The 57,671-nt window shown below is 35.2% G+C and carries 56 protein-coding genes (1 of these 56 running past the window's edge); 41 read left to right on the top strand and 15 right to left on the bottom strand.

Going from position 1 to position 57,671, the window contains the following annotated elements:
• The 20 genes in view from Q0972_RS16370 to Q0972_RS16275 are tightly spaced (at most 55 nt apart) and all read left to right on the top strand, a layout consistent with a single transcriptional unit that may run on beyond the window.
• Nucleotides 1-1,083, top strand: the 3' portion of a protein-coding gene (locus tag Q0972_RS16370; protein ID WP_299367906.1) for a polysaccharide ABC transporter ATP-binding protein. 177 nt of this gene lie to the left of the window's left edge; 1,083 of the gene's 1,260 nt are visible here — the last part of the coding sequence; its start codon lies beyond the left edge, outside the window; it ends in the stop codon at nucleotides 1,081-1,083.
• Complete coding sequence (locus tag Q0972_RS16365; RefSeq protein ID WP_299367903.1) at nucleotides 1,080-2,909, top strand: hypothetical protein; 1,830 nt, start codon at nucleotides 1,080-1,082, stop codon at nucleotides 2,907-2,909. The genes Q0972_RS16370 and Q0972_RS16365 overlap by 4 nt, the downstream gene beginning before the upstream one ends.
• On the top strand, nucleotides 2,902-3,684 hold the full coding sequence (locus Q0972_RS16360; RefSeq protein ID WP_299367900.1) for a glycosyltransferase family 2 protein: 783 nt from the start codon (nucleotides 2,902-2,904) through the stop codon (nucleotides 3,682-3,684). Before Q0972_RS16365 ends, Q0972_RS16360 begins: the two co-directional genes overlap by 8 nt.
• Complete coding sequence (locus Q0972_RS16355) at nucleotides 3,675-4,754, top strand: DegT/DnrJ/EryC1/StrS aminotransferase family protein (protein WP_299367897.1); 1,080 nt, start codon at nucleotides 3,675-3,677, stop codon at nucleotides 4,752-4,754. The genes Q0972_RS16360 and Q0972_RS16355 overlap by 10 nt, the downstream gene beginning before the upstream one ends.
• A complete protein-coding gene (locus Q0972_RS16350; RefSeq protein ID WP_299367894.1) occupies nucleotides 4,748-5,383 on the top strand; it encodes a NeuD/PglB/VioB family sugar acetyltransferase in 636 nt (211 codons plus the stop codon). The genes Q0972_RS16355 and Q0972_RS16350 overlap by 7 nt, the downstream gene beginning before the upstream one ends.
• Complete coding sequence (locus Q0972_RS16345) at nucleotides 5,383-6,297, top strand: glycosyltransferase (protein WP_299367891.1); 915 nt, start codon at nucleotides 5,383-5,385, stop codon at nucleotides 6,295-6,297. The genes Q0972_RS16350 and Q0972_RS16345 overlap by 1 nt, the downstream gene beginning before the upstream one ends.
• 49 nt (nucleotides 6,298-6,346) lie before the next feature.
• Nucleotides 6,347-7,510, top strand: coding sequence for a glycosyltransferase family 4 protein (locus Q0972_RS16340; protein ID WP_299367888.1), 1,164 nt, complete (start codon nucleotides 6,347-6,349; stop codon nucleotides 7,508-7,510).
• A gap of 27 nt (nucleotides 7,511-7,537) precedes the next feature.
• A complete protein-coding gene (locus Q0972_RS16335) occupies nucleotides 7,538-8,515 on the top strand; it encodes a glycosyltransferase family A protein (protein ID WP_299367885.1) in 978 nt (325 codons plus the stop codon).
• Nucleotides 8,516-9,187, top strand: a complete 672-nt coding sequence (locus Q0972_RS16330) for an acylneuraminate cytidylyltransferase family protein (protein WP_299367882.1) — start codon at nucleotides 8,516-8,518, stop codon at nucleotides 9,185-9,187. It begins immediately after the preceding gene.
• Nucleotides 9,177-10,223: an N-acetylneuraminate synthase gene (gene neuB / locus Q0972_RS16325; RefSeq protein ID WP_299367879.1), complete on the top strand. Its 1,047-nt coding sequence runs from the start codon at nucleotides 9,177-9,179 to the stop codon at nucleotides 10,221-10,223. Before Q0972_RS16330 ends, neuB begins: the two co-directional genes overlap by 11 nt.
• Entirely contained in the window at nucleotides 10,223-10,882 is a 660-nt protein-coding gene (locus tag Q0972_RS16320; protein WP_299367876.1) for a TylF/MycF/NovP-related O-methyltransferase, read from the top strand. The genes neuB and Q0972_RS16320 overlap by 1 nt, the downstream gene beginning before the upstream one ends.
• A gap of 2 nt (nucleotides 10,883-10,884) precedes the next feature.
• On the top strand, nucleotides 10,885-12,006 hold the full coding sequence (gene neuC / locus Q0972_RS16315; protein WP_299367946.1) for a UDP-N-acetylglucosamine 2-epimerase: 1,122 nt from the start codon (nucleotides 10,885-10,887) through the stop codon (nucleotides 12,004-12,006).
• Nucleotides 11,996-13,387, top strand: coding sequence for a hypothetical protein (locus Q0972_RS16310; RefSeq protein ID WP_299367873.1), 1,392 nt, complete (start codon nucleotides 11,996-11,998; stop codon nucleotides 13,385-13,387). Before neuC ends, Q0972_RS16310 begins: the two co-directional genes overlap by 11 nt.
• Nucleotides 13,387-14,541, top strand: coding sequence for a glycosyltransferase family 4 protein (locus Q0972_RS16305; protein ID WP_299367870.1), 1,155 nt, complete (start codon nucleotides 13,387-13,389; stop codon nucleotides 14,539-14,541). The genes Q0972_RS16310 and Q0972_RS16305 overlap by 1 nt, the downstream gene beginning before the upstream one ends.
• The gene (locus Q0972_RS16300) at nucleotides 14,542-15,093 is read left to right on the top strand and encodes a serine acetyltransferase (protein WP_299367868.1); all 552 of its coding nucleotides are present in this window, start codon (nucleotides 14,542-14,544) and stop codon (nucleotides 15,091-15,093) included. It begins immediately after the preceding gene.
• 1 nt (nucleotide 15,094) lies between these two features.
• On the top strand, nucleotides 15,095-16,231 hold the full coding sequence (locus Q0972_RS16295) for a glycosyltransferase family 4 protein (protein WP_299367865.1): 1,137 nt from the start codon (nucleotides 15,095-15,097) through the stop codon (nucleotides 16,229-16,231).
• Complete coding sequence (locus Q0972_RS16290; protein ID WP_299367863.1) at nucleotides 16,224-17,303, top strand: glycosyltransferase; 1,080 nt, start codon at nucleotides 16,224-16,226, stop codon at nucleotides 17,301-17,303. Before Q0972_RS16295 ends, Q0972_RS16290 begins: the two co-directional genes overlap by 8 nt.
• Before the next feature lie 11 nt (nucleotides 17,304-17,314).
• On the top strand, nucleotides 17,315-18,664 hold the full coding sequence (locus tag Q0972_RS16285) for an O-antigen ligase (RefSeq protein ID WP_299367860.1): 1,350 nt from the start codon (nucleotides 17,315-17,317) through the stop codon (nucleotides 18,662-18,664).
• Nucleotides 18,624-19,631 carry a glycosyltransferase family 4 protein gene (locus tag Q0972_RS16280; RefSeq protein WP_299367857.1) on the top strand — a complete coding sequence of 336 codons (1,008 nt, stop codon included), beginning with the start codon at nucleotides 18,624-18,626 and terminating at the stop codon, nucleotides 19,629-19,631. Before Q0972_RS16285 ends, Q0972_RS16280 begins: the two co-directional genes overlap by 41 nt.
• 55 nt (nucleotides 19,632-19,686) lie before the next feature.
• The gene (locus Q0972_RS16275; RefSeq protein WP_299367853.1) at nucleotides 19,687-21,081 is read left to right on the top strand and encodes an exopolysaccharide biosynthesis polyprenyl glycosylphosphotransferase; all 1,395 of its coding nucleotides are present in this window, start codon (nucleotides 19,687-19,689) and stop codon (nucleotides 21,079-21,081) included.
• A 6-nt stretch (nucleotides 21,082-21,087) separates the two neighbouring features.
• Here the strand turns inward: Q0972_RS16275 and Q0972_RS16270 are convergent, their stop codons facing one another.
• Together Q0972_RS16270 and Q0972_RS16265 are read right to left on the bottom strand one after the other, a co-directional pair.
• Entirely contained in the window at nucleotides 21,088-22,257 is a 1,170-nt protein-coding gene (locus Q0972_RS16270; RefSeq protein ID WP_299367850.1) for a DUF4105 domain-containing protein, read from the bottom strand.
• A gap of 8 nt (nucleotides 22,258-22,265) precedes the next feature.
• The gene (locus tag Q0972_RS16265; protein ID WP_299367847.1) at nucleotides 22,266-23,336 is read right to left on the bottom strand and encodes a PorV/PorQ family protein; all 1,071 of its coding nucleotides are present in this window, start codon (nucleotides 23,334-23,336) and stop codon (nucleotides 22,266-22,268) included.
• A 143-nt stretch (nucleotides 23,337-23,479) separates the two neighbouring features.
• Between Q0972_RS16265 and Q0972_RS16260 the strand changes: the two genes are divergently transcribed.
• Together Q0972_RS16260 and Q0972_RS16255 are read left to right on the top strand one after the other, a co-directional pair.
• Nucleotides 23,480-24,247 (top strand): CDP-alcohol phosphatidyltransferase family protein, encoded by a 768-nt coding sequence (locus Q0972_RS16260; protein ID WP_299367844.1) that lies wholly within the window; start codon nucleotides 23,480-23,482, stop codon nucleotides 24,245-24,247.
• A gap of 225 nt (nucleotides 24,248-24,472) precedes the next feature.
• The gene (locus tag Q0972_RS16255; protein WP_299367841.1) at nucleotides 24,473-24,775 is read left to right on the top strand and encodes a hypothetical protein; all 303 of its coding nucleotides are present in this window, start codon (nucleotides 24,473-24,475) and stop codon (nucleotides 24,773-24,775) included.
• Nucleotide 24,776: 1 nt separating this feature from the next.
• On the opposite strand, the gene lptB is transcribed toward Q0972_RS16255, so the two are convergent.
• A complete protein-coding gene (gene lptB / locus Q0972_RS16250; protein ID WP_299367838.1) occupies nucleotides 24,777-25,517 on the bottom strand; it encodes an LPS export ABC transporter ATP-binding protein in 741 nt (246 codons plus the stop codon).
• Nucleotides 25,518-25,846: 329 nt separating this feature from the next.
• On the opposite strand from lptB, the gene Q0972_RS16245 reads away from it, so the two are divergent.
• The 5 genes from Q0972_RS16245 to Q0972_RS16225 are packed head-to-tail and all read left to right on the top strand — an operon-like array spanning nucleotide 25,847 to nucleotide 28,787.
• Nucleotides 25,847-26,563 (top strand): hypothetical protein, encoded by a 717-nt coding sequence (locus tag Q0972_RS16245; RefSeq protein WP_299367835.1) that lies wholly within the window; start codon nucleotides 25,847-25,849, stop codon nucleotides 26,561-26,563.
• A complete protein-coding gene (locus tag Q0972_RS16240) occupies nucleotides 26,538-27,404 on the top strand; it encodes a hypothetical protein (RefSeq protein WP_299367832.1) in 867 nt (288 codons plus the stop codon). The genes Q0972_RS16245 and Q0972_RS16240 overlap by 26 nt, the downstream gene beginning before the upstream one ends.
• Nucleotides 27,405-27,421: 17 nt before the next feature.
• Nucleotides 27,422-27,979 carry a DUF6705 family protein gene (locus tag Q0972_RS16235; protein ID WP_299367829.1) on the top strand — a complete coding sequence of 186 codons (558 nt, stop codon included), beginning with the start codon at nucleotides 27,422-27,424 and terminating at the stop codon, nucleotides 27,977-27,979.
• Entirely contained in the window at nucleotides 27,976-28,581 is a 606-nt protein-coding gene (locus tag Q0972_RS16230; RefSeq protein WP_299367826.1) for a DUF6705 family protein, read from the top strand. Before Q0972_RS16235 ends, Q0972_RS16230 begins: the two co-directional genes overlap by 4 nt.
• Before the next feature lie 5 nt (nucleotides 28,582-28,586).
• A complete protein-coding gene (locus Q0972_RS16225; protein WP_299367823.1) occupies nucleotides 28,587-28,787 on the top strand; it encodes a DUF6705 family protein in 201 nt (66 codons plus the stop codon).
• Nucleotides 28,788-28,832: 45 nt separating this feature from the next.
• On the opposite strand, the gene Q0972_RS16220 is transcribed toward Q0972_RS16225, so the two are convergent.
• The 3 genes from Q0972_RS16220 to Q0972_RS16210 are packed head-to-tail and all read right to left on the bottom strand — an operon-like array spanning nucleotide 28,833 to nucleotide 30,962.
• Nucleotides 28,833-29,180, bottom strand: coding sequence for a carboxymuconolactone decarboxylase family protein (locus Q0972_RS16220; protein ID WP_299367820.1), 348 nt, complete (start codon nucleotides 29,178-29,180; stop codon nucleotides 28,833-28,835).
• Nucleotides 29,173-29,997, bottom strand: a complete 825-nt coding sequence (gene tatC / locus Q0972_RS16215; protein ID WP_299367817.1) for a twin-arginine translocase subunit TatC — start codon at nucleotides 29,995-29,997, stop codon at nucleotides 29,173-29,175. The genes Q0972_RS16220 and tatC overlap by 8 nt, the downstream gene beginning before the upstream one ends.
• Entirely contained in the window at nucleotides 29,997-30,962 is a 966-nt protein-coding gene (locus Q0972_RS16210; RefSeq protein ID WP_299367815.1) for a KpsF/GutQ family sugar-phosphate isomerase, read from the bottom strand. Before Q0972_RS16210 ends, tatC begins: the two co-directional genes overlap by 1 nt.
• Before the next feature lie 86 nt (nucleotides 30,963-31,048).
• On the opposite strand from Q0972_RS16210, the gene recQ reads away from it, so the two are divergent.
• Both recQ and Q0972_RS16200 read left to right on the top strand, forming a co-directional pair.
• Complete coding sequence (gene recQ / locus Q0972_RS16205; RefSeq protein WP_299367812.1) at nucleotides 31,049-33,250, top strand: DNA helicase RecQ; 2,202 nt, start codon at nucleotides 31,049-31,051, stop codon at nucleotides 33,248-33,250.
• Nucleotides 33,251-33,339: 89 nt separating this feature from the next.
• The gene (locus Q0972_RS16200) at nucleotides 33,340-34,296 is read left to right on the top strand and encodes a hypothetical protein (protein WP_299367810.1); all 957 of its coding nucleotides are present in this window, start codon (nucleotides 33,340-33,342) and stop codon (nucleotides 34,294-34,296) included.
• Between the two features lie 6 nt (nucleotides 34,297-34,302).
• Here Q0972_RS16200 and Q0972_RS16195 read toward each other — a convergent pair whose 3' ends face one another.
• On the bottom strand, nucleotides 34,303-34,734 hold the full coding sequence (locus Q0972_RS16195; protein ID WP_299367806.1) for a hypothetical protein: 432 nt from the start codon (nucleotides 34,732-34,734) through the stop codon (nucleotides 34,303-34,305).
• 528 nt (nucleotides 34,735-35,262) lie between these two features.
• Between Q0972_RS16195 and Q0972_RS16190 the strand changes: the two genes are divergently transcribed.
• The 5 genes from Q0972_RS16190 (at nucleotide 35,263) to Q0972_RS16170 (ending at nucleotide 40,658) form a co-directional block, all read left to right on the top strand.
• Nucleotides 35,263-36,195, top strand: a complete 933-nt coding sequence (locus Q0972_RS16190) for a peptidylprolyl isomerase (protein ID WP_299367804.1) — start codon at nucleotides 35,263-35,265, stop codon at nucleotides 36,193-36,195.
• A gap of 370 nt (nucleotides 36,196-36,565) precedes the next feature.
• On the top strand, nucleotides 36,566-37,279 hold the full coding sequence (locus Q0972_RS16185; protein ID WP_299367801.1) for a tetratricopeptide repeat protein: 714 nt from the start codon (nucleotides 36,566-36,568) through the stop codon (nucleotides 37,277-37,279).
• A gap of 91 nt (nucleotides 37,280-37,370) precedes the next feature.
• Nucleotides 37,371-38,846 carry a 1-hydroxycarotenoid 3,4-desaturase CrtD gene (gene crtD / locus Q0972_RS16180; RefSeq protein WP_299367798.1) on the top strand — a complete coding sequence of 492 codons (1,476 nt, stop codon included), beginning with the start codon at nucleotides 37,371-37,373 and terminating at the stop codon, nucleotides 38,844-38,846.
• A 3-nt stretch (nucleotides 38,847-38,849) separates the two neighbouring features.
• Entirely contained in the window at nucleotides 38,850-39,479 is a 630-nt protein-coding gene (locus Q0972_RS16175; protein ID WP_299367795.1) for a carotenoid biosynthesis protein, read from the top strand.
• A complete protein-coding gene (locus Q0972_RS16170) occupies nucleotides 39,480-40,658 on the top strand; it encodes a lycopene cyclase family protein (protein ID WP_299367792.1) in 1,179 nt (392 codons plus the stop codon).
• Here the strand turns inward: Q0972_RS16170 and Q0972_RS16165 are convergent.
• Together Q0972_RS16165 and Q0972_RS16160 are read right to left on the bottom strand one after the other, a co-directional pair.
• Nucleotides 40,655-40,894: a hypothetical protein gene (locus Q0972_RS16165; RefSeq protein WP_299367789.1), complete on the bottom strand. Its 240-nt coding sequence runs from the start codon at nucleotides 40,892-40,894 to the stop codon at nucleotides 40,655-40,657. The two genes, Q0972_RS16170 and Q0972_RS16165, sit on opposite strands and share 4 nt — an antisense overlap.
• Entirely contained in the window at nucleotides 40,887-41,342 is a 456-nt protein-coding gene (locus Q0972_RS16160) for an SRPBCC family protein (protein WP_299367786.1), read from the bottom strand. Before Q0972_RS16160 ends, Q0972_RS16165 begins: the two co-directional genes overlap by 8 nt.
• 234 nt (nucleotides 41,343-41,576) lie before the next feature.
• On the opposite strand from Q0972_RS16160, the gene Q0972_RS16155 reads away from it, so the two are divergent.
• From Q0972_RS16155 to Q0972_RS16140, 4 genes are read left to right on the top strand one after another with little or no spacing between them, the layout of a single operon-like run.
• Nucleotides 41,577-43,526: a peptidylprolyl isomerase gene (locus Q0972_RS16155; RefSeq protein WP_299367783.1), complete on the top strand. Its 1,950-nt coding sequence runs from the start codon at nucleotides 41,577-41,579 to the stop codon at nucleotides 43,524-43,526.
• Between the two features lie 3 nt (nucleotides 43,527-43,529).
• Nucleotides 43,530-44,384 (top strand): peptidyl-prolyl cis-trans isomerase, encoded by an 855-nt coding sequence (locus Q0972_RS16150; RefSeq protein WP_299367780.1) that lies wholly within the window; start codon nucleotides 43,530-43,532, stop codon nucleotides 44,382-44,384.
• Nucleotides 44,362-45,789, top strand: coding sequence for a peptidylprolyl isomerase (locus Q0972_RS16145; RefSeq protein ID WP_299367777.1), 1,428 nt, complete (start codon nucleotides 44,362-44,364; stop codon nucleotides 45,787-45,789). Before Q0972_RS16150 ends, Q0972_RS16145 begins: the two co-directional genes overlap by 23 nt.
• A 3-nt stretch (nucleotides 45,790-45,792) precedes the next feature.
• Nucleotides 45,793-46,746 carry a MoxR family ATPase gene (locus tag Q0972_RS16140; RefSeq protein ID WP_299367774.1) on the top strand — a complete coding sequence of 318 codons (954 nt, stop codon included), beginning with the start codon at nucleotides 45,793-45,795 and terminating at the stop codon, nucleotides 46,744-46,746.
• A gap of 73 nt (nucleotides 46,747-46,819) precedes the next feature.
• Here Q0972_RS16140 and Q0972_RS16135 read toward each other — a convergent pair whose 3' ends face one another.
• Nucleotides 46,820-49,129, bottom strand: coding sequence for a S9 family peptidase (locus Q0972_RS16135; protein ID WP_299367769.1), 2,310 nt, complete (start codon nucleotides 49,127-49,129; stop codon nucleotides 46,820-46,822).
• Between the two features lie 410 nt (nucleotides 49,130-49,539).
• Here Q0972_RS16135 and Q0972_RS16130 point away from each other — a divergent pair, with 410 nt between their 5' ends.
• From Q0972_RS16130 to Q0972_RS16120, 3 genes are all read left to right on the top strand, one after another.
• Nucleotides 49,540-51,807 carry an aconitate hydratase gene (locus Q0972_RS16130; protein WP_299367767.1) on the top strand — a complete coding sequence of 756 codons (2,268 nt, stop codon included), beginning with the start codon at nucleotides 49,540-49,542 and terminating at the stop codon, nucleotides 51,805-51,807.
• 132 nt (nucleotides 51,808-51,939) lie between these two features.
• Nucleotides 51,940-52,611: a Crp/Fnr family transcriptional regulator gene (locus tag Q0972_RS16125; protein ID WP_299367764.1), complete on the top strand. Its 672-nt coding sequence runs from the start codon at nucleotides 51,940-51,942 to the stop codon at nucleotides 52,609-52,611.
• 10 nt (nucleotides 52,612-52,621) lie between these two features.
• On the top strand, nucleotides 52,622-53,188 hold the full coding sequence (locus Q0972_RS16120; protein ID WP_299367761.1) for a TlpA disulfide reductase family protein: 567 nt from the start codon (nucleotides 52,622-52,624) through the stop codon (nucleotides 53,186-53,188).
• Nucleotides 53,189-53,483: 295 nt separating this feature from the next.
• Here Q0972_RS16120 and Q0972_RS16115 read toward each other — a convergent pair whose 3' ends face one another.
• From Q0972_RS16115 to Q0972_RS17935, 5 genes are all read right to left on the bottom strand, one after another.
• A complete protein-coding gene (locus Q0972_RS16115) occupies nucleotides 53,484-53,930 on the bottom strand; it encodes a sterol desaturase family protein (protein WP_299367758.1) in 447 nt (148 codons plus the stop codon).
• A gap of 15 nt (nucleotides 53,931-53,945) precedes the next feature.
• Complete coding sequence (locus tag Q0972_RS16110) at nucleotides 53,946-54,785, bottom strand: phytoene/squalene synthase family protein (protein WP_299367755.1); 840 nt, start codon at nucleotides 54,783-54,785, stop codon at nucleotides 53,946-53,948.
• A gap of 27 nt (nucleotides 54,786-54,812) precedes the next feature.
• Nucleotides 54,813-56,267 carry an NAD(P)/FAD-dependent oxidoreductase gene (locus Q0972_RS16105; protein WP_299367752.1) on the bottom strand — a complete coding sequence of 485 codons (1,455 nt, stop codon included), beginning with the start codon at nucleotides 56,265-56,267 and terminating at the stop codon, nucleotides 54,813-54,815.
• Nucleotides 56,268-57,176, bottom strand: coding sequence for a MerR family transcriptional regulator (locus tag Q0972_RS16100; protein ID WP_299367749.1), 909 nt, complete (start codon nucleotides 57,174-57,176; stop codon nucleotides 56,268-56,270).
• 361 nt (nucleotides 57,177-57,537) lie between these two features.
• Nucleotides 57,538-57,671, bottom strand: a 134-nt coding sequence (locus Q0972_RS17935) for a GIY-YIG nuclease family protein (RefSeq protein WP_367182411.1), incomplete at its 5' end; no start/stop codon positions are given.

Below are 57,671 nucleotides of genomic sequence, written 5' to 3'. Positions count from 1 at the left end.
GAATATGTTTGGGCGATTAAGAATATAAATTTTGAAGTTAAACGAGGTGAGGTTTTAGGAATTATAGGGAAAAATGGAGCAGGGAAATCAACATTGCTCAAAATTTTGTCTAAGGTGACATCGCCTACCGAAGGTCTTGTAAAGACTAACGGAAGAATAGCATCGCTATTGGAAGTAGGTACTGGGTTTCATCCAGAAATGACAGGTCGGGAGAACATTTATTTAAATGGTGCCATTTTAGGAATGACAAAATCTGAAATAAATAAAAAGATAGATGAGATTATAGATTTTTCAGGTTGCTTAAGATATATCGATACGCCTGTTAAACGCTATAGTTCCGGTATGCGAGTACGTTTGGCTTTTGCCGTAGCTGCTTTCTTAGAACCAGATATTTTAGTTGTTGATGAGGTCTTAGCTGTAGGTGATGCCGAGTTTCAAAAGAAAGCCATTGGCAAAATGCAAGATATATCCACAAGTGATGGAAGAACCGTACTTTTTGTAAGTCATAATATGGAGTCTATGGCTCGACTTTGTGAGAGAGGGATTTTGCTTAACCATGGTAAGATAGAATATACGGGTAAGATCAATGATGTTATAGATTATTATTTAAGTAATAATCTTGAGTTTAGATCCATATTTACAGAAGATGATTTAGAGGAAAATTGTTTTGTGAAAAGCGTCGCATTAACCAATAAAAAGGGAGAATCTACGTCTAACTTTAAGTTTAACGATACTATTTTCTTGAGTTTCGAAGTCCTAAAAAAAGAAGAAGACAACAAAGACTACAACCTATCTTTGGCTATAGTCAACCCAAACAATGTAGTTATTTTAAGTTCTTCTTTTTCAGATGCAAATGACTTTAACATTGACAAAGGATTAAATACATTTACTGTAGATATTAGTGGAAATATGTTGAATAAAGGCGATTATAAAGTAAGATTGTTTTTCTACAGTAATACCGATCGTAAAACAATTCAAAGAATTGATTGCCTAAACTTTAAGGTTAATGAAATAGGCTTCTATAAAAATGCTCAAGTACGACGGGCATTAATAATTCCAAAGCTAAATTGGGTTAAAGTATGAAGAAATCGATTTTTGTACATATAGGAACTCATAAAACAGGCACTAGTATTATTCAAAAAATATTAATAGAAAATCCTAATGCTTTAAAGAAAGAAGGCGTCAAGTACATTAACCTCCATAATTTCAAAAGGGCAGCAGTTATTGTGAAATTAGAGGCAGAAAATGTTTCGCTTGTTGAAGAATTAAAATCTTTTATTAACTCGTATATCGATGAAAGCTATAACAAGTATATAATTTGTTGCGAATACCTATCGGGTAATCCTAAGTTGCTTTATCAAAATGTATTAACTGTTGCTAAGTTGTTACATCAGAGTTTGACTGAATTTGAAGAGAAAAAAATATTTGTTGCTCTAAGAAAACAAGAGCAATTCATTCAGTCTATCTATACACAATATGTACACCAAGCCGAAGATGTTCCTATAGAAACCTTTTTAGATAAAACCAAATTAGAACATATTAAGTGGAGTGGATTTGTAGAAAAGTATCGGTCGGTTTTTGGAACCCAAAATGTCACCTGTGTACCATATGATAAAAAAGTTTTAGAGAAAAAAAATATTCTAAATCGCTTTGGTGAATTTTCTAACGTGTCCTTTTTAAAGCAGGTTAGTTTAGAAACTTTAAATCATGGTTACAGTAAAGAAGCTATGGCTATAGCAAAAGAATGTAATCCAGAGCTTAGTAAAGAGGAGCAAAAGATTCTGAGGCAAATCTTGCAGACGCATTTGAGTAAAGATGTCTTTTCTAAATATGAATTGTTGAGTAAAGAAGACGTTGATGATTTAGATGCTTTTTTTAAAGCCGATAATGAAATATTGTTTCAAACCTATTTAAGTGGTTTTGGAATTACGGCTTTTTCTCATTCAGTTGGGCAGTCAGAAAGTAGTTCTAAGGAAAAGAATGCTTATGCTAAACTAATAATAGTTTTGCTAAAACGTGTGAATACATTGTCAAAGTTGAAGATTAGCTCTGTTGATGCTATGTCCAAATCAGAGCTTAAGGTCATTTTAGTTGGAATAAAGCGTGGTTTAAAACGAAGGCTGAAACGACTCATAAAAAAAGATATTCATGTCTACAATGAGAATATAGAACTGAAAAAAAAGTTTGGGAATTATAAACAAGCGGTTGTTTTAGGTTCGTCTTCATCAATAAATAAACTAGATGTAACCGAATACGCTGATGATTTTGTGATCTCTGTAGGTAATTTTTATGAGCACCCCAAGATAAACGAAATAAACCCTAAAATACATGTTTTTGCCGCATCACATCCTCCAATCACAAATGAGGTACTTGAAGCGTGGTGGAAACGATGCAATGAAATTTTGCCAAAGCATACACCAATTCTAGTCGAAAAGCGCGATAGAGGTGTGGCGGAAACCATTTTTGCTGATAGAGAAGTCTACTATTATTCATACGGAGGCCATTTACCAGTAGATTTTACAAGACCTGTTATGTCGCCTTGGAGTGTTACTATAATAGCGTTACAGTTGGCTATTTATTGCAAATCGGAAAAAATAGGGATTTTAGGGGTTAACCATGATTGGCAAGGTCTTACGACTTATGCCCATTTTTACGACCACAACAAACCGTCTCTAGAGTATTATTTAAAGCAAGCTGGTATAGATGTAAGTCACCAGCAAACCGACAAGAGATTGCCCAAATCGCGTTTATATAAAGAATACAGACTTTATCAACAGTATGAGGCATTAAAAGCCGAAACTGAAAGACTAGGTATAAATATTTATAATTATGATCCGTTTTCAGATTTTGATGTTTTTGAATTAGACAAGAAGACTGAGTTAATCATTGATGAAGAAAATAATGGATAACAGATTACTATCTATCATAACCATTAACTATAACAATACTGATGGCTTAAGAGAAACCATGAAAAGTGTTATGTCACAAACATGGAAAGACTTTGAGCATATAGTAATTGATGGTGGCTCTACGGATAGTAGTGTAGAGGTCATACAATCTTTTAGTTATGATCATCTTATTTGGATTAGCGAGCCAGACCATGGTATATATAATGCCATGAATAAAGGCATAAAGAAGGCTAGTGGTAAGTATTTGCTATTTTTAAATTCTGGAGATGTTTTATCAGGTTCAGAGGTTTTGTCCAAGATTTCAAGTGATCTTAAAAACGACTATGATCTTGTAATTGGTAGTATAAAGACTGTAAAAGAAGCTATTGATAAGATCATAAAACCACCAAGCATAATAACCTTAAAGTACTTGTTAACCAACTCTTTACCGCATCCTTCAACATTTTATAAGAACGAATTATTTGAAATCTATGGGATGTATAATGAACAAAATAAAATAGTTTCAGATTGGGAGTTTAACCTAAAACTATTTGCGTCAACTGAGGTTAATTATAAAATTGTTGAATACATAGTATCTGTGTTTGATTTATCTGGGATTTCTTCTTCAACATCAAATAGAGATGTAATGCGCGAAGAAGGTAAGAGAGCTGTAAGGGCAATTTATGGAGAACTTACGGCAGAATATATATTAAATACGCTTGAAAGAAAGACTTACAAGTCGAGTAAAAAAAAGAAACTATTAGCTTTGCTTAATAAATTGTACAAGTGGCGATAAACGTAACAAAATCCTTTTTCCCTCCAATAGAGGAATATCAAGACCAATTAAGACGTATTTGGGCCAACGAGTGGCTTACAAATCGAGGAGAATTAGTTTTAGAATTAGAGGAAAAGCTTAAGACCTATTTAGAGGTTCAACATATTTTGGTAACCAATAACGGTACGGTTCCCATTCAAATTGCTTTAAAATTATTGGGAAAAGGTGGCGAGATAATTACAACGCCTTTTAGTTATGTAGCTACCACATCTTCGATAGTATGGGAAAATTGCACACCAGTTTTTGTAGATATTCATCCTGAGTATTTAACCATAGATGAGACTAAAATAGAGGCTAAAATCACAAGTAAAACCACCGCAATTTTAGCAACCCATGTTTTTGGAAACCCATGCTATATAGAAGTCATAGAAAAAATTGCCAAAAAGTATAAATTAAAAGTCATCTATGATGCGGCACACTGCTTTGATGTAAAATATAACCGCAAAAGTGTATTTGAATATGGAGATATTAGTACTTGCAGTTTTCATGCGACTAAAATTTTTCATACAGGAGAAGGTGGTGCGGTTTTCACAAAAGATAAAGATTTACAGCATCAAATTTTTTATAGTCATAATTTTGGACATGACGGTCAATTGGCTTTCTATGGCTTAGGTATAAATGGTAAAATATCTGAGTTGCAAGCGGCAATGGGCTTAGCGGTTTTGCCACATATGCCAAGAGTAATTGCAAATAGACAAAAAATAGTGGAGATATATGATCAGGCTTTTAGCAATATACCCTTACAATTAATAAAAATCAGACCCCATACAGACTGGAATTTTAGTTACTATCCAATTGTACTTAAAAATGAAGCGATTTTAGATAAAGTTATTGGTAGACTAAATGAAGTACAAATATACCCCAGACGGTATTTTTACCCATCTTTAGATACATTGCCTTATGTTGACGACTGTGAGCTCCCGATAGCTTCGCGAATTTCAAAATCAATAATTTGCTTGCCATTGTATCATGATTTAGAGATGAGTGCTGTTGATAAAATAATAAGAATTATAAAAAGTGTAATATGCTGATAATTGGAGCAAAAGGTTTTGCAAAAGAAGTTTTGCAAGTATGCCATGAAAAGGACGATTTGGAAAACCTAGCGTTCTATGACGATGTTAATGACGATGTGTACGGTAAGCTTTACAATACATTCCCCGTTTTAAAGAACCACTCGCAAGCACAAGAATATTTCCAGACTGTAGATAAAAGATTTACAATGGGAATTGGGAATCCGAATCATCGAAGAATGTTAAGCGAAATATTTATAGAACTTGGAGGTGTTTTTACAGCATTAGTAAGTAACGATGCTAGGTTAGGTAACTATGGGGTCGAGGTAGGGGAAGGGACTTTAGTAATGTCTGGAACTATAATAACAAATGATATATCTATTGGAAAGGGAAGCTTAATTAATTTGAATTGTACAATTGGTCATGATTCAATTTTAGGAGAGTTTGTAGAGCTATCCCCTGGTGTTCATATTTCAGGAAATTGTAAGATTGGCCATAATACTTCAATAGGCACTAATGCGACAATATTACCAAAAGTAGAAGTTGGAAATAATGTTGTAGTAGCTGCAGGTGCAGTAGTAACAAAACATATTCCTGATAATTGTATGGTAGCAGGAGTACCTGCTATTGTTAAAAAGACCTTTCAATAATGCACGCAGAAAATATAATGGTTAGTGTATGTATGATTACTTATAATCATGAAAAATACATTGCAAAGGCTATACAAAGTGTTTTGGATCAGGAATGTAGTTTTAATATTCAATTGGTAATATCTAATGATAAATCTACAGACAGCACCGACCGAATTATAAAAGAAAGCATTGAAAACTTGCCCTCCAATATTGAAGTAAACTATATGAATAATGCTACAAACATCGGAATGGTTAAAAACTTTACTGGTGCTTTGAACAGGTGTGAAGGAAAGTATATAGCACTTTTAGATGGAGATGATTTTTGGGTAGATACAACCAAGTTGCAAACCCAAGTCAATGTTTTAGAACAAAACAAGAAGTGCTCTTTTTCTTTCCATAAAGCTTTTAGGATTAAGAATTATGAAATTGATGAGTCAGATACTTATCCTAATTTTGAGAATAACGAAACGATCATTGACGAGGGTACTTTTTTTAGTGTAGCTACCGTGCCAACGGCAAGTATTGTGTATAGAAGCGAATACAAGCTTCCCGCTTTAAATCATAGCCATTGCGATTTTATGCTCTTCTGTATGCTTTTGTCTAAAGGTAAAGGCGCATTCATTGATAAAGTGATGTCGGCATATAGAATTCACGAAAGTGGAGTGTCATTTAATTATAAAAAACGACAATATAGTATAAAGAGAATCAACGAGTTAGAAATCGAAGCCAAATACTTACCTTTTAGTAAAAGTGTTAGAGATGAAATAAAAAAGATATTGCTAGGCCAAGTTGTTTTTTTTCTCAATAATAGTAGAGGGAACTTGTCGTTTAGAGAAAAATTTAAATATTTTAGAAAGTTATTGAGTCTTAAAGGCTTCTATAGACAATCGCCAAAACACTATTTGACATTAGCTAAAACATTTATAAAATAATGTTGACAAAGTGTAGATTTGATATGTTTAAGATATTAACCAATCGAGAATGAAATATAAAGTTCTGATTTTAGGGCCAATAGGAGATATAGGAGGGCGAGAATTAGAAACGGGCTTTATAGCAAGAGCTTTGTGCAATGATGAATCTGAGGTTAATATTGTATCCACCATAAACTTTACTGGAAAATCACAGTTATTCGATTTTGTTTCTCGTAACAATGCTATGCATTTAAACCAGATTATTTATAACAGGAGTTTGTGGTTTCGATGTTTAACTTGGTTGGCCTACATAAAATCTAAAAAGAAAAAACCACGTTTAAGTTATGTGTCTAATGCATTGGCAAAAAAGACAGGTTATCATACATATGCTGTCAACACCTTAAAAGATTTTGTGGAAAAGTCAGACGTAGTCATTTTTTGCGCCCAAGTGAGTAGTGCTTATGTAAAAGAGATTACAGATTATGCTTCTGTTCTGGGCATTCCGACAGTGATGAGAACTTCTAGTACCATTCCGTCGATTAGTGCTAATGAAAAAATATGGTTAGAAAAAATAACACTGTTTATTCATCATTCCGAATCTAATGCATCTAGACTTGGAGAATTGTCAAATCATAATTACACAATTATAGATCAGTGTACCTTCAAGGAAAAGCAAATGCTTCAAATAAAACCGACAACTAAGTGCGATACTTTGTTATATATCGGAAGACTATCAAAAGAAAAAGGCATATTAGAATTGGTTAATCATTACAAAGACTTAAAGATTCCTTTGCAGCTTAAGATTATTGGTGATGGACCGTTATTTAACGAGATAAGTGATATAATTAAAACGTTACCACATATTCATTTGTTAGGCTATCAAAGTCAAGATAATATTGTTGATTTTATTAAAGGTACAGATGCTATCATAATACCATCACATGAAGAATCAGGGCCTTTGGTAGCATTGGAAGCTATGGCATCTGCAAGACTCGTTGTTTCTACCAAAGTAGGTGCCATGCCTTATAGACTAAAAGGAGCAACAAACCAATTTTGGTTTGATATCAATGATGCCAATACACTTACGGATGTACTTAATAAAATAAAGGAGTTAACGCCTGACGAAGTAAAGAACATTGCACAACAGAACAGAGAGGTATACCTGTCAAATTATGCTCAAAGTATTATTGAAAGTCAATACAAAAAGACTATTTTTAGCTTGGCTAAAACATAAAGTTAGTTCTGAGTTATGAGAGTGGGAATGAATCCTCAAAAGCAGTCGAAAAAGATTCAATTAAAACACCAGCACAGGTTAATAATTGTAGTTTTTATCCCTTCATTAGATGGTTATTATGAGAATATTTTAGAAGTGTTTAAACTCTGCTTGGAGTCGGCCATAGCAACAACCAACGCCAATTGCGCAATAACAGTAGTTAATAACGCATCCTGCGATGAGGTGAACACGTATCTACAATCAAAACTCAAGGAAAATGTCATAGATACTGTAATTCATCATAAAGAAAACATTGGAAAAATAGATGCACTAATTGGTGCAGCCAGAGCAAGTAGAGAGCCAATTATTACAATTTCGGACGTTGATATATTGTTTCAGCAAGGATGGCAAAAGCATGTAGAAGACATATTTAGTAACATTAAGGGTGTTGCTTCAGTATCGCCAATCCCATGTAGAAACTTTAAGAATTATGAGACCTCATCTACATTAGCAAAGATTTTATCAGGTAAGGTGAAATTTAACTATAAGGCCATTCCAGAAAATCATGATGCGCATAATAAGTATTTAGAAAGTTTTCATTGGGATCTAGAGACCGATAAAAATCTAAAATGGGCGGTAATCAAATCAAATGGGGTAAAAGCTATTGTTGGCAGTGGTCATCAGATTTTAAGTATGAGGCGGGAACTGTTTTTTAGTACTGTTCCTAAAGAGCCTTCGTTAACTTTAGTAGGTAACCATTCAGAATACTTGTACTGTGATCAACCGATAAATTATTCTGGTGGTATGAGATTAGCCACATATCATAACTATGCGTTTCATATGGGCAATACTGTAGAAGATTGGATGAAAGAAGTGCAAAAGAATAATACCTTAGCTAATAATGACTTAGCCACAGATAGATTTCAGCTTCCTAAATTTAAGCCCAAAGCACCATCTCTTATGTGGTATAAATTTAAAAAGCGGTTGACACATAGACTGTTCAATTTAATTCATGGCAATAAGTAAATGGGCAAAACAATAGCCATCATACCAGCTAGAGGCGGTTCTAAACGAATACCCAATAAAAATATTATAGGTTTTGGCGATTTACCTTTAATTGCACATTCTATAAACTATGCGAAAAGGAATTTCCATATTGTAGAAGATATTTATGTTTCAACAGATGATCGAGACATAAAAAAAGCAGCAATAGACTTTGGTGCAAAGGTCATTGATAGGCCAGAAGTATTGAGTGGCGATTTAGTACCTACTATTTCGGTATTGAAACATGCATTAGACAACATTGAGGAGAAGATTGAGACCATGATCTTACTTCAACCTACCAACCCACTACGGCCAAAAAAATTATTAGAAGACGTTTATAAAATCTATTCTGAAAACAATCTAAGTAGTTTGTTTACCGTAAGTCGGGATTACAAAAAATTAGGAAAAATCAAAAATGATAAGTTTTTACCTTTTAATTACAAGTTTGGTCAGCGAAGTCAAGACTTAGAGCCTTTGTACTATGAAAACGGACTTATATATATCACCAATGTAGCGTTAATAAAAAAGGATATAATATTTGATGAAACCTCCTATCCATTTATCGTAAATCATAAATTTGCAGAGATAGACATTGATACTTATGACGACCTTGAATATGCAAACTACATTTTAAAAAAATATAATGAAGAGTAATCCATTTATTGAAATATCTGGTCGCAAAATAGGAAGCGATTATCCACCCTTAGTTATAGCAGAAATTGGGATTAATCATGAAGGATCTTTAGGGGTTGCAAAGCAAATGGTCGATGCAGCTTACAGGGCAGGAGCAGAAGTAGTAAAGCATCAAACCCATATTGTAGAAGATGAAATGAGCAAAGCAGCTAAGAAAGTGATTCCAGGAAATGCAGATGTGTCCATTTATGAAATTATGGAGAGATGTGCACTTAATGAAGCTGATGAATTAGAGCTTAAGAATTATGTCGAGTCTAAAGGTATGATATTTATTTCCACACCTTTTTCCAGAGCTGCCGCAGAGCGATTAAAGAAGTTCGATATTCAAGCCTATAAAATAGGATCTGGTGAATGTAACAACTATCCGCTTTTAGAGCACATTGCAAAATTCGGAAAACCAGTCATCTTAAGTACCGGAATGAATACAATAGAAAGTGTTCAAAAAGCGGTTGCTGTATTTGATAAGTATAAAGTACCAGTGGCCGTATTGCACACTACAAATTTATACCCCACACCATCACACTTGGTACGATATGGTGCCATGATGGAGTTGCACCGAGCATTTCCAGATTATGTATTTGGCTTAAGTGACCATACCCTAAATAACAATGCTTGCTTAGGTGCCGTGGCATTGGGAGCATCAATCCTAGAACGCCATTTTACTGATCATATGGATAGGCAAGGGCCAGATATAGTCTGTAGTATGGACGAACAAGAATGTAAAAACCTTATCACAGGAAGTAAAGAGATTTGGTCCATGAGAGGTGGGACAAAGCAACCTGCAAAAGAGGAAAAAGTGACCATAGATTTTGCTTTTGCAACGGTGTGCACGGTAAAACCAGTAGTAAAAGGGGAACTATTAACAGAAGAAAATATTTGGGTTAAGCGACCAGGAACTGGAAAAATATTAGCAGAATATTTTAACGATGTCATTGGTAAAAAAGCAATTAGAGACATTGAAGAAGGTGAACATTTAGATTACAGTGATTTTGAATAATGGATAGATTTTACGATTTAGAAAAACGGTTCAATTACGAAAATGGTTTTTATGCAACCGCTGATCCATCAAGGTTTAGCAAGTTTATTTCGCATTTAGAATTCTTTAAACGAACCTCTAATGTTAGAGGCGAAATAGTAGAGTTCGGAATATTTAAGGGTAATTCTTTCTTTAGATGGATTAAATTTAGAGACCTCCTTGAGCAAACAAATAGCAGAAAAATAATTGGGTTCGATGTCTTTGATGATTTCCCAGAAGCGACGTTTGAAGCGGATAAGCTTAAACGGGATGCTTTTGTGAAAGAAACCAAAGGTGGCCAGAGTATTTCCTTCGAAGAAATAAACGAGCTTTTAGAAAAGCAAGGACTTCAAAAAAATATTGAGATTATAAAAGGAGATATTCTAAAAACTTTAGATGACTATATAAGTAAAAATCCACAACTGAAAATCTCACTTTTGCATATTGATGTCGATTTATATGAACCTACGAAGCACATTTTAGAACGTCTTTATTCCAAGGTTACAAAAGGAGGGATAATCATTTTGGATGATTACGGCGCATTCGCAGGAACCAATAAAGCAGTTGACGACTTTTTTGATAATAACATAGAGATTAAAAAGTTGCCATATTCTAATGCTATTTCTTATATCGTAAAATAATGATGCGCAAAATAGTCTTTCTAACAGGAACCAGAGCAGATTTTGGCAAGATAAAAGCCTTGGTCAATAGCATAGAAGACCACCCAGAATATGACCCATATTTGTTTGTAACCGGTATGCATATGCTAGAAGCCTATGGCTACACCGTCATTGAAGTAGAACGAAGTGGCTTCAAAAACATTTATAAGTATAAAAACCATACTGATGAAACTACAATGGACTTAACATTGGCCAAAACCATTGAAGGTTTTTCGGCTTATGTAAAAACCATAAAGCCAGATTTAATCGTGGTTCATGGCGATAGAGTAGAAGCTTTGGCAGGAGCCATAGTTGGTAGTTTGAATAATATATTGGTAGCCCATATTGAGGGTGGTGAAATTTCAGGAACAATAGACGAGCTTATAAGACATTCCGTATCAAAACTTAGCCATATTCATTACACATCTAACGAAAGTGCCAAAAAACGATTATTGCAAATGGGAGAACTAGAAAATTCTATTTTCACCATCGGATCTCCAGATGTAGACATCATGTTTTCTAAGCATTTACCAAGTATCGATGAAGTAAAACATTATTATGAAATAACATTCAATCAGTTTGCCTTAGCAATGTATCATCCTGTTACCACAGAGTACGATGGTATCGAAGCAAAAGCAAAGCAATTTGTAGAGGCTTTAATTGCTAGTGAGAAGAATTATGTAGTGATTTATCCAAACAATGATTTAGGAAGTAAGCATATTTTAAAGGCCTATCAAAAACTAAAGGGTCATGAGAAGTTTAAAATATTTCCTTCAATTCGTTTTGAGTATTTCCTTACATTATTAAAACATTCAGATTTTATAATTGGTAATAGTAGTGCAGGTGTGAGAGAAGCACCATATTATGGTATTCCAACCGTTAATGTAGGCACTCGACAACAGAATAGAGTACATGGAGAATCTATTTTAAATTGTGTCACAAGTAAGAATGATATACTAAAAACGATAAGCGATTTAGATACCTTAAAACCAAATATCGTAGAGGTTTTTGGTGCAGGTAATAGTGCAAAGTTGTTTCTAGATAGTTTAGAGCACTCAGAGGTATGGAATATAAATCATCAAAAACAATTTAGAGATGCCTATTGATAAACACATTCTTATCATTCTTCCTGATGGTGTAGGCATAAAGAATTATTTACATTCCAAGATTATTTCCTATTTAAAGGAAAACTCAAAAATTACGATCTGGTCACCCTTACCGATAGAAGCTTTTATCGAAATAAAGGATATCCATAAATTAGAATTTCAGTACAAGCAAATTCTGCTCACTCCAGAGCAAACAATAGCGCGTCTATACAGAGAAGCTGTTGCCTATGCGAGATTAAAGCACAATACAAAACTAAAAGACAACCCAACTATTCTAAGTACAAATTGGAGAATAAAGAAAAACAGTTTCAAAGCAAGGCTGCTTTACAATTTGGCACAAATTTTAGGGAATTATCTTACTAAGAATTACCCTAGAATTTTGAAGTATGAAAAAAAGGCCATAGAAAATACATCAAGCTTGTCAATAAAAAAGTATACCAGTGATTTAAAAGCTTTACAACCGACTTCAATTTTTATTACCCATCAACGTGTTGCTGGTTTAATGCCAATTTGTATTGCAGCTAAGAATTTGAATATCAGAACAGCCACGGCAATTTTTTCATGGGACAACCTGCCCAAAGCCAGATTGAATGTAAAAACCGATCAGTATTTTGTGTGGTCGCAATGGATGAAGGATGAAATGAAAGATTATTATCCAGAAATCCCTCAAGAACAAGTAAAGATTCTTGGGACACCCCAATTTGAGTTTTATTCAGATAAAGAACGTCTCTTAGAACGCAATGTGTTTGCCAAGCAACATGGACTTGACCCTCAAAAAAAATGGATATGTTTTAGTGGCGATGATAAATTAACGTCGCCCCATGATAACATATTTTTAAGCGATGTAGCTGAAGCATTGGTTACAGAAAAGCAAGAAATTCAAATTATTTTTAGAAGATGCCCAGTAGATTTCTCAGAAAGATATGATGAGGTTTTAAGAACCTACAACGATTTTATCGTGGCGATTGATCCTGAATGGAATATTGAAACTGAAACGGGTTGGACAGGATATTTTCCAAAATATATTGATGTTAATATGCAAATAAATTTAGTTCATCATTGTGAATTGGTAATTAATCTCGGTTCTACTATGGCTGTTGATTTTGCAACATTCAATAAACCCTGCCTATATCTTAATTACGACCCCAAAAAAGATAATACTTGGAGCACAAAGGTTATTTATAGCTACCAGCATTTTAAAAGTATGGAAGGGTTTGATGCTGTAGGTTGGATAAATAATAAAGATACAATTAAGGAAACTGTACTTGGTGCCATCGATCAACCCCAAAGTATAGCAAAAGAAAGACAAGAATGGATAAAAAGGATAGTGCTTCATCCTATTGATAAAAATTCTGAGAACATCGCAAAAGCTTTACTATAGTGCATATTTGTTTCATCACATCAGAATATCCTAAAGCAGGTCATCCACATGGAGGCATAGGAACCTTTGTGAGCACCATAAGTCATGAATTGGTAAAGCGATGCCATGAAGTATCCGTGGTTGGAATTAACGTCTATACAGAAACAAAAGAAACAGAAACGGACGGTAATGTTTTGATATATAGGCTAAAGCCCAGAAAAGTAAAAGGACTCACTTGGTGGTTTAACAGTAAAGCTATTCATCGAAAGCTTATCGAAATTCACCAAAAAAAGCCTATTGATATCATAGAAACGGCTGAGTTAGGATTGGCGTTTATCAAAAAAATTAAACCCATCGGATATATCATTCGCTTGCATGGAGGTCATCATTTTTTTGCCGAAGCCGAAAACAGGAAAGTCACTTGGTGGAAGGGTTTTCAAGAAAGACGTTCGTTTAAAAAGGCGGATGGATTTATTGCAGTTTCAAATTATGTAAAAACACATACAGCAAAATACTTAAGCTATCACGGCAAACCGATTGAAATAATCATGTCGCCTATAAACTTGGATATTTTCGAACCTAAGCCCTATATAACAACACAATCCCAAACCCTTTTATTTGCAGGTACAGTTTGCGAAAAGAAAGGGGCATATCAGTTGGTAAAAGCTATGCCAAGAGTAATACGTCAATTTCCTGAGGTACAATTGTATATCTACGGAAGGGATTGGTTTTTCAAAGATGGGAGATCCTATATTTCGTTTTTAAAAGATTATATTTCAGAATTAAATATCGACCCTAAACATATTCAGTTTATGGGTGCTGTAAATATGAATGATTTAGCAGAACGCTATGCTGCAGCCGAGGTTTGTGTGTTTCCCTCACTAATGGAAACGCAGGGACTTGTAGCACCAGAGGCTATGGCTATGGAAAAATTAGTAATTTTCACTGAATGTGGGCCTGGTAAAGAAACGATTACACACAAGGACACAGGATTGTTATGTAATCCATACGATGAGAATGATATTGCCGATAAAATATTATGGGCACTCAGCAATCAGGAAGATTGTAAAACCATTGCTCAAAAAGGAAGAGCATACGTATTATCTAATTTTAACATGGATACAGTTTTAAATAAAAATCTTGGTTTTTATGAAAGTGTTATAAGCAATAAGTAGATGTCATTATTTAGAACAGATATTATAAAATACAAGCGTTATAGCAATAATAAGTCTTCTATTATTTTAATCCTTACAACACAGGGACTTTGGGCACTTTTTGTTTACAGGTTATCTAACAGGATTTTTAGATCAAAACTACCTGCTCTATTAAAAAAACCATTACTGATTATAGCGGTTTTATGGCAAAAATGGATAGAAATCGTAGCAGGGATATCTATACCTTATTCCGTAAAAATAGGTCATAGTTTTTATATAGGGCATTTTGGAAATATAATTATAAACACAAATGCGGTAATAGGCGATAATTGTAATATTTCTCAAGGCGTTACCATTGGTGTAAGTGGAAGGGAAGATCGTAGGGGAGTACCTGTAATAGGGAATAACGTATACATAGGTGCTAATGCAGTACTGGCCGGAAAAATAAAAGTTGGTGATAATGTAGTCATCGGGGCTAATTCGCTTGTAGTTGATGATTTAGAGGCTAATGCAACATATCTAGGTGTGCCAGCAAAGCGAATAAATGATAGTACCTCTTCAGGTTATATATAATATGAAAGATAAGAAAGTAAAGTTTTTAGTAATAACCTATACACCTTTAATAAAGCGAGATGGGGAATTCTATTCGTATTCGCCTTATGTTGATGAGATGGATATGTGGTTTTCTTTTGCGGATGAATACCGTATACTATCTCCAAATTCTTATCCTACAGAATTCTTGTCAAAACCTTTTAAGTCTAAGAATATTAAGTCTTATCCTATTCCTTTTATAGCTTTTAATTCTATACCCAGAGTTTTAAAGAGTATTTTGGTTTTACCTTATATCATTATCCAAATGATAAGGGCCATAATATGGGCCAATCATATACATTTTAGAAGCCCGGGAAATGTCACTTTAATAGGAGCTTTGGTTCAAATCTTTTTTCCATCTAAAAAAAAGTCCGTGAAATATGCAGGGAATTGGGATCCTAATAGTAATCAGCCTAAAAGCTACAGAATTCAACAGGCTATTTTTAGAAATACAAAGTTGTCAAAAAACATAAAAGTTTTGGTCTATGGTGAGTGGCCTAACGAAACAACTAATATCATCCCTTTTATGTCAGCGACTTATCGTGATAATGAGAAATTGCCCTTTAAATCTCGCGACTTTTCTAAGCGATTAAAATTTGCATTTATTGGTGCTATGGTCGTCGGTAAGAGACCTTTGCTAACCGTAAAAATAATTGAAGCCTTAAGACAACAAGGTATTGATGCGGAGCTTCATATGTTTGGGGATGGTATTTTGATCGATGAGGTTAAACAATATGTTGTCAACAACAAACTATCGGATTCAATTACGATTTATGGCAATAGAGATAAACAAACGATTAAAGATTGCTTATTAGATACGCATTTTAGTATACTTCCTTCTAAAAGTGAAGGTTGGCCCAAGGCCATTGCTGAAGGTATGTTTTTTGGCGCCATACCAATTTCTACAAAGATATCTTGTTTGCCCTGGATTCTTAATCACGGTGAACGAGGAATTTTAATCAGTGAAGATTTAGATGAGGCAACTCGTTTTATTAGCAGTGAACTGAAAAAGGGAAATGATTATTTAAACCAAATGTCTAGGAAAGCTCAAGATTGGGCACAACAATATACATTAGATAGGTTAGAGCTAGAGATTGAAAAAGTTGTAGATAGTGATTAGGGTATTGCAGATAATAGATACTTTGAATACAGGAGGTGCAGAACGATTGGCTGTCAATTATGCAAATGGATTAACACAGTCTCATATTAATTCTCATCTATGTGCAACACGTTATGAAGGCCCTCTTTTAGAATCGTTGGAAGATGAGGTGGGTTATATATTTCTTAATAGAAAATCTACATTAGACTTCAGCGCAGTTTTTCGTTTAAGATCCTATATATCTAAAAATAAGATCAACATTATCCATGCGCATTCGTCGTCTTTTTTTATTGGCACACTTCTAAAAATTTCTATGCCGAGATTAAAACTCATATGGCATGACCATTATGGAAACAGTGAGTTTCTAGATAAACGACCAATAAGAACTCTTAAGTTTTGTTCATTACAGTTTTCTAAGATTTTTAGTGTTAACAAAACTCTAGAAACATGGGCAAAGCATAAATTATGGTGCAAAGACGTTGAGTATATTAAGAATTTTCCAGTTCTAAAGACATTTAAAAACCATCTAACGAAACTAAAAGGCGAAGAGGGTAAACGAATTTTATGCCTAGCTAATTTACGAGAGCAAAAAAATCATGTAGCACTTTTAGAGGCTTTTAAGCTGGTAAAGAACGATTATCCCGATTGGACACTTCATTGTGTAGGTAAAGATTTTAAGGATGACTATTCAGCATTATTCTTTTCTGAAATAAAAAGACATGAGCTTCAAGAACATGTTTTCTTTTATGATTCGAAGTCCGATATTCTTAATATATTGCAACAGACCGCAATTGGTATTTTAGTCTCTAAATCTGAAGGATTACCGTTGGCAATGTTAGAATATGGCCTAGGCGGTTTACCAGTTATTTGTACAAATGTAGGCGATTGTGGTCTACTTATCCCAGATAGTTCTTATGGTATTTTATTGCATGATGATAGTGATGAAAATATCGCAAAAGCTATAAAGAGCTTTATAAAAGGTGAAGCATATAGAAAGTCTTGTGCTAAAAAATTTAGTAAATTAATCTTTGAATCGTATTCTAAAGGAAAAATCATTGATGAGGTAATTACAACGTATAAGAGCTTAATTTAACTTGTAGACAATTGGAAGCGAGGTATATTTCAGGAATAGTATTGCATATTTGCTTTGGAGCATTACTGTATTTTGTTGGTTTTTTCCCAAAGCTATTCTTTTTTGGTACTATAGGCTATTTTCTTTTTAAAATTATTGTTGCCCATCCAAAAGAAAAAACCACTGCTGTTTTAATGGGATGTGCCTATTTAACTGGAGCAGAGGTGATTTTTAGAATGACGGATGCTGGTCTATTTTATGAGTCTTCAAAGTACTTCATTATATTTTACATCATTTTTGGAACGTTTTATAATGGTGTATCTAATAAAGGATATCCTTATTTTATATTTCTTATTTGCTTGGTGCCTTCTATAATTGTAGCTTTTGCTAATATAGGTGTAGATGCTAGCCTTAGGAAAAATGTAGCATTTGTCTTAAGTGGTCCGGTCTGTTTAGGTATTTCCGCACTTTATTGTTACGATAAGAAGATAACTTTAAAACAAACGTTAGATATACTATTTTATTTGGCATTACCAGTAGTAACGCTAACCACCTATCTATTTTTATATACACCTAGTATAAAAGATATCATAACCGATACAGAATCTAATTTTGCAGCTTCAGGAGGATTTGGTCCCAATCAAGTATCTACGGTTTTGGGGCTAGGCATGTTTGTGTTTTGCGTCAATTATTTTCTTAATTCAAGGACAAAACTGCTAAAAATTATTAATATCATTCTATTTGCGTTAGTATCATTTAGAGGTATAATAACATTTAGTAGAGGGGGAGTGCTCACAGCTATTTTAATGATTTTTGCTTTTTTGTTTATTGTTTATTCAAAATCGAATTGGAGACAGAAAAATGTAATAATTATGTCTTTTCTATCTTTTATGGTTATGTCTACGATCATATGGGCAGTAAGTTCTAACCAAACCAATGGATTAATTGATAAGCGTTATACTAACCAAGACAAAATAGGTCGTGAGAAAAAAGATGTTAGTGCAGGTAGAGTAGATTTATTCGTTGGCGAGCTTGAAGGTTTTATCGAAGAGCCTTTCCTAGGTGTTGGAGCTAGTGGAATGAAAGAAAGAAGATTGGTTAGCTTAGGTAGAGTCATTGCCACACATAATGAGTTAAGTAGATTGTTATCAGAGCATGGCATTTTAGGCATATTCATGTTGTTAATACTTATTTTCAAACCGCTGGATATGCGAGGTGCAAGTAGGCATAATTACTTTTTTTACGCGTTTTTGATATTTTGGTTTGCTACGATTAATCATTCCGCTATGCGTATTGCAGCACCAGGTTTTATATATGGCCTAGCACTTTTAAATATTAGATATGAAAAACGTTCTTTACGTAGGAAACGCATTGTCGAGTAAAGGGAGAACAACAACTTCGATCGAAAACCTAGGCACTAGATTAACTGAATTTTGCTCAATTAAAATAGCATCAGACAAATCAAATAAAATATTGCGCTTATTGGATATGATGCTGTTGGTCATTGTCAACAGAAAGCACACAGACTTTATCTTAATTGACACCTATAGTACAACAAATTTTTATTACGCCCTTGTGGTAAGTCAATTGTCCAGATTATTTAAAATAAAGTATATTCCAATTTTACATGGAGGAAATCTTGAAAGGCGGCTAAAAAGGAATCCAAAAATGAGCAGATTAATTTTTAAATATGCTTATGTGCTCGTATCTCCATCCAATTTTTTAAGAAATACATTCAAAAACTATGGCTTTAATAATGTAGAGTATATACCCAATTCTATAGAAATAGAGAATTTTGAATTTCAAAATCGGGACATTGAAACCATAAAGCTGTTATGGGTACGGTCTTTTGCTGAAATTTATAACCCTGAAATGGCCGTTTTGGTACAAGAAGGTGTATTGGAAGAAGGTTACAAAGCCGAACTTACTATGGTTGGACCAGAATCTGATGGTTCTTTAGAGAAGACCAAACTCATGGTCAAGAATAAAGGACTAGATGTTAATTTCACTGGTAAGCTATCAAGACAAGAATGGGTAAACCTATCTAAGGCATGTAACATTTTTATTAATACTACAAATTACGATAATGCACCTGTGAGTGTTATTGAGGCTATGGCTTTAGGACTCCCAATCGTTTCAACTAATGTTGGAGGACTACCGTTTTTAATTTCTAATGATGTAGATGGACTCTTAGTAAAAGCTAATGATGTAGAGGCTATGGTGAAAGCAATTGTTAAATTAAAGAAAAATAAAACCCTAAAAGACAAACTAGTAGCCAATGCAAGGGAAAAAGTAGAACAGTTTAATTGGAAAATTGTTAAACAAAAGTGGGAAACTCTTTTGACTTAATTTTCTTATTAATAAATTGTACTTATTATCTTTATAGCATTACCAACCTTTATAAATGAAGCATAAAAAAGGCATCCATTTCGAAGTTTCTGAACGGAAAATTCTTCTCAGAATTATGGACTTGGTTATGGTCTTTTTTGCAATATATGCTCTGAATCTTTACCCGGAATTTGAGTATATTCAATTTGATAATGAGAACCTCGTATCTCTTATTTTGCTTGGTGTATACATTACGGTATTCGGTACCATTTTTGAGCTTTACGATCTGCAAAAGGCCAGTAAAATTGATACGACATTTAGAAATATTGTTATTACAACATCAACTGTAGTGTTGTTTTATCTTCTAACACCAATTTTATCACCCTACTTACCAGAAGAACGAATACAGATTGTTTACTTCTATCTAGCTATAATTTTGTCTATTTTATTGTGGCGTTTTATTTACATCAACCTCATTGAATCCCCTAGGTTTTATAAACGTGTCCTTTTGGTTGGTGAGGTGTCTAATATTGATGGTTTGGTTAATGCCTTGAATGCGTCAGATCCTAATTATAAGATTATTGGATTCATTAATAGCGAAGAATCCACATCAGAATCCGTAAAATTTAAGGGTCTAAAAGAGTTTGAAGCCAAAGACTTTCTAGATACAATAGAAAAAGAGAGAATATCTGAGGTTTTAGTAGCAAGTTTTAATACAGAAGCTATAATTGCCGAAGTTTACCATGATCTTATCTTGTTATTAGAGCGTGGTTTTAAAATAAGAGAATATACACAGGTTTATGAAGAATTACTTCATAAAGTACCAATACAATTTGTAGGTAAAGACTTTTACAAGTATTTCCCTTTCAGTAGGAGTAATGAAAACAAATTATATATCTTTTTCCATCGTGCTTTTGATATAGTTGTTGCTGTTCTAGGCCTATTATTTGGTTTATTACTCTTGCCAATTATTTTGTTAGGAAACCTTTTGGGTAATTATGGTCCATTATTTTATTCCCAAGAACGCGTTGGAAGAAATAGTAAACCTTTTAGAATACTTAAGTTAAGAACTATGATCGTTAATGCCGAAAAAGATGGTGTTAAATGGGCCCAAAAAAATGACAAACGTGTTACAGCTTTCGGAAAGTTTTTAAGACGTTCTCGTCTAGACGAAATCCCTCAGTTTTATAACGTTTTAAAAGGCGAAATGAGTATTATTGGCCCAAGACCAGAACGACCGTTTTTTGTTAATGAATTATCGCGTATAATTCCCTTTTATGAGACACGGCATATCATTAAACCAGGGCTTACAGGTTGGGCACAGGTAAATACAAGGTATGGCTCCTCAATAGACGATAGTCTAACGAAGTTGCAATACGACTTATATTACATAAAACATAGAAGTGTTTTCTTGGATTTTAGTATTACAATTAAAACACTAAGTACCATCTTGTATTATAGGGGGCAATAATCGTCTTTAGTTTTTGCCGTAAAATTTCAATAAATAGATATAGCGTAATAATAAAGCTATTAGTAAGGGAATTAAGGTTATTGCAAATACTTGTACACCAATGATCCAATGCATAGTCATTAGGCAAAGCATAATGATTAAGAACTTTAAAAAACCTCTAACCCAATTTTTTACCTTGTCATTGTTTAATTGATAAAGCAGTAATAGATTTAAAGGAAAAGCCCAAAGCAGATTGTAGTTGTAGCCAGTAGCAGTATGGTCGGTCGCAAACCATAGGAGTAAAAGAATAACACCTACGAGTCCTGTAATTCCAAAGAGTAAAATATCTAGCCATTTACTACGTGTTTTAGACATAAAGTTTTTATAAGTAATATAGATAATAGCTATGGCAATTAGTCCTATAATGAATAATGGACTGAAAGAGATGTTTGTTGATGCATTAGTAGGCTTGCTTTCAAATAGTGTAGACGAACTCTTCACTAAATCGTTGGTTTTATCAATTTTAGCAGTATTAAAAAAAGCATGAATATATTTTGGCAAGAACATATATTCATTAGCAGTAGCTTCTCTATCTATAACAGAACCTAAAGCAATATCAATACCCAAGCTTCCCCAAGAGTTAAAACTTAAATGCTCGTGTATAAGTTGTCTAAATGTTTTTTGCTGGGAATCATCAGGGAATCCATAGGTTATTGTATTCTTGGTAGCTATATCAGAAACATCCCTTATTCTTGTCGCACAATTATCAAAGAAAAAATCATAGAGATATTTTCGATTTTCGGGTCTATAATTATTCTCTAAAAAATCAAATAACCTCTGCTTTTCTTCAAAGGATAGATTTAGAATCTGTTCTTTAATGCTTCGGTTGTAGCTTGAATAATGGCGAAAAATATTAGCAAAACTGTTTTTGCTAATCATGTAGTTCAGCTTACCTCTTGCAAACTTTAAATAGAAATTTGGTGCACCAAAATCATATTCACCATAACCATATACCAAATCAATTCTTTGGTTTTCATCTTTAATTCTAAAGGCATTATGGCCAAAGGCATCATTTAAAGACGTACCAGGTCCGAAGGTAAGTATTGATACTTCAGCATTTTCAGTTAGAGAACGCTGCTGGCCAAAACCTAAAATTGAAATAAGTAATAAGGCGAAAAAGGATAGTTTTAGTTTCATAGGCATCGCTATCTAAAAATGCTAAAATCTATTTTTAATGAGAAAACGTTAGAATATAATGCAGCACTCTGGTCACCAATATCCGTAAAGGCATAATCTATCTGTATACCTTTGTATTTAAAACCAACACCAAAATTAGGCTGAAACGTTAAATCTTCAGAATTGTCAATTTGCAATTCATTCTGAAAATTCCCTACTCCACCTCGTAGAAATACCAAATCCGTATACCCAAATTCAAAACCTAGAGCAGGATTTATACTAGCAAATGAGCTAGAAATGATATCATTATTTTCTTCAAAACGGATATTGAGATTGGTCGCAGCTGTTAACGAATAATCGTAATTAAAGACCCACCGTTTAGACATGCCTATTTCTAATTTTGGAATTGTAATTTCTGTAGTCTCGGGTAATTCCTGATTTTGTCCCTCAATAGCACCACTTATCCGCTCAAAGTTACCTTCATCAATGGACCAAGCATTATAGGTTGTCGTTATGTCCCTTGCCATTAAACCAAATTTCCAGCCCGAGTTATTCTCGAACTGAATGCCAGCATCTAGACCAAAGCCCCATGACGAAGCAAAATCTCCAATGATTCGTCTTATAATTTTTGCGTTGACCCCAAAATTTAAACCATCTAAGGGCAGTTTTCTGGCATAAGAAAATGTGATGCCATAATCTGCTGTAGAAAATGTACTTATTCTATCATAATTTATGTTGCCCTGATCATCAATTAACTGGGTGGTATCTAGGATATCATCAACACCAAATCTAATGATCGAAATCCCAACAGCACTGCGGTCGTCTAAAGGCATACCGTAGGCGATATAATTGTAGTTGGCAATATTTGCAAAATAACTCGAGTGCATTAAAGCAAGCTGATTGTCTTCGAGATGCACCAATCCTGCCGGATTCCAGTATCCAGAATTAACATCTGCAGTTTGGGATACTACAGCATTGCTCATACCTAGGGCAGCAGCATCTACACCAATATTCATAAATTCGTTGGAATACTTTCTGGTGGTTTGCGCCGAAGCTATAATAGCAAAGAGAGTTAAGAGAATTACAACGTAATTTTTCAACAGCAAAATTTTTTACAAATATGCACAATTTTTCTATCTATTTAACTTCAAAAGTGGCTACTTATTGTTTTAAAATATTTGCAATTTGAAAAAAATAATAAGTTAAGCTCAAATACTTTTTTATTTTTACAAAAATAAAACTCATGAGTTTTAAGCAACACATACCCAACATGGTAACACTTCTTAATCTGTTTTCGGGTTGTATTGCTATAGTTTTTGCAGTGTACGGTAACTTTGTAGTTGCTGCTATTTTCGTTTTCTTGGGTATATTTTTCGATTTTTTTGATGGTTTGTTGGCACGTATACTTAATGTACAGAGCGAGCTCGGGATTCAACTAGATTCTTTGGCAGACTTAGTGACAAGCGGTGTTGTACCAGGAATTATTATGATGAAATTAATAGCGTTGTCAGTGGGAGTTAACGATTTTGTGACGTTTGAGAACAGCTGGACAGCAACGATGGACTGGACTACGGTTAAAGTTTCGTACGTTCCATTAATAGGTTTACTCATTCCATTGGCCTCTGCATATCGTTTAGCAAGGTTCAATTTAGACGAAGACCAGCAAACGTTTTTTAAAGGGCTGCCAGTGCCTGCAAATACATTGTTGATTTTGTCTTTACCGCTTATTTTAGAATATCAAAATAATGATATCATGAATTCCATAATCATTAACAAGTGGTTTTTGATAGGTCTAACACTTTTGAGTTGTTATCTTCTTAACTCTAATATTAAGTTGTTTGCATTGAAGTTTAAAGATTGGAGTTTTGAGAATAATGCGACGCGCTATATATTTTTAATCTTAAGTTTGGTAGCGATTATTGTTTTAAAATTTGCAGCAATACCAATTATTGTGCTTCTTTACATTGTATTATCGATATTAGACATAAAGAATATTAACCAACCCATTTAAAACAGTACATAGAACATGGCTGAAGTAATGTTTACCCTCTTAGTGCTAGTAATGCTTCAACAAATTGTTCTAGGATTCGATAGTCTTCTTTACATCTCCTTAAACAACCAAGAACGTATCCGCAAGGCCAGAATAGCCATAGTATTACGGATCATATTATTATTCATTATGAATATCGTACAAGGACCTTATCAAAAGATAATTAATAAAAGAAATTAATAAAAAATGAGAAAGCTTAAACTAAAATCCTACGTCATCATTTTTTTAATATTATTGGTAGTTCAGTTTTTGATAGTGTTTGCAGATGTGATGCTCACAAAAAATGGAAGTGATTTGGTGCCTGTTACCGACCAAATTGTTGAATTTTTTAGCCTTCCAATCAGTATTATAAATAAAAATTTACCCTTTTATGTAAGAGAGAGTCTATACATTAAGGTTTTGTATTGGTTGATGAATTTATTTATTCAATCTTCAATTATATACTTGGGCTGGCGTACATTTAAGAGGGTAAGAAAGAAGCTGAAATAAATTAGAATTCCAATTTCTTTTTACGCAGCTCAAAGTTTTGTCCGAGATAGACTTTGCGTACCATTTCGTCACTGGCTAGTTCTTCTGGTATACCTGCTTTAAGAATACCACCTTCAAACATTAAATAGGTTCTGTCTGTAATGGCTAGAGTTTCTTGTACATTATGGTCGGTGATAAGAATACCGATATTCTTTTTGGTGAGTTTAGCGACAATGCGTTGTATGTCTTCTACAGCAACGGGGTCAACACCAGCAAAGGGTTCATCGAGTAATATAAAATTAGGATCCGTAGCAAGTGCACGAGCAATTTCTGTACGACGTCGCTCACCACCAGATAATAAATCACCACGGTTGGTTCTAATGTGTCCTAGGCCAAATTCCTCAATCAACGACTCCATTTTTTCGTGCTGTTGCTTTTTGCTCAGCTTGGTCAGTTGAAGCACACTTAAGATGTTATCTTCAATACTCAATTTTCTAAATACAGAAGCTTCCTGTGCTAAATAACCAATCCCATTTTGGGCACGCTTGTACATAGGGTATTTGGTAATGTTGGCATTATCTAGAAATATTTTTCCTCCGTTAGGTTTAATGATTCCAACAATCATATAAAAACATGTTGTTTTACCTGCACCATTTGGACCAAGCAAACCTACTATTTCGCCTTGGTTCACCTCAAGAGAAACATCCTTAACCACTTTTCGTCCACTATAGGACTTCATTAAATTTTCCGCACGTAGCTTCATATCTCGAATATAAGATGGCTAAAATAAGTATTTTATAATTTGCTATTCAAGTTTTAACAGGTCTTTTGGTATTTTAAATAAGCAATTTCAAAAAACTATGGCAGATCGTTATTAAACAAGCCCTAACATATGCCATTGGGTTAATAAAAGCCCATAATAGAATTATATCAATATTTCCTTTTATTCGTGTATACGACCGCTTATTCGTGTATACGACCGTTTATTACTTCACTATTGGAGTACAAACTTATGATAGGTAGTTTTACTGCTTGCCCTTTAAGAGCATTAATGCTATAAACAGTAGTTTAACTTAACCTTCTTTACTTAATATGATTTGTATAAAACAAAAATCCTTTTATTCACCCTGGCTATATCTTTGCTCGCTATTGGTCTATGTTGCCTGCCAAAAGGACGACCACGTAGCGGAACAGAACACAGGGCACAAAATCCCCAAGATCGAGACCATTGCCTACGACAATGCCAATACCACCTTTAGCGACCTAAAGGCAAAGTACAACCTGGACAGGCACAGGGCCTCACGGCTTGCCGGCGGCCTACAGGGCAAATCCACAACCGATACCCTTGGGCTCGTCCTGGAGACCGATATCATAAAACAGGTCACCCTTGGCGACTACACCTCCTATACCATGAAGGTCGCACACCAAAGTGACAGTACGGTGTTCTACAACCTCACCATAGAGCATAAGAACGGTGCATCCGATATGTTCCTTACCAAGTACACGCCAACGGACCATTGGCTCAACAATAGGCACGAGACCTATCAGGGCAAGGTACAGTCCAAGCGTGTCACCTTGACAGTGCGTACCGATCCGGACGAGGATTCTGAAGAGGGGAATAGCCTAGGCGGTGGCCTTGGCCTTGGTGGCGGCGGTGGCGGCAGTGCCGTTTACGGTGCCGATTATCCCTGGGACTGTATGGGCACGGTGATCGTTTCCACGGAGCTGGTGCCCTACCAGTGCAGTTGCGAGGACCACTGGCCCTGGGACGACTGCCATTGCGGTGACCATAAGGCCCGAGGAATGTAGGGAGCGTATTGATGGGGATCTTAATGGGGACTGCGCTTTTGATGCTTATGAAACTTGTCTGTTTACTGGTCAAAGACAATCCGTTTGCGACTGTCTTGAAGATGGTGGAACACTTGAGGAGTGCAGAGAGAAAAGTGGCTGTAATGAATTAATAGCATCCTCTAATGACCCAGAATTTATGGCAATAATGATGGAGCTAAACACCAAATCCACAACAGTAAACAAAGAAGTTGGATATATACAAAAAGAAGATACAACAACAGACTCTGGCTATGGTTACGACTATGTCGAAGAAGAAAATATCAATGACCAAATGAATATAACAATCCCTTATCCTACAATCTTAAAAGGGTTTTTCCACACCCATGATGATGAGGTTAAGCATTCACCTGTATTTTCTATAGATGATTTGTATTTTATATTTGCTTTGTTTAACCCTACCTTTAATGCAGATGGTACCTGTTATCTCAATAATATGTACAATATTGATGAGGATTTTACCATGGTCTTAATAACAGCCCACGGTACCAAATTGGCTTTAAAGTTTAATAGTAATGGTAGGGAACAATTACGCCAGTTTGGCGAAAAATACTTTGGCGATTGGCACTTAAACTTGTCTGACTTAGTCAATATTGGTGCTCAAATTGAAACCGACAGAAAAAGAATAAAGAAAAAATTTGATGAAATAATAGACAAAGAGCTTACTATTGACAAACAGAAAAAGAAATTCGCTAAATTTTTGGACAAGTTAGATTTTGGGATGTCCTTGTACCAAGCTAACGACGATTTTACCCAATGGGAAAAAATAAATGAATCTGGTGAGCCAATACCATGTAATTAATATTTAAAAATAAAACGATGAAACATATAGTAACAACAATTGTAATACTTTTTGCAGTAAGTTGCAAAGCACAAAGTCCAATCATTTCAACTGTAGATTTTAAAAATGATGATGACAACAATATAGATTTAGTTGATGGTTGCTACCTTAAAGATGTAGAAAATAAATTTAACCCCTTTATAGGGACATGGGTATGGGAAGAAGGTAATGCCAGATTAGAAATTGTATTTGAGAAAATTGAAATGGTATTTGATGGTGATTACTATTCGGATATGTTGGTTGGAAAATATAGATTTGTCAACAGTAGTAGTGAAGAAAAACACAACTCTTTAAATCTCGACGTTACCAATGAAAATTTTTGGGGTTATGGTTATTATCTCATTAGAGGAAGTGGCTATTATACGGATACCCTATTTATATTTTCAATTTCAGACCTTCATAAAAACGCCCATTGCGATTTGTATTTTGAGTTAACCAGCCCTACCGAAGCGGCTTGGCGTATACAGCGCGAAGATGGCAGGGACCATCCCGGTGGTTTGACTTTTCCCGAGGAATTAACCTTGACCAAACAATGAAACATATAGTATCAATAATATTCATAATTAGCCTGTTCTTATGTAAAGCACAATCAATCATTAAATCACTTGACGGTGACGGATCTTGCCCGCCGTATGACACTAATTGTTATGAAAAAGATGTGAATAATGAGTTTGATAAATTTGTAGGAACTTGGAAATATATCGAGGGAAACACAGAGTTAACATTTAAACTAAAAAAGGAATTGCATTATCAAACTTCTGAAGACTCCAACTATATGGACTTATTGGTCGGAGAATATAAATATATTGAAGATGGAATTGAAAAAGTCAATACGCTAACAGACTTTGATGATATGAGCATAACAGGCTATGGCCACAATATTAGTGGTAGTATATTTGTACATATTACACCAAGCTATTGCATTATTAATAGTGACAACCAAGAAATAAAGATTAAAGTCAGTTTAACTGATCCAGATGATTTTAATATTACAGGTAATGTCATCTTACGCTATGTTAATGAAGAGGGAGTAGAAAAATTACAAGTTTGCATACAAGACAATTCAGTTCTTGCAGATGACGAAAATGCCAATATAGCCATACCAGATGGTTATTATGAGCTTGAGAAACAAAATTAAAGGTATTGAAGTACCTGTTAATCATATCGGTCATTTCAAGTTTTTTGTCCTGCAAAGCACAAAGCCCAATCATTTCAACTGTAGATTTTAAAAATGATGACGACAACAATATAGATTTAGTTGATGGTTGCTACCTTAAAGATGTAGAAAATAAATTTAACCCCTCTATAGGGACATGGATTTGGGAAGATGGTAATGCCAAATGAAGTGTTATAACAATTTGAGTAATGATTCTCAGTTGATATGCTTTTCTAACCCTGATTTTCCAAGGCTTCCCAATACTCATAGGCACGTCTTAAATGAGGAACTACTATGGTACCACCTACTAATGTGGCAATGCCAAGAGCTTCACTAACTTCGGCTTTGGTTAGGCCTTCATTATAGGAGGCTTCTAAGTGGTATTTTATACAATCATCACATCTTAAAACGGCAGAAGCCACTAAGCCAAGCAGTTCTTTGGTCTTCTTATCCAAGACACCTTCGGCATATGCATTGGTATCTAAATTAAATATGCGCTTTATGATTTTATTGTTATCTGCTAAGATTTTATCATTCATCTTAGAACGATAGTCATTAAATTCTTTTACTAGATCAGACATTTTTCATTTTTCTTTTTTGGTTTCTTACTACGATAGCCGAAATATAAATACTTACCTGGTATAAGATTAGAATCGGTATGGCCACAATCACTTGGCTCGCAATATCGGGCGGTGTAATAATGGCGGATAATATAAGCACAAGGACTAAAGCGTATTTTCGGTATTTCCTCAGGAATTGTGGCGTCACTAAGCCAACTTTCGTTAAAAAGTAAATGATGATGGGGAGTTCGAATACAAATCCAGATGCCAATGCAGATGACCTAACTATGGCAATTACAGAACTAACATCAAACTCATTAGAGATTTGTTCGCTTATTTGATAGTTAGCCAAGAAATTTATGGATAAAGGCGTTACAATGTAATAGCCAAATAGCACACCTAGGAAAAACAAAAACGATGCAATCACTAAGAATCCTCTCGAATTTTTTCGCTCGTTGTCCTTTAGACCAGGGCTTATAAAACGCCATAGTTGATAAAGCACATAAGGAAATGCAATAATAAATCCCGCATAAATAGATGTCCAGATATGAGCAGAAAACTGTCCTGCAACCGTTCTATTTTGAATGACAAATGGAAATTTATCAGCACAAAATGTAGTGTCATTGAGGCCTATAATTTGCGACATTTTACACAAGCCTTCATAAGTAGGAAAATTCATTTGGGTTGGCCCAAAGATGATGACGTCGAAAATGAATTTTTTAAAGATAAAGGCCAAGGTCGCCGCTATAACTATACCTAAGGTAGCTCTTATTAAGTGCCATCTTAAATCTTCAAGATGGTCTAAAAATGACATTTCGTCAATATTCTTCTTCGCCATTAGATAATGCCTTCTTTAATCAGATCGTGGAGATGCACAACGCCCGCGTACTTTCCTTTTTTTTCTACAAGCAATTGGGATATACCAAACTCCTCCATGAGTTCCATAGCATCCACAGCCATGGCATCCTCTGCTATGCGCCTTGGGTTAGTACCCATAATATCCTTAGCTTTTATTTGGGTAATATCATCACTTTTGGTCAACATGCGCCTTAAATCACCATCAGTTATAATGCCTACAATTTCATCGTTATCGATAACTGCGGTAACACCAAGCATTTTTTCTGTAATTTCAACTATAACCTCTTTTAAGCCAGCATCTAAACCCACTTGCGGTTTCATATTTTGCGAAGACAGATCATTTACCCTTAAATAAAGACGTTTGCCCAAGGATCCTCCAGGATGATATTTCGCAAAATCTTTACTAGAAAATCCTCTCAATTCCAATAAACAGATAGCCAAAGCATCACCAATAACCAACTGTGCCGTGGTGCTTGTGGTAGGCGCCAAGTTATTTGGACAAGCCTCTTGAGCTACATAGGCATTTAGAACAAAATCGGCTTGTTGTCCTAAAAAAGAATCCTTATTGCCAGTAATGGCGATCATTTTGTTATTGGCATTCTTAATAAGTGGTACTAAGACTTTAATTTCTGGTGTACTTCCGCTTTTAGAAATACAAATCACTACATCATCTTTAAGTATTAAGCCCAAGTCGCCATGAATTGCATCAGCCGCATGCATAAAAACAGCAGGTGTTCCTGTAGAATTCAATGTCGCTACTATTTTATTAGCAATAATGGCACTCTTGCCAATACCGGTTATAATAACACGACCCTTGGAATTATAGATCAATTCAACAGCATTGGCAAAATCATCCGTAAGTAAATCCGACAGATTTGCAATTGCCTTACTTTCTAATTCTATCGTGGTTCTGGCAATGTTTAAAATAGAAGACACTGTGTTCAAAACTAATTTTTTAGAGTGTTTTTTTATTTAAAGAAATTGTTATCTTTAAGGTTATGCAAATGTATATAAAATACTAATAGGGATTAATGAGTATTGCAGAAATTGACTTACACTCCGCACTAAAAAAATACTTTGGTTTTTCCGGATTCAAAGGTCTACAAGAAGAAGTTATAAAAAATGTTGTTGAGGGCAATAATACCTTTGTTATTATGCCTACAGGTGGTGGTAAATCCTTATGTTACCAATTACCCGCTTTAATCAAGGATGGCACCGCAATTGTGGTTTCTCCGCTCATCGCCTTAATGAAAAACCAAGTCGATGCTATTAGGGCAGTATCTGAGCACGAAGGTATAGCACACGTTCTCAATTCGTCATTGAATAAGACGGAGGTAAAGCGCGTAAAGGACGATATTACTAGTGGTATAACAAAATTGCTTTATGTTGCACCAGAGTCGCTCACCAAAGAAGAGTATGTAGATTTTCTTAGGACGGTCAAAATATCATTTATGGCAGTGGACGAAGCACACTGTATCAGTGAATGGGGTCATGACTTTAGACCAGAATACAGAAACCTGAGACATATTATAAAACGAATAGGTGATGATATTCCAATAGTTGGACTTACGGCAACGGCTACACCAAAGGTACAGGAGGATATACTAAAGAGCTTGGGAATGACAGATGCTGTAACCTTTAAAGCATCGTTTAACAGACCTAACTTGTATTACGAGGTAAGACCTAAGACGAAAAATGTCGATGCAGATATCATTCGTTTTGTTAAGCAGAATGATGGCAAATCGGGCATTGTCTATTGTTTAAGCAGGAAACGTGTTGAAGAGTTGGCCCAAGTGCTACAGGTCAATGGCATTAAAGCAGTACCTTACCACGCTGGTTTGGATGCTAAAACTAGGGTGAAGCATCAAGATATGTTCCTAATGGAAGATACGGACGTGGTTGTGGCAACTATAGCTTTTGGAATGGGTATCGACAAACCCGATGTACGTTTTGTCATTCACCACGATATCCCTAAAAGTATAGAAAGTTATTATCAAGAAACCGGTAGAGCAGGACGTGATGGCGGCGAAGGCCATTGTTTGGCATTTTATGCCTATAAGGATATTGAGAAGTTAGAAAAGTTTATGTCTGGCAAACCAGTAGCCGAACAAGAAATAGGCCATGCTTTATTACAGGAAGTGGTTGCTTTTGCGGAGACGTCTATCTCTAGACGAAAGTTCATTCTGCATTATTTCGGAGAGGAGTTCGATAATGAAAAAGGTGAAGGTGGAGATATGGATGACAACGTCCGAAATCCAAAAAAACAGGTCGAAGCCCAGGATGATGTTAAAATCCTTTTAGATACGGTTCAAAATACCAATGAAAAATATAAATCCAAGGATTTAGTACAAGTCATTGTCGGAAAATCCAATGCCTTAATAGCGTCTCATAAAACAGATACACAGCCTTTTTTTGGTGTCGGAAAGGAAAAGGATCCCAGACACTGGATGGCACTTATTCGTCAAGTTATTGTGGCAGGTTTGTTACGGAAAGATATTGAAACTTATGGCGTGTTGCGATTAAGTGCATCTGGTAAAGCTTTTATAGCGCAACCACAGTCCTTTATGATGGCAGAAGACCATGTGTACGATGAAGCATCTGATGATGGCATCATTACCAACGCTAAAGGCGGCGGTGGTGCAGCTGATGAGCGTTTAATGACGATGCTGAAGGATTTACGCAAGCGCAATGCCAAACGTTTAGGTGTACCGCCATTCGTGATTTTTCAAGACCCATCCTTGGAAGATATGGCCTTAAAATATCCAACCACTTTAGAAGAATTGTCTAATGTGCACGGCGTAGGTGAAAGTAAAGCTAAAAAATACGGAAAGGACTTTGTGGCTTTAATTGCCGACTATGTTGAAGAACACGATATCGTACGGCCTGATGATTTGGTGGTAAAGTCCACAGGCTCTAACTCTGGATTAAAACTCTACATTATCCAGAATGTGGATCGAAAATTACCACTCGATGATATCGCCTCAGCCAAAGGCATGGAAATGCCCGACTTCATTAAAGAAATGGAATCCATTGTATTTTCGGGGACCAAGCTTAATATCAATTATTGGATTGATGAAATTTTGGACGAAGACCAGCAAGAGGAAATCCATGAGTACTTTATGGAATCTGAAACCGATAAAATCTCCGATGCCATTGATGAGTTTGATGGTGACTACGAAGACGAAGAGCTACGACTCTATCGTATTAAGTTTATGAGTGAGGTGGCGAATTAAGTTTTGAGTTGCTAAAGTCCAAAAACTTCAAATAAATTAAGGATACAACAAGTGTCAGTCATAAATTTGAATATGTTAATAATTATCTCATGAGAATAGATTATCCACCACCATCTCATTGGCAAGACTTAGAAGAACTGTCCAAGAAGATTGCTGAATTAATTTGGGATTATGGGAGTTCAAGTATTTTTGGAAGACAAGGTCAAAATCAGGGAGGAATTGATGTTGTATGTTATGATAATTTCGGGAAGTTAACAGGTATCCAATGTAAAAAAAGAAGGCAAGCATCCCAAGAGGGTGAGCTTATTACTTCAAAAATATTGAGTATTAGCTTAATAAAAGATGAATTAGATTCAACTGACAAGTATTTTCAATTTCCACATTTAGAAAGATTCATTTTAGGTACAACTGCAGCTAGAGACGTTAATATTCAAAAAGAGTTAATTGAGCTTAATCATAATCAAATTAAGGTTAACGGTTGTATTGCTGAAATTTGGTTTTGGGAAGATTATTTGGAGTATTTAAATAGATTCCCAATTCTAGGTTACTGGTTTTATAATGCTTTTTTAAAGCAAAGCGACTTCTATAAATTAGATACGCACATTCTTACGTTTCTTAAGGACGCGTTTGATAGACCTGCATTTCATACACCTTTTCATTTGGAAAATAAGGCAACCGATTTCATTCAAGCTATTGCTGATACTCAAGAAGCTATCAAAACCGGTATTTTAAGGTCGAGAGAAGATAGGACTATTTATCAGAGTTCTTTTCCTGCAAGTAAACTTTCTAATTCAAGATGGAATACAATTCTAATAGATATCTCAAATAAACTGCAGGATTTACGACTACTTTACACCGATGCAATAAGAAAGGGCTTAATAATAGAGCACACTGAAGTTATTCAAGTAACAGATCATGACTTAGTAAATAAATTCAATAATATTCGTTATGAGATCTTAAAGGAACTTAATATAATTTTGAAGGAAGGAAATATTACATCTTTGGACTCAAGACTACTTGATTATAAGTGGTATATGGATGACTGATTTAAATTACTTAGCTGAATACTTCGCAAACAAAATCTCCTGCTTTTTAACCTTTAAGAGGATTTCGTTTAGTTTGGTTTTTTCCAAAGTTTTAATATCGGCTTCTTCAATCTGAAAGTCGATACTGGTCGCGTAGCGTCCTTTGGTTTCCGTATAACTCGACTCAAATTCAAGAGAATCCGAGTTGAGGACTAATTCAAAATCCTTGCCTCTAAACGTAAGTTGCGCGCCCTGTTTACATTTTACCTTCAACGTGCCTACAATAACCGTCTGAAAAAACAAGTAGCCACCCAATTCATTTAATCCAGAAAATAACACATTATGTTCCGAAACGCCATAGGGTTGATGCTCTACAGAAGCGATAATAGCTTCAATGGTATCGCTAGTTGCTGTGTCGGACTCAGATTTGTTAAACAATTTGGAGAAAGAAAAACCCATGAAATTAAATTTTGCCAAAGCTACATAAAAAATAGTTTTTAGGGATAGGAGACAAGACTCAAAACCCAAGTCCCAAATTCCAAATCCCAAAACTCAAAGATTGCTTCGTCTCCCGATAGCTATTGGGATCCTCGCAATGACAGTTGCTTTATTACTTTGCGCTTCCAATACCCAAAAGCTAATAGCTAAGAGCCAACACCCAAAACCCAAATTCCAAAGATTGCTTCGTCTCCCAATAGTTATCGGGATCCTCGCAATGACAGTTGCTTTATTACTTTGCGCTTCCAATACCCAAAAGCTAATAGCTAAGGGCCAAATTCCAACACCCAAATCCCAAAAGATTGCTTCGTCTCCCAATAGTTATCGGGATCCTCGCAATGACATTCAATTGATTATTATGTACTTTCAACTACTAACTACTAACTACTAACTACTAACTACTAACTACTAACTACTAACTACTAACACCCAACTCCTAATTTCCAACTTAACTTCGTATCTTTGCAGCCTTAAACAAAAGAAAACACAATGCAAGACGGTTTATACGCAAAATTCAACACTTCAAAAGGAGAGATAGTAGTCAATTTAGAATTCGAAAAAACACCTGGTACAGTAGGTAATTTCGTGGCCTTGGCAGAAGGCAATTTAGAAAATTCAGCGAAGCCACAAGGGACGCCATATTACGATGGGTTAAACTTCCACAGAGTGATTCCAGATTTTATGATTCAAGGTGGTTGTCCACTGGGTACAGGCACAGGAAATCCAGGTTATAAATTCGATGATGAGATTCATCCAGATTTAAAGCACGATGCTCCAGGAAAATTATCCATGGCCAATGCCGGTCCAGGTACCAATGGTAGCCAATTCTTTATTACACATGTTGAGACGCCTTGGTTAGATGGTAAACACACTGTTTTTGGTAATGTAGTTGAAGGCCAGGATATTGTAGACGCAGTAGCTCAAGGTGATAAGATTGAAAGTATTGAAATCATTAGAGAAGGTGACACGGCAAAAGGGTTTAATGCTGTTGAAGCTTTTAGAACCTTTGAAGGTGCTCGCGAAAAACGCATTGCAGCAGAGCGTGAAGCGGCTAGAGCAGAACTCGATAAATTAGCGGCCGGATTTGATGAAACCGCTTCAGGTTTACGTTATAAAGTCATTCAAAAAGGTAACGGTAAAAAGGCCGAAAAGGGAAACATGGTGTCTGTACACTACAAAGGTCAATTGGCAGACGGAACGGTTTTCGATTCATCGTACAAAAGAAATGCACCATTAGACTTTCAAGTTGGCGTAGGACAGGTTATTCCTGGTTGGGATGAAGGCATTTGCTTACTTAATGTTGGTGATAAGGCTCGTTTGGTAATACCAAGCGATCTGGCTTATGGAGCTGCTGGTGCAGGAGGTGTTATTCCACCTAATGCTACTTTGGTTTTTGATGTGGAATTAATGGATACAAAATAATTATCGATTGTCAGGATGAGCATGTCATGCTGAGCGCAGTCGAAACTTTATATTCTGAATTATAAAGCCATTCAGCTGCGCTCAAAGTGACAAGTAGGACTAGTTTATCCGTTTTAGGTAACATTTTTTAAATAAAATCGTCTCACTTTTAAAGTGAGGCTTTTTTGTTTGTAAGCGTTCATGATCTTACTTATTTAAGGCGTCACTTTGAGTATCGGGCCAAAAGCGAGGTGTGCTTCGACAAGTTCAGCAGAACTATCGAGAAGTAGATTCGAGGAACGTGGTTCTCGATACGATTTGCGCTAATCTCGCAGATCACTCGAACTGACGTTTAGTAAGTCTTCAAAAAAAAATAAGAAACCAATCAAGAATGAAATCAAAAGCATCAATCTTAGTCCTAATCGTTTTTACCCTATTAGTCAGTTGCGCTAACTCAGTTGAGTACTCAGAGACCTTTAAAAAGGAAACCTCAGGAAAATACCTTTATAATTCAGACGAGTTGATTTTGGTCTATTATGAAGCCAATAAACTGCGCCTCAACTGGAAAGGAGGTAAGATAGCGCCTGTAGCCTTAGAAGAAAATGAATTTTTTGTGCCTGACATGTATAAAAAATTCAGATTTGTGATGCATCCCGAAACCCAGAAACGTTATTTGTCTATTGTTGATGAGAATAACCAAGAAAAAATAACCTATGATTACATAAAAGTTACTGACGACTATAAAACACCAAGCCAGTATCTGGAAGAAGGCGATTATGAATTAGCATTGGCTGGTTATTTGGAAATAAAAAAGCAAGACTCTACGAGCTCGTACATTAATGAATGGGATTTTAATAGTAAAGGTTACCAACATATGCGAAAAAAAGAATACGATAAAGCCATTGGCGTGCTTGAGCTCAATGCCAAATTACATCCAAACAGTAGTAATGTTTATGACAGTTTAGGAGAAGCTTACCTTAAAAATGGCGATAGTTTACAAGCTTATACCAATTACAAAATAGCTCTAGAAATGAACCCTGAAAACAAGCGTGCCAAACGTTATCTAGAAGCCTATACCCCTAAGGCTGTTATGGAAAAGGAATAGGAAAACCCCTTTGACTTTGAGGTAAATATTCCTTAAGAAATGTTAATGTTAATTTATTCAAAATAGTTTTCAATGTATCTTTGCTATGCAAATGAAAAAGAAAACTATTGCCATAATTGGTGCTGGGATTGCTGGTATTGCATCAGCTATTCGTCTTCGCGCACAAGGTCATAAAGTCACAGTATTTGAAGCTAACACCTATCCTGGTGGAAAACTTACCGCTTTTTCTGAAAAAGGCTATCGCTTTGATATGGGACCTTCATTGTTTACAATGCCACAGTTTGTAGAGGATTTGTTTAAGGTGGCTAATCAACCAATAGCCAAATATTTTGGTTATAAAAAGAAGCAGGTTATTTGTAATTATTTTTATGAAGATGGAACTACATTCAGTGCTTTGGCAGATATTGATGCGTTTGCAGATAAGGCCTCAATTACTTTTAATGTAGAAAAAGCTACACTTTTAGATTATCTAAGTAAGAGTAAAAGAAAGTACGATTTAACGGCATCCCTATTTTTGGAAAAATCCTTGCATAAGACTTCTACATATTTATCTAAAGATACTCTAAATGCTATTTTCAATATTAACGCTTTAGATATTAATACCACTTTGAGTGATTTTAATGCTAAGGTGTTTAAAGACGAACGCTTGGTACAGTTTTATAACCGTTTTGCGACTTACAATGGTTCATCGCCTTATCAGACACCAGGTATTATGTCTATGATTCCGCACTTGGAGCAGCATTATGGAACCTATTTTCCCAAGGGAGGTATGCACTCTATTACAATGAGCTTGTTTCAACTATCCAAGGATATTGGTATCGATTTTCATTTTAATAAAAAAGTAAAGGAAATCATTATCAAAGGCAATAAGGTGCAAGGCCTTGAGATCGATCATGAATTCATTGATGCCGATATTGTCGTTTCAAACGCAGATGTTGTACCGACCTACAGGCATTTGTTGCCAAAGCATAAAGCACCAGAAAAAATCTTAAAGCAACCGAGAAGTAGTTCGGCATTAATTTTTTATTGGGGTGTAAAACAACAATTTCCCGAACTCGATTTGCATAACATCTTTTTTTCCAACGATTATGAAACAGAGTTTGATTATATATTCAATAAAAGGGATGTGAATGAAGACCCTACAGTGTACGTAAATATCACTTCAAAAGAAGAGCCACATGATGCACCCAAAGGTTGTGAAAATTGGTTTGTAATGATCAATGTACCTAGTAATACAGGTCAAGATTGGGATGTCATCATCGAAAAGTCGAGGAGGCATATAAAAAATAAACTCAACAGATTGCTAAAAGTTGATTTAGATACTTTAATAGAATACGAGAATATATTAGATCCAAGATCCATAGAATCAAGAACACAAAGTTATCAGGGCGCATTATATGGTGCCTCTAGCAATAATAAGTATGCAGCATTTCTCAGACATCCAAACTTTAAAAGTTCGATCAAGAATTTGTATTTCTGTGGTGGCAGTGTCCATCCTGGTGGAGGCATACCGCTTTGCTTATTATCTGGTAAAATTGTCGCAGAACTTATAGAAAACCAACCCTAAAGCATGAACAAAAAGTTAAAACTGAGATTATCGATTTTTATTATATGGTTATTTACTATATCAGGAATTTTTGGTGTCTTATCTGAATATGAAAATTGGTTTTTGTCACTTACCCCTTTGAGTTTGTTATTAAGCTTTATCATAATAATATGGCATGTTAAGCCGTATGACTCTAAACTAATTTTTGCCATTGCGATTCCTTTTTTTCTAGGTTTTATAACTGAAGCCTTGGGTGTTAACTATGGTCTTATTTTTGGTAATTATGCCTATGGTGAAAATCTTGGTATTAAAGTTTTTGGTGTGCCCTTAATGATATGCATCAATTGGGCATTGTTAACTATGGCAACGGCAGATGCCGCAAAACTAATCTCTAAGAATTTGCTATTGTCTTCCCTAATAGGTGCGGCATTAATGACGGGTTTGGATGTCATTTTAGAGATATCGGCACCAAGATTTGATTTTTGGGAATTCGAAAATGGAGAAGTGCCTTTACAGAATTATTCGGGTTGGCTAGTAACCGCATTTATAGCGCATTTAGGATATCAATCCTTTAAGGTCAAAACAAATAAAACTATTTCAATACATGTTTTAATTTCAATTATTGTATTTTTTACAGTGTTTTTATTCTTTTAAATGGCCAAATCCAGATACGATTATATTATTTTAGGTGCAGGTGCATCGGGCTTAATGCTCGCTTATCGCATGGCAAAAGATGCATTTTTTAATGATAAATCTATTTTAATACTCGACCAACAAAAAGAAAAGGGTAACGACAGAACTTGGTGTTTTTGGGAAAAAGGACAAGGTGAGTGGGACCAGTTGCTGGCCAAATCCTGGGCTAAAATTTTCTTTGGTAGCCAAGCCTATTCTGAACATCTAGATATTTCACCTTATAGTTATAAAATGATAAGAAGTGAAAGTTTCTACAAAGCACTGTGGGATACCATCGAAAAAAAACCAAATATCAGTTTTAAGTTGCGAAGTGTCTTATCATTTAAAGAAACTGAAAATGGCGCTGAGGTTATTGCTGCTGAGCGAAAAGATGTGTTTGGGCCTATTATTGAAAAGACAGCTTATGAGGGCGATAAGGTTTTTACAAGTCTCAGTAATTATGAAGCCTATAACTTTCAAAAAAAATACCCAGTTATTAAACAACATTTCTTAGGTTGGTTCTTAAAAACTAAAGATGATGTATTTGATGATTCCATAGCAACCTTTATGGACTTCACCATTCCCCAAAAAGGAAATACACGGTTTATGTACGTGTTGCCTATAGATAAAAGAACAGCATTGTTTGAATATACCTTATTTTCTAAAGATTTACTGCCACGTGCAGATTATGAAGATGCTATTAAGGACTATTTAACGAAAAAGGGAATAAAAGATTATGAAATCATTGAAAAAGAAATGGGATCAATACCAATGACATCATTTAAGTTTTCTGAATTAGATTCCAAACATATTTTAAACATTGGCACAGCTGGTGGCTGGACTAAAGCCAGTACAGGCTATACGTTTAGAAATACGACAAAAAAAACACTTAACTTGGTTTCATTTTTAAAACAAGAGACCGATCTATCCAAGTTCAATAAAATATCTAAACATTGGTACTACGACTTACTTTTTTTAGATGTTCTAGCTAAGCATAATGACGAGGGCGCCGATCTGTTTTCTTCTATGTTTAGGAGAGGAAACATAGAGACAATTTTTAAGTTTTTAGATGAGGAGTCTAGCTTATTGGAAGATCTAAAAATTATATTGTCTGTGCCTCCAAAGCGTTTTACCCAATCCTTGTTGAGACGTATGTTTTAGTTTTCAGAATAGATTTGTCCTCTGTGAGGCTTAAGAGCGTCTCTAATAGGTTTCATTTTTGACTCATCTATAACTAAATATGCGATACTGTGCATCTCATTATATGTCTCAACTCCAGTATTTGTAATATCTAAAGCGTTTGATCTAATGTATTCTTGTAAGTGAATCAAATGATGCTCAGCTGTTTTCTGGCTTACGGGACCTCTAAAATCCCATATTAGTTTTAATTTACGCATTGGCAATAGAAGTACCGTTTTCGGCAAAATTCTTAAAATTGGTCATATACTTTTTTGTCTGTTTCTTAAAGGCACGAGGCATTAAGAACAGCATAGCGTTCATCATAAAATTTGTGGGTTGAAATTCATTTTTGCAGATCCATTTTGTATGGCCTTCCATTGTTTCTTCAAAGTAGTTCTGTTGAATATTTCTAACACCTTTTGTATTATAGGTAGCATGAAATTCTTTTGGGAAGTTCTGTTTGGTGATGGTCTCAATCAATTCCATCTTACGTTTACCAAAATCATAATTTAGTTTCATCTTAGCACCAAACTCACCGGGCGTTCCCGAAATATGTTCAGTACTGACCAGACCTTCTTGCCAATGCTTCATGTTTTCTGGAGAATTCATCTTTTTTGCAACCTCAACCAAAGGTCGCTTTATGATCATTTCGGTGGTATATTTCATGCTATAATAACAATTCGCATTAAATATAGCAAAAGCATAAATACTAACTCTAATTTATCGACGTTTCTACCATTTTAGAAGCCGTAAGCGTATTATAGTAGTCTTAGTCTGTTAATTAAATTATGATTGCGGTTCAACTTGTAAAATAGGCGATTTGTGTTATTTTTGCAGAATCTGGAAATTAATGTAATCGCGTTAAGATTACAATGATTTAACAATGAAAATATTATGACAATGAAACTTAAATTTAAATGGCTCTTTTTGGTGTTTTTTACACTTAATTTTTCTTTCTCTCAAGACAACAAAGAAGTACTCTTAACAGTAAATGGAGACCCGGTAATGATATCCGAATTTTTAAGGGTTTACAATAAAAATTTAGATTTAGTTAAGGACGAAAGTCAAAAGGATGTAGATGGTTATTTAAAGCTTTTTACAGAATATCAATTAAAATTAAAAGAGGCCAAGCGTTTAAAGTTACATGAGGATACCAAATATCAGCGCGAATTCAAGAGGTATAAAAATCAGTTAACCAAGAATTATTTATCAGAGAATAAAGTTACAGACGCTCTGGTGAAAGAGGCTTACAAACGCAGCACCATAGATATTAATGCATCTCACATATTAGTTAGGTTAGACGAAAACGCTCAAGATACACTTAGTGCATATAATCAAGTCTTAGGGTTAAGACAACGAGCTTTGGATGAGGGTTTTGAAACCGTAAAGGCAGAGATGCACAATGGGCAAACTATCTTTTTGGAAGATCTAGGCTATTTCTCAGCATTTAAGATGGTTTATGATTTTGAAACAGCGGCATACAATACACCAAAAGGAGATATCTCTATGCCGTTTAGAACACAGTTTGGATATCATGTTGTAAAAGTCAACGACAGGCGTCAATCTCGTGGTACGATTACAGCAGCGCACATTATGGTAGCTTTAAAGCAAAGGGATTCACTCCTCAATCCTGAAGACCGCATTAATGACATCTACAAAAAGATAGAACAAGGAGAAAGCTTTGAATCTCTAGCCAAACAATTTTCGGACGATAAGAGTTCAGCAAGAAATGGTGGGAAATTATCACCTTTTAAGAGTGGACAATTAAGCTCGGCCGAGTTTGAAGACGAAGCTTTTGCATTAAAGGCAGATGGTGATATGACCAAACCATTTAAAACAGAATACGGATGGCATATAGTAAAGCGCATAGACCTAAAGCCCACTCAAACATTTGAAGAGCAAAAACTATCTCTAGAGGCAAGAGTAAAAAGAGACTCGAGATCCAAGCTTATCAATGCTGCAATGGTAAACGAATTAAAAAAACGTTATCAAATTTCGTATGCTGAAGAAGCAAAACCGTATTTTGAATCCATCTTAAATGAAGGGTTTTTTAAACGCTCATGGACATTGCCAGAGCAGTTTGATAAGGCTAAAACCATATTTACCATTAATAACAAAGCATTTACTTATGATGAATTTGGAAACCACTTAATGTCGGCCCAACGTAACTATTCCGACAGAAAGGCATCATCATTTTCAAATGTAGTAGATAACGAATTCAAAAAATTCTTTGATAAATCTATTTTACAGTATAGAGAAAATAATCTTGAATTTGAAAACAAAGATTTTGCCGATATTCTCAAAGAATATAGAGAGGGTTTGCTACTATTCGACTTAATGGAAAAGGAAGTCTGGAATAAAGCCTCTAAAGACACAACAGGTCTAGAAGCGTATTATCTTAAAAATAAGTCAAAGTACCAATGGGGTGATAGAGTAGATATGATTATGGCGACTTCGGCAGATAAGGCCATTGCCCAAAAGGTTCTAAAAATGATGAAAAAGGGTAAAACCAAAGAAGAAATAGAAGCTGCTTTAAATACAGACTCAGAGAATAATGTCATTTTCACAAAAGGAATCTTTAGTGTGGATGATGGCAAGCTACCTTCTGACTTGAGCTTTCAAAAAGGCTTAGGCAAAATATATCAGCACAATGACGCGTTTCATGTAATAGATGTAATTAACGTATTACCAGCTGGAGATAAAACCCTCCAAGAAGCTAGAGGTAATGTTGTTAATGACTACCAGACACAGATCGAGACTGATTGGATTAAAGAACTCTATGCTCGTTTTGATGTTGTTGTAAATGAAAAAGCACTAAAAGCTGTAAAATCAAAAATTAAAAATCAATAGATTTTGTTAAAAAAAGCGTTCTTTACTTTAGGAATTTGCTTGTTTATTGTTAGTTGCGACTTTTTTAAAAAAACAGATGACCGTCAGCCAATAGCAAGAGTCAACGATTCTTACTTATATAAGGAAGATGTGGTAGGATTGGTTCCAGAAGGTGCTAGTAAAGAAGATAGCTTGGTTATAGTTAATGCTTACATAAACCGTTGGGCAAGACAGTTGTTGCTAATGGATGGCGCGTTGCTCAATCTTTCGGAAGATAAACAAGAAGAATTCTCGAAGCTTATAGAACAGTATAAAAATGATTTGTATACTAAAGCATATCTTGATGCACTTGTAAAGAAAAATATAGATACTGTAGTCAATAAAGATGAGGCGGAAGTTTTTTACGAAGCTAATAAGGAAACATTTAAGCTTAACGACGACTTGCTACAACTGCGGTATATCAGTTTACCATTAAACGCTATAGATTTAGATACCATTGAAAACAGATTTAAACGTTTTGAAGTTAAGGATAAACGCTATTTGGATTCAATTTCGTTACAGTTTAAATCCTACTCCCTAAATGATTCCTTATGGGTAAGATTTAGTCAAGTAGTGGATAAAGTTCCAGTAGTTATCCAAGAAAGTAAAAACCAACTGTTAAAAAAATCTAATTTCTTACAGCTCAAAGATTCATTAAACCTATATTTGATTCATGTTAATGACATACGCCTTCAAAATGATTATGCACCTTTGGAGTACGTATACCGATCCATAAAACAAATCGTTATTAATAAGCGAAAATTAGAGCTTATCAAACAACTCGAAAAAGATATTTCAAAAGATGCGATTAAAAATAATGAGTTCCAGATTTATGACTAAAACGTTAAGTATTTGTATGCTCTTGTGTTTTGGTTTATTAAGCGCCCAAGAAATTATACCCGACGAAACACCTAAGGTAAAGGTAAAAGATAGCGTTGTAAATAAAACACGTATTAAAGCAGATGGGGTAGCTGCTGTCGTTGGGGATTTTATTGTTTTAGAATCCGATTTAGATCGAGAAATAGCACAACTTGAAGCACAAGGCGCAGACTTGTCGGGAGTCACCCGTTGTGAGCTTTTTGGAAGCCTCTTAGAAAGAAAGTTATATGCGCACCAGGCTATACAGGATAGTGTTATAGTAAATGAATTGTATATTCAATCCTTAGTAGAACAGCAGATTGAAGGCATTTTAGCCCAAACCCAAGGTGATATGGAGGGGTTGTTGAAGTTTTACAAGAAAGAATCAGAGCAAGCCTTACGAGATGAGATGTATGAAATAAACAAAAATGGATACCTAGCTCAGGAGATGCAGAAGAAGGTCATTGATGGCGTTGAGGTAACCCCAGAGGAGGTAAGAACATTTTTTAATGATATTCCTAAGGACGAAAGGCCAACCTTTGGTACTGAGCTTAAAGTAGCACAGATTGTAGTTATACCAGAAATTACGGAAGAAGCCAAACAAGATGTAATTGATAAACTGAAGGGGTTTAAAAAAGATGTAGAAGAAAATGGCGCTAGTTTTACTACAAAAGCACTGTTTTATTCTGAAGATTCAGGATCAAAAAACAGTGGTGGACTATTGCCTACTATGAATAGAAAACGCCCTAGAATGGTTAAGGAATTTAGGGATGTTGCCTTCAACTTACAAGAAGGGGAAATTTCAGATCCGTTTGAAACAGACTTTGGTTTTCACATTATTTATTTAGAAAAGATTAGAGGACAGGAATACGATGTGCGACATATTTTATTGCGCCCTGAGGTTACGCCCGATGCTATTAAAAAGGCAGAAGATAAAATTAACAAGGTTAGAGAACTTGTAGTGAGTGGAAAGCTGTCCTTTGCTGATGCAGCAAGAGAATTTAGTGATGAAGAAGAGACGAAATACGAAGGCGGAAAACTTACCAATCCAACGACCCAAGATTTTAATTTTGAACTGACCAAAATGGATACGGAGATGTACACCCAAATTCAAGGTTTAGAAGATGGTAAAATTAGTGAAGTTATTCAAGATGAAGATCGAATTAATTCTATTAAATTCAAAATCATGACAGTTACGGATAGAATTGATGACCATGAGGCCGATTTTGCTAGGGATTACCTAAAGATTAAAGAACTAGCATTGCAAGACAAGCAAGTAAGGGCCATAGATAAATGGCAAAAAGAAGTCATAGCAGAAACTTATGTTAAGATAAATGGTGTATATAGAGACTGCGATTATCAAAGTAATTGGTTAAAAACACAATAGCATATGTCTGATGTCACCGTAATTGAAAACTTTGTAAAAAAGTACAAAGTTCTTAAGCAGGAAATAGCTAAAGTTATCATTGGTCAGGAAGACGTTGTCAATCAGATTTTAATCTCTATTTTTTCAGGTGGGCACTCTTTGTTAATTGGTGTTCCAGGTTTGGCAAAGACCCTTATGGTCAATACTATTGCCCAAGCTCTGGGCTTAGATTTTAAGCGTATTCAGTTTACCCCAGATTTAATGCCAAGTGATATCCTTGGAAGTGAAATTTTAGATGAAAACCGCCATTTTAAGTTTATCAAAGGTCCAATATTTGCTAATATCATTCTTGCAGACGAGATCAACAGAACACCGCCAAAGACACAGGCAGCTTTGCTAGAAGCTATGCAAGAGCGTGCAGTTACCGTAGCAGGTCATCAATATAAATTAAGTTTGCCGTACTTTGTTTTGGCAACTCAAAACCCGATTGAGCAAGAAGGAACCTATCCATTGCCAGAAGCACAGTTAGATAGATTTATGTTTGCTATAAGGTTGGAGTATCCTTCTTTTAAGGAAGAGGTTGAAGTTGTAAAGGCGACCACCACAGATATTCAATTATCAGTTAATGCTTTATTTACTGCGGAAGAGATTATTGATTTTCAAAATGTCATACGTCGTATTCCAGTAGCTGATAATGTGGTAGAATATGCGGTGTCATTAGTAGCTAAGACACGACCAAAGGCAGAAACTGCTGCGGAAATTGTAAAGGAATTTGTGGATTGGGGAGCAGGACCGAGAGCTTCCCAAAACTTGATTCTCGCAGCAAAAACACATGCCGCTACTAAAGGAAAGTTTTCGCCGGATATAGAAGATGTACAAGCCATAGCCACTGGGATTCTTAGACATAGAATTATTAAAAATTACAAAGCAGAGGCAGAAGGTATTTCAGACGAAAAAATCATTGAAAGTCTATTCTAAACTTAAAATTTTTAAATTAAAAAAGACCTTTTGAAAATCTCAAAAGGTCTTTTAGTTTTAAGTTTTAAATTGATTAGTTTTTGATTGGTTGCTCTAAATCTTGTTTTAGGTGTTTTGCATAAAAGCCCATCATGGCTTTATAAAGCGCAATTCTATTTTCTTCTTTACCAAACCCATGGCCCTCATCGTATCTTACCATATAAGGTACGTCAACACCTTTTGCCCTTAAGGCTTCAACAATTTGGTCAGACTCATCGATGTTTACCCTTGGGTCATTGGCACCTTGTACTACAAAGAGTGGCTTTTTAATTTTTTCAACATGAAATGCAGGAGATACTTCTTTCATAATTTCCTTTTCTTCGGGTACATCTGGATCGTACCAGATTTCCTCTACGATCTCTTTGTAAGGCTTCCAATATTCTGGGAACGAATCGTAAAATGTAAAAATGTTAGACACACCAACATAATCGACACCACAGGCGTAAAGATCTGGTGTTTTAGTTAAGCCTCTTAATACAGCATAACCTCCATGGCTTCCGCCATAAATAGCGGCATTGTCTTTATCTACCCAACCTTGGTCTATCACATATTGTAAGCCATCCTCAACATCGTCCATAGCCTTTCTGCCGATTTGCTTAAATCCTGATTCTAAAAACTCACGGCCGTATCCACCAGAAATTCTAAAGTTAACTTGTAAAGTGGCATAACCACGACTAGCAAATAGTTGTGCTTCTGGATTAAAGCCCCAAGAATCTCTAATGCCTTGTGGGCCACCATGGGGATTAACAATCACAGGAACTCTTTTACCTTCTAAAGCTGCTTTTGGAAGTGTAATATAACCATGGATAGTTTTACCGTCTCTACTTTTAAATGTTATTGGTCGCATCTCTGCCATATCTTCTTCAAGTAGATTAGGCATTAAATTATAAAGTAATCTAAACTCGTCCTTTTTAGCATCATAGGAATAGTAGGTTCCGTATAATTTATCACTCTGTAAAAAGATTAAGTATTTACTCTCATCGTCGGTAACATCAGCGATACTATAGCTATAATTAGGGAATTTGCTTGTGATTTTGCTGTGCAATTTTTTATAGTAGTCGCTTACAGGTACGATAACATCTTTTTCACCTTCATAAGAAAAATAGTCTAATTCGTAACCTCTGTTTCTTGATAAGGAAAGACCAGATACATCGTAGTTGTCATTAGAAAATAATTTTTCGATTACTTTATCTTCCTTTAGATCATATAAATAGATCTGCGTCTTATCACTGTCTAAGTTAGATACTACATAGGCATCATGTGGGTAATCAGTGGCATAGTTAAATGAAGATATACTAAAGCTATCCTTCCAGTTTAATTGTTTGATGATCTCAAAATTTTCGCCATCTATAGTGTAATACAAATCAAAATTTACACCATCACGTAATTTTCCAAAACTGCGTAGGTTTCCATCCTTATCAAAATCATAATTGTTAATAGGGTTTGCGATATCATCATTTTTATAAAGTTGCTCGAGTTCACCAGTTACGATATTTATTTTGTAAGGCTCAAATATTTGAGGATTGTTTTGATTCATGGAGATGATCATATGGTCTTTATCCTCTTTAATAATATTTAGGATATTCACTTTTACCCCTTCAAATGGAGTCAATTCTTTTTGGTTTTTTCCATCTAAATCAACAGCAAACAAGTGATAATCCTCATTACCACCCTTATCCATAATGTATATTAATCTATTTTCGTTTGCCCAACCAAAACCTCTTATAAGCTCTTCTTTTTCTTCAATAACTCTAGTGACTTCATCAGTCTCTAAGTTTTTTACATAGACGTGGTTTTTCTTATTGTCGTCTTTTTCTCTGTAAGACAAATATTTGCCGTCGGGAGAAAAATTAAAAGATCTCGCCTTAGGTCTAGCAAAATAGTCTTCAACGTCATATTTGTAACTATTAATGGGTTTCCAATTAGCTAACTTTTCTAATTCTTCATCAGAAGTGGGTAAAGCTGTATTACCTGGTAAGGTTTTTACCGTTTTATTTAGGGTTAGTGGAAACTCATTTCCGCTTTGATAAAATGTACCAGTAAACGTGTTTTCTGCAAATGTGCCAACATATTTGATACCAGCTTGATTAAACTTGATAGTTAGTGTATTGTCTTCAAAAGTAGTCACGTCCATAGGAATATCTGTGGCACCTTGAGAAGGACTGTCCATAGTAGAAGCGTAGGCGCCATCTTCCATCGTTATATTAAACAACAGTGGGATTTCAGCACCTTGTACATTTAGTTTTCCTTCCCATGCGCCAGTAATGTCCTGTGCATAGGATAGTGTAAGGGAACCTAAAAACAGTAATATAGCTCCACTTATTTTTAAAAGAGTTGTTTTCATTTTAATGATTTAAGATTTAAAATTCGTTTTCTTGTAATACTCCGATGACTATCGGAATAATTTGAGTTTTTGATTGTTCGATTAATATAGCAGTTAGAAGAAAAAAGAATGGCTTTGTTACAAATAAAACGTTAAAATTAGTATCGATCTTCAAAAATTATATTTGGTGTAAATGCAGATATAAAAAGAATTAATAGAAATACATAATCATTCTAAATAAGATAAATTGTTAAATTATTGATATTTAATCATTTTAATTGTTAATTTTTAAATTAATAATTAAAAAAAACTAAAATTTATGATTTAAATGTAAAGAAATTGCGATTTTGTTACATATTTTTAAAAATCCTTAAGAATTCGTAATTTTGTGCGACTTAAAAAACATAATTATCAACCTTTAAATATACTTTATGGCTTTTGACATTGACATGATTAAAAAGGTTTATGCTAACATCGCTGAGCGCGTTGATGCTGCCAGAGAAATTGTTGGTAAACCATTAACACTTTCAGAAAAAATATTATATGCCCATTTGTGGGATGGTAAACCGACGCAATCATTCATTAGAGGTAAGGATTACGTTGATTTTGCGCCAGATAGAGTAGCGTGCCAGGATGCCACAGCACAGATGGCATTATTACAATTTATGCAAGCTGGTAAGGCTAAGGTAGCCGTGCCAACAACAGTGCATTGCGATCATTTGATTCAGGCAAAAAGTGGAGCAGAAGTAGACTTAAAACATGCCAATGATACGAGTAGTGAAGTTTTCAATTTTTTAGAATCCGTATCCAATAAATACGGTATTGGATTTTGGAAACCAGGCGCAGGTATTATTCATCAAGTAGTATTAGAAAACTATGCATTCCCAGGTGGGATGATGATCGGTACGGATTCGCATACAGTAAATGCAGGTGGATTGGGTATGGTTGCCATTGGTGTTGGTGGTGCTGATGCGGTAGACGTTATGGCGGGAATGCCTTGGGAACTTAAGTTTCCGAAACTTATAGGTGTAAGATTAACAGGAAAACTTTCTGGATGGACAGCACCTAAAGACGTTATCCTTAAAGTTGCTGAGATACTTACCGTTAAAGGTGGAACAGGATCTATTGTAGAGTACTTTGGTCCAGGTGCCTTGTCAATGTCATGTACAGGAAAAGGAACCATCTGTAATATGGGAGCAGAAATCGGCGCTACAACATCTACTTTTGGATATGATGATTCTATGGAGCGCTATTTAAGAGCTACAGACAGAGCAGATGTTGCAGATGAAGCCAATAAAATAAGAGAATACCTTACGGCAGATACTGACGTCTATGAAAACCCTGAACAATATTTTGATCAGGTGATCGATATTAACCTTTCTGAATTAGGGCCATTACTAAACGGACCTTTTACTCCAGATCTATCGACTACAGTAGGTAGGGAAATGACCGATAAGGCCAAAGAAAACGAATGGCCAATGCAAGTAGAATGGGGATTAATAGGATCTTGTACCAACTCCTCTTATGAAGATTTATCGAGAGCATCTTCAATAGCACAACAAGCATTGGATAAAGGCCTAAAAACCAAGGCGGAGTTTGGTATTAATCCAGGTTCAGAGCAAGTACGTTATACTGCGGAACGCGATGGTATCTTACAAGTGTTTGAAAAATTAGATGCTACAATATTTACCAACGCCTGTGGTCCATGTATTGGGCAATGGGCACGTTACAGTGATCCAAAGAATGCACCAAAAAATAGTATTGTACACTCGTTTAATAGAAACTTTGCTAAGCGTGCTGATGGTAATCCTAACACACATGCATTTGTGGCCTCACCAGAAATTACAGCGGCCATTGCTATTGCAGGACGTTTAGATTTTAATCCAATGACAGATACATTGATTAATGAAGATGGAGAGGAAGTGATGTTAGATGAGCCAACAGGATGGGAATTACCACCAAAAGGTTTTGATGTCAAGGAAAATGGTTATTTAGAGCCTGTTGCAGATGGAAGCGGCGTAGAAGTCACCGTAAATCCTAATTCTGAGCGCTTACAATTATTGACACCGTTTGAGCCTATTGGCGATTCTATTACAGGTGCTAAGCTTTTAATCAAAGCTTATGGTAAATGTACTACAGATCATATTTCTATGGCTGGCCCTTGGTTGCGTTTTAGAGGACATTTAGACAATATAGCCAACAATACTTTAATTGGTGCGGTAAATGCATATAACAAACAGACCAATTTTGTTAAGAACCAGCTTACAAGTGAGTATGGCGGCGTACCAGACACACAGCGTGAGTATAAGAAAAATGGCATTTGGTCAGTCGTGGTAGGCGATCATAATTATGGAGAAGGTTCATCGAGAGAGCATGCTGCAATGCAACCAAGGCATTTGGGTGTTGCTGCCGTAATTGTAAAATCCTTTGCACGTATCCATGAAACTAACCTTAAAAAACAAGGTATGTTGGGGCTTACGTTTGCTAATGAGGCTGATTACGATTTAATACAGGAAGACGATACCTTCAACTTCTTGGATTTAAATGAATTTGCACCAGGTAAACCATTACATATCGAGGTTGTCCATGCAGACGGATCAAAAGATACGATTGCTGTAAACCATACCTATAATGACTCGCAGATTGAATGGTATAAAGAAGGGTCAGCACTTAATTTAATCAAGAAACAGAATGCTTAATACTTAAGTAATCTTATCATACTTTTTAAAACTCTCAGCAACCACTGAGAGTTTTTTTTAACTTTTCTGTAAGTTTTTCTATTCAATAGCGACATTAGTGTTATACACAATCAACATTCTATTACCTATATCATGAAGTCATTTTGGTTTTTTGAGGATGTAAATCTATTTAAGCTATTGTGCCCTCATAAGTTTAAGGCTTACAAACAAGCACATACCTTTGATCATTACCGCAAAGAAGATTATATCTATTTTGAAAATGATTCTTCTAACAAAGTTTATTTAATTGAAAAAGGAAAAGTAAAAATTGGCTATTACAGTGAGAGTGGCGATGAAGTGGTAAAAGCTATTTTAACTAAAGGTGAACTGTTTGGCGAGAAGGCGATATTAGGTGAGAGAATACGCGAAGAGTTTGCACAATCGTTAGACAACCAAACTTCCATTTGTCCCGTAGGTGTAGAAACGATGCACGATTTAATGCGGGATAACCAAACCTTCAGTTTTAGAATTTATAAATTTATTGGTTACAAGTTTAAGAAACTGGAACGACGCTTACAGTTGTTACTTTTTAAAGACTCTAAAACAAGATTAGTCGAATTTTTAGACGAACTTTGTACAGATTATGGGTATAATTGCGAAAAAACAGGTGACCAGATCATAAATCACCCTTACACACAAAAAGATATCGCGTCTTTGATTGGCATTTCGCGCCCGACATTGAATATTCTTATGAACGAACTAAAAGAAGATGATATTATAGACTTTAATAGAAGACAGATTAGAATTTATAATACTTCGGCTTAAACCACAATTGATGAAAGCTAATTTCACTAAGCGCAATATCATTTTTTTGATCATAATCGCTATTCTTATTATACCACAAACAAGACAGCCTTTACAGATAGTATTGCATAAGGGGTTGAGCTATATCAACCAATCTTCGGTTATTGATGAAGCAGATAGGGTTATTGTATCTTACAGCGATTGGAAATTACAATCCGATGTCAATAATGCTTTACTCGATTTTAAAGCTACTCAAGGTAAAGTTGTATTTGTGAATTTTTGGGCGACATGGTGTCCACCTTGCATCGCAGAAATGCCCAGTCTTCAGGCATTATACAATGATTACAACGATAAGGTAAAATTCTTATTCGTTACCAGCGATGATTTTAAAACTGTAGAAAACTTTAAGAACAAAGAGAATTATAGTTTTGAAGTTTTCAATCCCATGAGCAATATACCAGAAGCATTGGCATTTAGATCTATTCCCAGAACTTTTATTATCAACAAAAGAGGTGAGATTGTGGTTGACGAATCTGGTGCCGTTGATTGGAATAGTGAAACCGTTAGAGGGCAATTAGATCAAATGCTTTCTGAATAATTCATAATCTATATTAAGGTTAAAACTTTGTGATTTTATTGCAGCGACTTTAGTTTATATACCTTTTAAGAGTATTTGTCATTTCGAATCTTTCGACTGTCGCTCAAGACAGGCTAAAGAGAGAAATCTCATTATGAACCCACAAGATTATGAGATTTAGCTTCGCTTAACCTTGCGGTTTCTTGTCACTTTCCCTTCGATTTCGCTAAGAATTCAGCTCTGGCGGAATAACTTGAATACAACAAAATGAATTTCATTCGTTGATTAAAACTATGGATTTCAAATCTATAGTGATTTATTTAAAATACTTAAAAGGAACAATGAGCATTCCGAAGTTTTCGCCATCTTTTTTACCCAAATGCTTATGATGTATCTTGTGGGCACGTCTTACGCCACGAGCATATTTATTATCAATATTACGAAGCCATTTAAAACGTTGGTGAATAAAGATATCGTGCACAATAAAGTAGGCTAAACCGTAGGCCATAATACCTATGCCTATAGGCAAGCAGTACCATACATTTTGTTCGCCCCAAAGGTAAAAGCAGGTCATGCTGACTACAGCATAAAAAATAAAAAAGGCATCATTGCGCTCAAACCAGCTATCGTGGTCTTTGTGGTGATGGTCTTTATGCAAACTCCAGAGAAAACCGTGCATAATATACTTATGGGTAAACCACGCATTAAACTCCATAATTAAGAAAGTTCCGAAGAAAATTAATATCCAAAAAAACGTTTGCAAACCTGTGATTTTAAGTTAAAGCAAATTTAATTGATATTTTACATAACTGCGTGTTAGTAGTTCAATCTTTTTATAATTTGGAACTCTAATTCTTGCCGATTTTATTTCTAACGCTGGTGTGTTCTTAAGCTTTTGAAGCAGTTTGTTATAATAACGGTACGCCATAAATACGCCAAAGCGTGCCTCAAGTGGTAATCGTTTAATGCCTTTAAGTCCTTCAGAGAAATCCTTTTCTATATCTTTGATAATGGCTTGTTTAGAAACTTCGTCTAGGTGGTTGAGGTCTGTGTTTGGAAAATATGTTCTGCTCAAATCCTCAAAATCGGCTTTTAAATCACGTAAAAAATTCACTTTCTGAAAGGCAGAACCCAAGCTCATTGCTGAATCCTTTAGATCTTCATATTTTTCTTGATCGCCCTTTACAAAAACTTTTAGGCACATAAGACCTACAACATCCGCAGAGCCATAAATGTAGTTTTTGTACTCTTCTTCCGTGAGATAATCCTTTTTAAACAAGTCTAAACGCATACTGTTCATAAAAGCATCGACCAGATGCTTGTCTATACCATATTTATGATAAGTTTCCTGAAATGAATTTAGAATAGGATTCAAACTAATTTTATCTTTCAAAGCATTTTCCAATTCAGTTTCAAAATTCCTGAAAAGTTTTTCTTTATCGTAATCATGAAAGGTGTCGACAATTTCATCTGCAAACCTCACAAAACCATAGATGTTGTAGATGTCTTGTCTTATGCTTTCTGATAACATTTTGGTCGCCATAGAAAATGATGTGCTGTAGGCATTGGTAACAAGCTTACTACATTCTTTGGAGACGTTGTCGAAAATTGATTTCATGATAATCGGTATATTTTTCTTAGCAATTTAATTTCTGTTGATGAGGTCAGCTGCCAGCTTTCCTGATATTAAGGATGGTGGAACACCTGGGCCGGGAACAGTGAGCTGTCCTGTAAAGTAAAGTCCATCGACTTTTTTACTTTTTAGTTTTGGTCTAAGGAAAGCCGTTTGTTTTAGCGTATTGGCCATTCCATAGGCATTACCTTTATACGAATTGTACTCACTAACAAAATCATTGACACAAAATGATTCTTTAAAAAGAATATGGTTTTGTACATCTTGATTGGTTAAGTTTTCAAAACGATTAATGATAATATCAAAATATTGTTGCCTTAACTCTGGCGTATCTTCCAATCCTGGTGCGATAGGAATCAAGAAAAACCCGGTTTCGCAACCTTCCGGAGCCATACTCTTGTCCGTTACTGAAGGAAAGTTAACGTAAAATAATGGGTTTTTAGGCCATTTAGGGTCATCATAAATCTCTTCGGCGTGATTTTCGAAATTTGTGTCGAAGAATAAGTTATGATGTTCTATCGCGTTAAGCTTTTTATTAAAGCCGACATAGAAGAGAAGCGATGATGGTGCAAAGGTACGTTTGTTCCAATACGACTCTGAATATTGTCTGTAATTTTGATCTAGTAAGGTTTCAGAATGGTGATAATCTGCACCACTAAGTACAATATCTGAAGCTATAGTCTTTCCATTAACCGTAATCCCAACGGTTTTTCCGTTTTCAACATTGATCTTTTCCACATTGCTATTGGTGTTAATATCCACACCTAAACTCTCAGCTAAGCTTTTCATAGCCTTTATAATCTGGTACATACCACCTTTTGGGTGCCATGTGCCTAAACCAAAATCAGCAAAGTTCATAAAACTATAAAACGATGGTGTTTGACTTGGTTTTGCGCCTAAAAACAGTACCGGAAACTCTAGTGTAGAAATCAACTTAGGGTTCTTAAAATTCTTTCTCACTTCTGAGCTAATAGTTTTAAAAAAGCGATCTACTCTGGTTACGGTATCTTTGGTTACCAATTCAAAAGGGGAGATGCCAGGTTTTAGCACAACCTTATTGATGGCTATATCATAGTGTTCTTGGGCTTGCGATATAAATTTGCGAAGTGGTTTAGAGCTTCCTGTTTCTATACGCTCAAATTCCTCACAAATTTGATCCATATGGTCACCTATGGTAATTACTTCATCCGAGAAGAAGATTTTGTAAGCAGGACTCAATTTATCGAGTTGATAATAGTCGCTTGTACTTTTACCAAAATCGCTAAAAAACTTTTCAAAGATGTCTGGCATCCAGTACCAGCTTGGTCCAATATCAAAGGTGAAACCATCTTTTACGAGTTGTCTGGCTCTTCCGCCGACGGTAGCATTTTTTTCGTAAACAGCTACCTTATGCCCGGCTTTTGCTAAATAGCAAGATGCCGATAGCGATGAAAATCCAGAGCCTATTATAGATATTGTTTTACGCATTTATGGATTATCTACTTTATCGATTAAGGCTTGTATACTCTTAAATGCCGAAACGCCTTTGGGTAAATTATCCAAGTCTAAGGCGTTCAGCATCTGACCTAAAATCCATAGTTTCGTATTGCTGCCGTTGAGCAAGAGTGTATTAAAATTCTCCATATATTTCTTAATCTCACCTTTTTCTGGTTTCACGGTGAAGTAAGATATGTAGATAATTTCATCGTAATAATCCTTTAAATCTGTCAAGCTCTCTAACGGTACACTAAAACCTAAAAAGATAGATTGATACCCTCTACTTACCAACTGATGGTTAATGAACATAAGACCCAGCTCGTGGATTTCATTTTCAGGTAAATAGAGTACAAAGGTTTTTTTAGAATTGTTTACCTGTCTAGACTGCACTTTTTCGATATTGATCAGTATTTTTTGACGAATCAATGAGGTTAAAAAATGTTCGTGTGCAGGAGTAATGGTGTCTGTTTGCCATAACAATCCAATTTCCGTTAAAAGCGGAATGAAGATGTCGTAAAAAATCTCATAGAATTCTTTTTCTTGCAGTAGGGACTCATAGGTATTATAGAAAAGTACCTGATCAAAATTGAGCATGGCTAGCTTAAAGGCGTTAATGGCATGATCCTCTATATTGCTTTGCGCCGCAATTTCTCTAACCAAAATAGGAATTTTATGCTCTTCTATGGTAGCTATTTTAGAAATTTTGTAGCCATTGTTATTAAGGTAGCTGACATTGAGTAGTTTCTGAAAACTTGCTAAATCATAATATCTTATGTTAGTATCTGTACGCTTGGGTTGAAGTAGGTTATAGCGTTTTTCCCAGATTCTTATGGTATGTGCCTTAATACCAGTGAGATTTTCTAGGTCTTTAATACTAAACTGATTTTTAATATTGTTCATTTTTTAATAAAAATGTTTAAACAAAAATAAGCTTTTAACTGAAACAAAGCGTGTAATTAACAAAATTTAATGAAAAAGGGTCTGTTAATAACTGCTATTTCTGAGTGATTTTGGAAGAAAAACTGTAAAGTATACGGAGTAAATTGCACACGAGAAGATCAAGATGCTTGAGGTCTTATCTAGAATGCTGACGCTAATAAAACATGTCGAATTTTTCAGAATATATAATATAAACAAAATAGGGCATAGGTTATAAGAATGTGCGCACGAGAAGATCAAGACACTAGTGGTCTTAATTCGAATGCTGACGCTTGCGGTCAGCATCTTGACTTTGCAGGGCAAACGTCAAGACTTCCACGACCTAAGAATATTTTTTTATAAAGTCAATGAGTCTATCTTTGGAAAGGTTTTTCAGTTTTTTTTCTAACGATAGAGCTTCAGAGCGACTTGGTTTTTCCGTATACCATAAAAGCTTCCAAGGCCTGTATCTTGCTG

The organism is Winogradskyella sp. (assembly GCF_028282165.1).
Taxonomy (GTDB): Bacteria; Bacteroidota; Bacteroidia; order Flavobacteriales; family Flavobacteriaceae; genus Winogradskyella.
Note: the sequence above shows the minus strand (reverse complement) of the source record. Positions and strands in the feature narration are given on the sequence as shown.

Coding starts and splice junctions, on each gene's coding strand:
- Q0972_RS16320 (WP_299367876.1), top strand. CDS start 10,223: ATGGATAGATTTTACGATTTAGAAAAACGGTTCAATTACGAAAATGGT.
- Q0972_RS16230 (WP_299367826.1), top strand. CDS start 27,976: ATGAAACATATAGTATCAATAATATTCATAATTAGCCTGTTCTTATGT.
- neuB (WP_299367879.1), top strand. CDS start 9,177: ATGAAGAGTAATCCATTTATTGAAATATCTGGTCGCAAAATAGGAAGC.
- Q0972_RS16310 (WP_299367873.1), top strand. CDS start 11,996: ATGCCTATTGATAAACACATTCTTATCATTCTTCCTGATGGTGTAGGC.
- Q0972_RS16185 (WP_299367801.1), top strand. CDS start 36,566: ATGAAATCAAAAGCATCAATCTTAGTCCTAATCGTTTTTACCCTATTA.
- Q0972_RS16350 (WP_299367894.1), top strand. CDS start 4,748: ATGCTGATAATTGGAGCAAAAGGTTTTGCAAAAGAAGTTTTGCAAGTA.
- Q0972_RS16200 (WP_299367810.1), top strand. CDS start 33,340: ATGAGAATAGATTATCCACCACCATCTCATTGGCAAGACTTAGAAGAA.
- neuC (WP_299367946.1), top strand. CDS start 10,885: ATGCGCAAAATAGTCTTTCTAACAGGAACCAGAGCAGATTTTGGCAAG.
- Q0972_RS16125 (WP_299367764.1), top strand. CDS start 51,940: ATGAAGTCATTTTGGTTTTTTGAGGATGTAAATCTATTTAAGCTATTG.
- Q0972_RS16235 (WP_299367829.1), top strand. CDS start 27,422: ATGAAACATATAGTAACAACAATTGTAATACTTTTTGCAGTAAGTTGC.
- lptB (WP_299367838.1), bottom strand. CDS start 25,517: ATGAAGCTACGTGCGGAAAATTTAATGAAGTCCTATAGTGGACGAAAA.
- Q0972_RS16340 (WP_299367888.1), top strand. CDS start 6,347: ATGAAATATAAAGTTCTGATTTTAGGGCCAATAGGAGATATAGGAGGG.
- Q0972_RS16140 (WP_299367774.1), top strand. CDS start 45,793: ATGTCTGATGTCACCGTAATTGAAAACTTTGTAAAAAAGTACAAAGTT.
- Q0972_RS16280 (WP_299367857.1), top strand. CDS start 18,624: ATGAAAAACGTTCTTTACGTAGGAAACGCATTGTCGAGTAAAGGGAGA.
- Q0972_RS16170 (WP_299367792.1), top strand. CDS start 39,480: ATGGCCAAATCCAGATACGATTATATTATTTTAGGTGCAGGTGCATCG.
- Q0972_RS16345 (WP_299367891.1), top strand. CDS start 5,383: ATGCACGCAGAAAATATAATGGTTAGTGTATGTATGATTACTTATAAT.
- crtD (WP_299367798.1), top strand. CDS start 37,371: ATGAAAAAGAAAACTATTGCCATAATTGGTGCTGGGATTGCTGGTATT.
- Q0972_RS16110 (WP_299367755.1), bottom strand. CDS start 54,785: ATGAAATCAATTTTCGACAACGTCTCCAAAGAATGTAGTAAGCTTGTT.
- Q0972_RS16120 (WP_299367761.1), top strand. CDS start 52,622: ATGAAAGCTAATTTCACTAAGCGCAATATCATTTTTTTGATCATAATC.
- Q0972_RS16195 (WP_299367806.1), bottom strand. CDS start 34,734: ATGGGTTTTTCTTTCTCCAAATTGTTTAACAAATCTGAGTCCGACACA.
- Q0972_RS16175 (WP_299367795.1), top strand. CDS start 38,850: ATGAACAAAAAGTTAAAACTGAGATTATCGATTTTTATTATATGGTTA.
- Q0972_RS16100 (WP_299367749.1), bottom strand. CDS start 57,176: ATGAACAATATTAAAAATCAGTTTAGTATTAAAGACCTAGAAAATCTC.
- Q0972_RS16365 (WP_299367903.1), top strand. CDS start 1,080: ATGAAGAAATCGATTTTTGTACATATAGGAACTCATAAAACAGGCACT.
- Q0972_RS16275 (WP_299367853.1), top strand. CDS start 19,687: ATGAAGCATAAAAAAGGCATCCATTTCGAAGTTTCTGAACGGAAAATT.
- Q0972_RS16360 (WP_299367900.1), top strand. CDS start 2,902: ATGGATAACAGATTACTATCTATCATAACCATTAACTATAACAATACT.
- Q0972_RS16220 (WP_299367820.1), bottom strand. CDS start 29,180: ATGTCTGATCTAGTAAAAGAATTTAATGACTATCGTTCTAAGATGAAT.
- Q0972_RS16155 (WP_299367783.1), top strand. CDS start 41,577: ATGAAACTTAAATTTAAATGGCTCTTTTTGGTGTTTTTTACACTTAAT.
- Q0972_RS16295 (WP_299367865.1), top strand. CDS start 15,095: ATGAAAGATAAGAAAGTAAAGTTTTTAGTAATAACCTATACACCTTTA.
- Q0972_RS16335 (WP_299367885.1), top strand. CDS start 7,538: ATGAATCCTCAAAAGCAGTCGAAAAAGATTCAATTAAAACACCAGCAC.
- Q0972_RS16260 (WP_299367844.1), top strand. CDS start 23,480: ATGAGTTTTAAGCAACACATACCCAACATGGTAACACTTCTTAATCTG.
- Q0972_RS16105 (WP_299367752.1), bottom strand. CDS start 56,267: ATGCGTAAAACAATATCTATAATAGGCTCTGGATTTTCATCGCTATCG.
- Q0972_RS16130 (WP_299367767.1), top strand. CDS start 49,540: ATGGCTTTTGACATTGACATGATTAAAAAGGTTTATGCTAACATCGCT.
- Q0972_RS16330 (WP_299367882.1), top strand. CDS start 8,516: ATGGGCAAAACAATAGCCATCATACCAGCTAGAGGCGGTTCTAAACGA.
- Q0972_RS16135 (WP_299367769.1), bottom strand. CDS start 49,129: ATGAAAACAACTCTTTTAAAAATAAGTGGAGCTATATTACTGTTTTTA.
- tatC (WP_299367817.1), bottom strand. CDS start 29,997: ATGGCGAAGAAGAATATTGACGAAATGTCATTTTTAGACCATCTTGAA.
- Q0972_RS16190 (WP_299367804.1), top strand. CDS start 35,263: ATGCAAGACGGTTTATACGCAAAATTCAACACTTCAAAAGGAGAGATA.
- Q0972_RS16145 (WP_299367777.1), top strand. CDS start 44,362: ATGAGTTCCAGATTTATGACTAAAACGTTAAGTATTTGTATGCTCTTG.
- Q0972_RS16300 (WP_299367868.1), top strand. CDS start 14,542: ATGTCATTATTTAGAACAGATATTATAAAATACAAGCGTTATAGCAAT.
- Q0972_RS16255 (WP_299367841.1), top strand. CDS start 24,473: ATGAGAAAGCTTAAACTAAAATCCTACGTCATCATTTTTTTAATATTA.
- Q0972_RS16160 (WP_299367786.1), bottom strand. CDS start 41,342: ATGAAATATACCACCGAAATGATCATAAAGCGACCTTTGGTTGAGGTT.
- recQ (WP_299367812.1), top strand. CDS start 31,049: ATGAGTATTGCAGAAATTGACTTACACTCCGCACTAAAAAAATACTTT.
- Q0972_RS16165 (WP_299367789.1), bottom strand. CDS start 40,894: ATGCGTAAATTAAAACTAATATGGGATTTTAGAGGTCCCGTAAGCCAG.
- Q0972_RS16270 (WP_299367850.1), bottom strand. CDS start 22,257: ATGAAACTAAAACTATCCTTTTTCGCCTTATTACTTATTTCAATTTTA.
- Q0972_RS16245 (WP_299367835.1), top strand. CDS start 25,847: ATGATTTGTATAAAACAAAAATCCTTTTATTCACCCTGGCTATATCTT.